This is a genomic window from Bordetella tumulicola (genome assembly GCF_054779135.1).
In genome coordinates this window covers 517005-574675 of record NZ_BAAGYU010000007.1, presented here as the reverse complement: position 1 = coordinate 574675, position 57671 = coordinate 517005, and the positions used below count along the sequence as shown (strand labels likewise).

Genomic DNA, 57671 nt, shown 5'->3' with positions numbered 1-57671 from the left:
GGCCAGGGTTTCTCGGCCATCCAGCGCATCGACCACCTCTCGAAATGCGGTCTGGATGGTTCGCTCATAGGCGACAACGGCACGATCGCGTCGCACCGATGCGAGGTCGAGGCTCGCACGGTTCTGGCCACCGCGAAATATAGGCAGATCAATGCGAGGGGCGAACGTCCACGCCCCGCTTCCCGCCTCAAAAAGGCCGGACAGATCTGAACTCGCACTGCCATAACTGCCTGTCAGGGACAGTCTGGGAAAGAATGCCGCACGGGCTGCGCCGATATCGGCATTGCGCGCCATCAGCCGGCGTTCTGCAGCAAGGATGTCGGGGCGACGCTGCAGTAGCTCGGCAGGCAAGCCGGCATGGACCTGGTCGGAGATGATGCTGCCAGATGCTGGCGCCGTCAAAATGGCGTCGCGATCAACCGTATTGCCGACCAGCATGGCCAAGGCATTGCGTGCACGCTGAAACTCCCTATCGGTACGTTCCAGTTCGGCTCGCGCCTCCTCGGTCAGTGCAATGGCATCCTGGTAGTCCAAAGCGCTTGCGACACCTTGGCTACGGCGTTGGCTGATGAGATTGAGCGAGATTTGCCTGGTTTGCAGGGTCTCTTGCGTTAGCAGCCTACGCTTGAGCGCACCGTCGGCAACGACATAGGATTCCAACACGGATACGATCAGGCTGATGCGCACCGCTCGAGCCACCTCCTCCGTCGCCAGGTACTCTTGCAAGGCCGCTTCGGAAAGGCTGCGTAATCGGCCGAACAGGTCCAATTCGAACGCTGTCAGACCCAGCCCGACTTCGTAGCGATCGGATATCCTGTCCTGACCAGGGCTGCCGATGTCGGCGGGCACACGCTGGCGCTGGCCGCTTGCCTGCCCATCTATGAAGGGGTAGCGGTCGGCTCGCTGTATGCGGTATTGGGCTCGAGCTGCCTCGATGTCCAGCAGCGCCGTTTTCAAATCGCGGTTGTTTTCCAAAGCCAGGTGGACGAGCTCGCGCGCTTCGTCGTTGCGTACAAAATCCTGCCACGCAATCGATGCCGCCGAGCCCCCCTGCTGTTCGCCGGCAAAGGCGGCAGGCCAGGCCGCAGGTATAGGTGCTACGGGACGCTGATAATCCGGCGTCAACGTACAGCCAGACAGAACGACAACCGCGACGACCCACAGAGATTTAGTCAGAAATACAGACATGCGTGACCTTGCTCAATTCGCTTCTTGCGTCAAAGGGCGTTCTGTCGTGGCATCAGGCACCGTCTGATACCTGGCACGTAACCCCATGACCCAGGAATAAAAAGTCGGAACAAACAGCACACCAAGAATGGTGGCGCTCAACATGCCTCCAATCACGCCTACCCCCAATGCCCGCTGACTCGCCGCCCCTGCCCCGGTTGCGATGGCCAACGGCACGACACCCAGAACGAAAGCCATGGATGTCATGACAATAGGACGAAAACGCATTCGTGCCGCCTCGACCGCTGCCTCGTATACGCCCATGCCGTCGCGATGCAGGTCCTTGGCAAACTCCACGATCAGGATGGCATTCTTGGCCGCCAGGCCAATGATGGTGATGAGGCCAACCTTGAAATAGACGTCGTTGGGCATGCCCAGCACAGTCACGGCTAACACCGAACCCAGTGCGCCTATCGGCACGATCAACATAACGGCTGCCGGGATCGACCAGCTTTCATACAGGGCCACCAGCACCAGGAACACAACAAGGAAGGCCAAAGCGAACAGACCAAGCGCCTGGGAACCCGCCAAGCGTTCCTGATAGGAAATTCCTGTCCATTCGTAGCCAATGCCTTCGGGTAGCGTTGACGCAATACGCTCCATCTCCGCCATCGCCTCGCCGGAACTGCCACCGGGGGCGGCATCGCCCGCGATGCGAAATGCGAGATAGCCGTTATAACGAGTCGATTGCGCGGCATTGAGCCGCCAATCGGTCAAAACAAAACTGGTCAACGGAACCAAATTGCCTTCGCGATTGGGAACATAAACCCGCTCGAGACCTTCCGGGGTCAATCGATCTCCTATGTCGGATTGGATGATGACCCGTTGCGTGCGGCCAGCATTGATGAAGTCGTTGACCGTCGCGGAACCGAACGCTGCAGACAACGCACCAGCGACGCGGTCGAAACTGACACCCAACGCTTCCATTTTGCTGCGATCCACTTCCAGATGCAGCTCGGGGGCATCCGCCAGACCCTCCAGGCGCACACCGGACAAGAGAGGCGATGCCAAGGCCTGCGCCAGCAGCTGGTCACGTGCTTCGATCAGTGTGTCACGGCCTACGCCCCCGCGATCCTGCAACCGCATGGCAAAGCCGCCCGACACGCCCAGTCCGGGGATAGCCGGTGGCGAAATTGCCATGAGCCGGCCGTCGGGAGCATCCCGAAATGCACGGTTGAATAAAGCAATTTCGTCCATTGCCGACTCTCCGCGCCCACGTTCAGACCAGTCTTCCAACACCGAGAAAACCACGCCGGCAGTTTGCCCACTTGCCGAGAAACTGAAACCCATGACGGCTGTGTTGGCCACAAAGTTTTCTCGGGTCGCAATGTAGGCCTCGTGTTGCTTTACCATCTCTTCCATCCGCGCCTGTGTGGCGCCCGGCGGCATCCTGATGTCGGTAAATATGACGCCCTGATCTTCCAACGGAACGAAGGATTCAGGCAGGCGCATGTAAAGCACCGCCAACACCGCCACCAGCACGGCGTAAATCGCCATGTAGCGCCCGGTACGTCGCACCGATCTCGACGTTCGCATGGCATATCGCTCGGTAATCCTGCCGAAGCGCTTGTTGAACCAACCGAAGAAGCCCTTTTTTTCGTGGTGATGACCTGGAGGGATAGGCTTCAGGAGCGTGGCGCAAAGCGCGGGCGTGAATGTCAAAGCAAGAAAACCGGAAAGCAGGATTGACACTGCCAGGGACAATGAAAACTGGCGATAAATGACACCCACCGAGCCGCTCATGAAAGCCAGCGGGACGAATACACCAGCCAGCACCAGCGTGATCCCGACAATGGCGCCCGACACCTGCCGCATAGCCTTGACAGTGGCGTCTCGCGGCGACAGTCCTTCCTCGGCCATGATGCGCTCGACGTTCTCGACGACCACGATGGCGTCATCCACCAGAATACCGATGGCAAGTACCATCCCGAACATTGTCATCATGTTGATGGAGAAGCCCAGGGCCAACATCATGGCGAACGTCCCCATCAGGCAGACCGGCACGACGATGGTGGGAATCAGCGTATAGCGCAAGTTCTGCAAAAACAGCAACATCACCAGAAACACCAGCACGATGGCCTCCAGCAAGGTCTGTATGACCTTGTTAATGGCCACCTCTACAAAGCGAGAGGTGTCATAAGGCACCCGGTACTCGACCCCATCCGGGAAAGACGCAGACAGCTCCTGAAGACGCTCGCGCACCGCTGCCGCCGTCTCCAGGGCGTTTGCGTTGGGCGCAAGCTGGATTCCGGTGGCAATGCCCATCTGCCCATTGGCGCGAACCTGAAAGTTGAAGTTCTCGGAGTTGATCTCGATGCGTGCCACATCCCTGAGATAGACCGCCGAACCGTCCGGATTGGCGCGCAACACAATACCGCCGAACGCCTCGGGATCGGCCAGCATGCCATCGACCGACAAGGAGGCGCTGAGCTCCTGCTTCGAATCAGTTGGCATGCTGCCGAAACTACCGGCCGGCACCTGGACATTCTGTGCCGCAATCGCATTGCGCACATCGGCAATGGATAGGCTATAACCCTGCAACTTACCAGCGTCCACCCAGACACGCATGGCCGCTTCGGCGCCGAAAAAACTCAGTCTGCCCACGCCCGGAATTCTTCTGAGCTCATTATTGATATTGCGAGCGATGAAGTCGCCCAGTTGCACACGACTCGGATTTTCGACGCCGTCCTGGTAGCCGATAACCACCATCATGAGAAAATTGGAACTGGCCTGATCCACCTCGACGCCTTGTTGCAGCACCGCCTGTGGCAACCTGGCTTCGGCATTGGTCAGCCGATTTTGCACATCCACCTGGGCCATGTTTGGATCCGTGCCAGGCTGAAAGGTCACGTTGATTTCCGCGGTACCGTTCGAACTGCCGGATGATTCGAAATACAGCAGATTCCGCACCCCGTTCAGTTCTTCTTCGATCACACTGATGACCGAATCGACCATGACAGATGCCGATGCGCCTGGGTAGGTCGCATTGATGGAAATACGCGGCGGTGCGACCTCCGGATAGCGGGCCATAGGGAGCGAGGGGATCGCGAGTATTCCCGCCAGAGTGATAAAAATGGCGAGCACCCAGGCAAATTTAGGGCGTTTAATGAAAAATTCGGGCATGGCGGAGTCCAGGGGACAGGAAGATTGCAGGGAAGCCGATCAGAATCAACCAGCGGATGCAGTCTGCGTGCGCACCTGCACGGTTTGACCAGCGCGCGCAGCCCCCCCTGTGACAACACGCTCACCGGCCATCAGGCCGTTGACGATGTGCCAACGCGCCTCTTGCATGCGCCCGGTCTCTACGTTACGTCGGTGCACGACGTTATCCGTGTCTACCACCAGAACCTGCGCCTGCCCTGTGCTGGTCCGGTGCACCGCACGTTGCGGTACCAGCACGGCTTGAGACGACGTGCCCTGATCGATCCTCACACGCACATACATGCCAGGAAGCAACGTCAACGCCGGGTTATCCACGACACTACGTAGCGATAGCTGACCCGTGCCTCGATCCACCGAGATATCCGAAAACAACAAGCTGCCCTTGAGCGCCTGGCTCGCGCCGTCGACCAGGACGGACACCGATGTCACAGCGCCGTTGTCCGGTTTTACCTGCCCGTTCGCCAGCGCTTCGCGCAACCGCTGGACCTCACCGGCAGGTTGGACGAAATCGGCATACACACGGTCGATCTGTTGAATGGTCGCTAGTGGCGTTGCCTCTCCTTGGCCAACCAGCGCGCCTTCGGTCACCATGGCCCGACCTACGCGGCCCGAAATCGGCGCCCTAACGGTGCAATAACCCAAATTGAGCTGTGCAGTCTTGACGTTTGCGCGTGCGGAGATGAGCGTTGCCTCGGCGGTACGCAGCGTCGCCAAGGCATTGTCAAACTCCTGCCGGCTGACAGCCTCGATCTGAACCAGGGGCTGGTAGCGCTTGACGATCGCACTCGCCTCTGTCCGTTGGGCCTGGGATCGGGCTAATTCTCCTTGTGCGCGTGCGAGCTCTGCCTCAAAGGGAGCCGGGTCGATGCGAAAAAGCACATCGCCCTCTTTGACATCTGCGCCCTCTTCGAACCGGCGCTCTAACACGATGCCCGCGACACGAGCACGTACTTGAGCGACCCGTATCGCTTCTATTCGGCCAGGCAGCTCTCGTTGCAAGACGTAGGGTTCTAGACGAACTTCGTGTATATCAACAATCGGCGTCAGCGCCGTCGGCGCCGATACCGACTCGCCACACGCTGAAAGCAACGTCGTTGCGCCGAAGGCCGCTGCCGCAATGCACAATCGAAAGCTGCTGAGCCGATAAACGTTGGGCATTCTATCTCAAGGAGTGATCGTTCTGTTGTGGGCAGTTCTCATCCATCCTCACGCTGATCGGTGCCTTGATCTCGGCTCTAGGTTTCGAGCCGTTGCTTATAGCATCCAAGCGAGCAGGGTTTTAATGAGTGATGGAGACTTTAAGCAACCCAGGCTGTCAATCCTATGACCAACTACTGACAGGAGGCAGACACTCGGCTGACAAGCGTGTCAGTTTCTCTGCGGCACTCATAAGGCGAACGGGCCGCTCGATGGCGGCCCGTCCCTTCCGTTTCGCGGATCAGCTCACTGAGCAAGCTCTGGCTAAGCTAGAGTAGCGTGCGAATGCGCCGGCCGTCGTCGGCACGCAAGAACGGGTTTGGCGCAAAGAATATGCGATTGTGCTGGGAGCTGAGCGGCCCAGCCATGACGCGTCATCCTAATTGGCTACCGCCGCCACATTGGCCCGCGCCTTATGCATTTTCTTGTAGCTGTCGATCAGGCGGTGGTGCCGATCAAGGCCCTCCAGTTTCATGCTCGTTGGCGTTAGCCCAAAGAAGCGCACGCTGCCGTCCAATGCCCCCATTACCGCGTCCATCCGGGCGTCACCAAACATCCGGCGGAAGTTAACCACGTAGTCGTCCAGTTCCAGCTCGTCATCGAGCAGTACTTCCAGCGCCACATTCAGGGCCTGGTAAAACAATCCGCGTTCGACGGTGTTGTCGTTGTATTGCAGGAAGGCACCCACCAGCTCTTGCGCCGCATCAAATTGCTTCAAGGTCAGATTGATCAGCAACCTCAACTCGAGAACGGTTAGCTGTCCCCAGTCCGTATTCTCATCGAACTCGACGCCGATCAACGTCGCAATGTCGAGGTAATCGTCCAGCTCGTTATTTTCCAATCGCTCCAGCAGTGCGGCCAGACCGGCATCGTCCAGGCGATGCAAATTCAGGATATCGGCGCGGAACAACAGCGCCTTGTTCGTGTTGTCCCAGATCAAATCATCGACCGGGTAGACCTCTGAATAACCGGGCACCAGGATTCGACAGGCGACGGCGCCCAACTGGTCATACACCGCCGTGTACACTTCTTTGCCCATGTCTTTCAAGATACCCAGCAGCGTTGCGGCTTCCTCGGCATTGGAGTCCTCGCCCTGGCCAGAAAAATCCCATTCAACAAATTCGACGTTCGCTTTAGCGCTGAAAAAGCGCCACGACACCAGTCCGCTGGAATCGATGAAATGCTCTACAAAGTTATTTGACTCCGTGACGGCATCACTGTTGAAGGTGGGCTGAGGCAAATCATTCAGGCCTTCGAAACTGCGCCCCTGCAGCAGTTCCGTCAGACTCCGTTCCAGCGCCACCTCGAAGCTCGGGTGCGCGCCAAACGACGCAAACACACCGCCAGTGCGCGGATTCATCAAGGTGACGCACATCACAGGATAAGTCCCGCCCAACGACGCGTCCTTGACCAATACCGGAAAGCCCTGCGCCTCCAGTCCCTCAATCCCGGCCACAATGCCGGGATACTTTGCCAGCACTTCGTGCGGCACATCAGGCAATGCGATTTCGCCTTCCAGAATTTCGCGCTTTACCGCCCGCTCGAAGATTTCGGACAGACTTTGCACCTGTGCTTCGACCAGCGTATTACCGGCACTCATGCCGTTACTGACGAATAGATTCTCGATCAGGTTGGACGGGAAATACACCACCTCGCCGTCCGACTGCCGCACGTACGGCAGCGAACAGATACCGCGCTGCATATTGCCGGAGTTGGTGTCGTACAGATGCGAGCCATGCAGCTCGCCATCGGGGTTGTAAATTTCCAGACAGTGCGCATCCAGGATTTCAGTTGGCAATGCATCCCCAGGGCCAGGCTTGAACCAGCGCTCGTTCGGGTAATGCACAAACGCCGCATTCGCGATGTCTTCGCCCCAAAACGCGCCACCATAGAAATGGTTGCAGTTCAGACGCTCGATAAACTCCCCTAGCGCCGACGCCAACGCGCTTTCTTTAGTCGCCCCCTTGCCATTGGTAAAGCACATCGGCGAATGCGCATCGCGGATATGCAACGACCAGACATTCGGAATGATATTGCGCCACGAAGCGATTTCAATCTTCATGCCCAAGCCAGCCAGAACGCCCGACATATTGGCAATGGTCTGCTCCAACGGCAGATCCTTGCCCGAAATATAGGTGCGAGCGTCCGCTGCCGGTTTCAATGTCAGCAACGACTGCGCATCGGCATCTAAGTTCTCTACCTCTTCGATAACGAACTCTGGCCCGGCTTGTACCACTTTCTTTACAGTACAACGCTCGATAGAACGCAAAATACCTCGACGATCTGCTTCCAGAATATCCGGCGGCAATTCAACCTGGATTTTGAATATCTGCTGATACCGGTTTTCCGGATCCACAATATTGTTCTGTGACAGGCGGATATTTTCGGTGGAGATATTACGCGTCACACAGTACAGCTTCACAAAATAAGCTGCACACAAGGCCGACGAGGCCAAAAAATAATCGAAGGGACCAGGCGCCGAGCCATCGCCCTTATAGCGGATAGGCTGATCGGCCACGACCGTGAAGTCATCGAACTTGGCTTCAAGACGCAGCTTATCGAGAAAGTTGACTTTGATTTCCATGGGGGAATTCTAAAAGTGATGCTAAAAAAGCCTGCCCGCATTTTTTTATACAGGACGGTTAAAGGTCGTTAAACCGCAAGCGCCGGTAAATTGCTCGACTGTCGTTGCTACCATTTACCTTCTGTCTGACCTATTCGGCACTGAAATGAATCATTCAGATTCGCCAATATTCTGTACGTCAGATGACACGTAACCAGGCTTCGCCTGATGCTTACCCCGCACGGCGCCGCCGCTCTTCTTCCTCGAGACGGCTATCCTCTATGTCTTGCATCAGACCATCCATGTCGACAGCGCGGGTGTCAATCTCGACCTTGCCGCTCAACTCGACATCGACATGCAACCCACCGGCTTCGTACAAGGCCCAGATTTCCTTGCCATAACTCGTGTCCAGCAGTTGGGGAGCAAACTGGCCGAAATAGCTTGCCAGATTGTCCACGTCACGCTCGAGCATCGCTGCGGCCTCAGTGTTGGCGGCGGCATCGACGGCTTGAGGCAGATCGATGATCACCGGACCATCGGCCGCCAACAAGATGTTGTATTCGGAAAGATCGCCATGCACGACGCCAGCGCACAACATGCGTACCACCTGCTTGAGTAACAGCGCATGCAAAACCACGGCGTGCTCGACCGTCAGCTCAACGTCGTTCAGGCGTGGCGCGGCGTTGCCCGTGCCATCGGACACCAACTCCATCAGCAATACGCCATCGGTGCAAATATAGGGTTGCGGCACACGCACCCCCGCATTAGCCAGCCGAAACAAAGCATCGACCTCAGCGTTTTGCCACAACTGTTCCTGTATTTCGCGGCCATATCGCGTGCCTTTGCCCATCGCCCGCGCCTGCCGGCTATTCTGAACTTTGCGGCCCTCGAGGTATGACACGGCCTGCCGGAAACTGCGCTGCTTGACGTCTTTGTAGACCTTCGCGCAACGCACGGAGTCGCCGCTGCGCACGACATACACCGTCGCTTCCTTGCCGCTCATCAACTGGCCAAGCACTTCGTCAATAAGCCCTTCCTCGATCAGCGGAACCAGCCGCTTGGGCGTTTTCATACCCCCCTCTGCAACGGGCTGTAATGCAAAAGCTCAGGGTCAAGGAAAAGCGCGACGACGGCCTCCGGAAACTGCGTGGACGGTACCGCGTGCAAGAATGTTTTAAACGAAAGGAATGATGCCATGCACCATTATAAACGTGCGGGCATTTGTAACGGCCGAGACCCACCCGGATCAAGCGGCGCGTTGCTGGACATTCTCCCAGTATATGTACGTACGCAGTACATGCAGCTCCAGCAACGCGGGGCCGCGAATGCCATGCAGCGCCGCTGGGATCACCGCATCGCCATTGGTCCAGCGCATGGTAGTGCCGCGCACGTCCTGCGGTGTATGCATGCCTTCCAGGTGTGCACTTTGCAGGTCGATATCGCGGCGACCGTCCTGGTCTTCAATAGTGATACGTACCAGGCCCACACCCACTTGCCGCAAATCTCGACGCGCGCTTACCGCTGTGTCACGCACCACCGCCGAGCGAGAGCGGATGCGCACATCGCCTACCCGAACGCCTGTCGGCAAAACGAAACGAACGACGTCTGCTTGCTGGCTCGCGTCCAGGGCGCGAACCTCCTGGCCGTCGACTTCGAGGCGCAAATCGGCATCAGACGTGCGTGCGCACTGGGTCATGGTTTCGGCGCGCTGAAGCAGGCGCTTGCGCACCGCATCGACGATGGGACCCGATCGTACTACCTTGATACCTTCGATCACCGGACGCCCTTGAGCAGGCGCAAAATCCGGATGCAATGCAGCGGTCTTGGCATTCTGGAACATCTTGCGGTTACCCGTATCGACATACGACTCTGCCGGCACACCTTCGGCCAACATAATATCGAACCGTTCCAGCTCAATATGAAAATACTCAAAAACCTTCATATCGAATTGCTGGATAATCGTCCGACCATTCGCCAACAACATGGCCGGAATCAGCGCGCCATCGAAATAAAGATGGTGCCAGGGCGACACTATCAAATCCCGATGGGGCCGGTTTGAGGCGATCGAGTCTTTCGTGAACAGAATGGGAAAGGCGACAAGCGCATTTTTTACCGGAATATGCTGCTTGCGCAGTTTGCGATAGCCCAGCCATTTAACGGTGGCAATGCCGCCACTGGCGGTCAAGACCTGATCGCCCGCCTTGATATCCTCGATTTTGACTTCGCCATCGGGCGTCGCAATGTGCGTGCCCTTCAGGTAACACGCGTAGGTCATCGACCCACCGTCGAAAGTCATCCACTCAGGGTTCAGGTCAGAGGCGTTAAACACAACACGGCTACCGTCCGCCGAATTTTCAAAATACAGTGTCTCATCCTGATAATAAGCACGGTCAGTATTCGGGACGATAAGCTGGTCGCCCTCAGCCATGCCCGTAAGCTTTGGATAATATTCGGGATTATCCATGCCACCCAAACCGCTGGCATCATAAATCAAGGTCGACTCGCCGGCACCACCAAAATCAACGTTGATCGCACCACTCCACCAGGTGCCACCGTTAACGACTGCGCCGATGAACTGAGGCGTCATCTCCAGCGTAGCCCCATCTCCAATACTATAGTTGAATATAAATGTTTCAGCTGTTGCATATTCATCGAGAAACCAGTTATCCAGAGAGACAAGCTTGACGTTCGCGTTGTCTTCCAAGGTTAGCCCAATGGGATCGGCCACAGACAAGTAGTAATACGCGTCTACTTCAACCTCAAGCACGCTATCAGAGTTCGATTCATTAGAGATAGATAAATCTACTCCCGATAACGCATATGTCGCATGCAGTAATGTATCGTCAGGGTAATCGCCCTGATCAATCGAGACCGGCGAGTTTTCATAGTTTATATATACTGGTATGTCAGCCATGAGTTACCTTTAATAAATAATAATTAAACGGAACACTGCGAACTACTTTCTATACACACCAAATTTCTCGAATTCGGTTCGATGAACCAGGGATATAACCTCTTGGGTATTTACACTTAGAGTGGGCGTTATTGCGTGTCGTCACTGTGCGAGTGCGTACGCAGTACATGCAGTTCCAGAACCGGCCATTGACGTCCTGCTGCTTGATCGGATCACCGCGCTACCTTCATATTGCTAGCAATGGTAACGAAATGACGAGAACTATCAATATCTCGATTTTTATAAACCAACTTAAAATCGTTTAAGTTCGTCTAATTTCGTTTAATTTAGATAGATATACATAATTTTTCAAAATCGAATATTTTTAAATAAATATTAATAATATCGGGCAAACGAAGGGGTATCCATGCCCCTTTTGCAGACCTTTACCCGCGAGCAGATCGACTCTGACGTCACGCATTGGCGCAAGAGCCGCGCGTCTTGGACTCCCCCGTCGGCTAAGTATCGACAATGTGTGCCATCAAGCCCGTCTGATCCGGTGCAATGTGATCACCCAAAACGTGACGATCCGGATAGTCGCCGCCGTTTTGCCGACGAAATGCGATTGGCTCGTCCTCGAACAACCCTTCCACCCGACCACGCCAGGCCGCAGCGGCCGCGGCCATGCCTTCGACGTCGATGGCCGCAGCGCCATAGACGGCAAAGGTAGGCAGCACTTGCATGCCAGGAAAGAACAACGTGCCATGCGTGATAGGAAAGAGCAGTTGGTCCAATGGTCCGTTGATACCGCGAGGCGAGTAGTCGATCTCCGGCCCACCCACAGACACCGCCAGCAGCGCGCGCTTGCCGGCAAAAGCGCCGTCGCCGTAACGATAGGTGTTACCTGCCCCTTGATAGCCATAAGCCAATCCGTAGGCCCAGATCCTGTCCACCCACCCCTTCATGATCGCCGGCATGCTGAACCACCAAAGCGGGAAATGCAGAATCACCGCGTCGGCCACGGCGAGCTTGCGTTGTTCTTCTTCAACGTCGGGCGTCTGGTAGCCATTAGCAAACGCATGCCCGGACTCCTCGATGAAGGACAAGCGATTCTCACGAGCCCGCCTGGGAAAATCCCGGGCATCGAACACCGCTTTCCAATCCATGGCGTACAGATCAGACTGCATGACCTCGTGATGCTGGCCTTTCAGTACCTCGGCCGAAATCTCGGCGAGTTGATGGGTGACGGACGTGCGCTCGGGGTGGGCGTGGACAAGAAGAACGTTCATGGTTGGTGCTCCCTCATTAAAGAGAGACACGTTAGAACGGCATCAGATATAGTAGAAATGAATTTCCAGTATTTCAGGTATATGCATGAACTATTCCTTGAGGCGTCTCGACCTGAATCTGCTGGTCACGCTCGACGCTTTGCTGATCGAGCACAACGTGACGCGCGCGGCCGAACGCCTGCATCTGTCCCAGCCCACTGTGAGCGTACAACTCGCCCGGCTACGCGAGTTCTTCGGCGATCCGCTGCTGCTGCCCGGCCCCCGCGGCATGCGGCCAACCTCGCGCGCCGACGAACTGCGCGAGCCGTTGCGGCGAGCATTGGCCGCGTTGGCGCAGGCGGTGGCCCCCTCAAATCCTTTCGATCCCGCCCAGGCCAGCCAGACTTGGCGCATTGCGGCCTTTGACTACAGCGAGTTCACGATCGTGCTGCCCGCACTGGCGGCGCTGCGCGCGGCCGCGCCGGCAACACGCTTGGCCATCGTACAAAGTGCTCCCTCGCAAGTGGCGAAGAAAACGGAGCAAGGAGACATTGACCTGGCCTTCCTCATCGGTAGTGAGGCCCCCCTGGATCTACGTCGCACGTCAATGTTCACGGAACGCTATGTGTTGGCCGGCCGCGCCGGGCACCCTCGTTTGAAACGCCGTCCAAACCTGGCGCAGTTCTGCAGGCTCGACCATGTGATCGTGTCGCCGGACGGTGGCGGATTCCATGGCGTGACGGACACGGCGCTGGCCGAGCGGGGCATGACGCGTCGGGTCGTGCTGTCCGTGCCGCATTTCTTGGTCCTGAACACGGTGTTGGCAAGCACCGACATGGTGGCGATGGTGCCGTCGCGGTTAGTGAGCGGCAATGCCGCGCTGCAAGTCGTCGAGCCGCCTCTCGACGTACCCGGCTTCGAGATGCTCATGCTCTGGCCAGAGCGGGTCCATCGCGAACCCGCGCATCAATGGCTGCGAGAGCGCATCGCGAGCTCGGTACGAACGTCGTAAGGAGAATGGGTTGTGTAACTCGACTTGACGAGGCATCTCCGTCGGAGAAAACCACGATTGTCAGTTAGGTCCCTTATCGACCCTATCCACCCGACGCGTCAGTTCGCGTGTTCAATGGCTTTTGCCAATTCATGCTTGGACTGATCCCAGCCCGACGCCGGGACGAATTGGCCGACCTGGGCCTGTACGCGGTCGAGTTGTTCGCACAGGACATCGACCGGGGTGTCCGCGTCACCTACGTAGATGCCTTGCGTCATCGTGATGTGCGCGCATTCAAAGCTGCCCCCGCCCGCCAACAGAATCATGCGCGTCGGGGCGTCTTCGCCGACCAGAGCCACCATGCCCGGACTAACCTTCTCCGGCGTCAACACCTCAACCGCCTGCGCATCCAGCAAGCCCTCGGTCATCGCGGTGATGGCGGTGGGCGCCAGACAATTCACCCGCACGTTGTGTTTGGTTCCTTCGAGCGCGAGAGTCTGCATCAGGCCGACCAGCGCCATCTTGGCTGCGCTGTAGTTCGATTGTCCGAAATTGCCATACAGACCCGACGACGAGGTCGTCATCACGATCCGTCCGTATGACTGCGCGCACATTTGAGACCACACCGCCTTGGTGGCATTGACGGTGCCCATGACATGGACATCCAACACCAGGCGAAAATCGTCCAAGTCCATTTTGGCAAAGCTGCGATCCCGCAAAATGCCTGCGTTGTTCACCAAGATGTCGATCTGTCCAAAAGCCTCCACCGAACGGGCGGCCATGGCCTCCATGTCCGCATATCGCGTCACGTCGCTCACGACTGCGATGGCCTGTCCGCCGGCCGCGCGGATCTCCTCAGCCACATTCTGAGCCGTACTGCCAAGATCATTGACCACCACCCGCGCGCCATGTCGCGCCAGTTCAATAGCGTGGGCGCGTCCCAGCCCGCCACCTGCGCCAGTCACGATCGCCACCCTGCCCTCTAGTCGTTTCAACATACGCTGCTCCTGATAAACCATCACCATTGCGCCGACGACTTAGTCGACGCGCCGTACCGCAGGGTAATCGAACACGCCGTCCAAGTGAACAGGCTGGGGCTGGTACAGCCTCAGCGTCAGATAAAATTCCGCGCCTGCGGGCGCGGGTAGCCAGTTTTTTTCAGGCCCCGGATCGTTGGCCTGGATCGAGATGACCAAGCCACCATCCTTGTCATATTGCAGGCCCGGCGTACGATCGCCGATGGAATGTCGACCGATGGGATTGGCCGCCAACAGACAGTCGCTGCGACGGTATAGCGTAATCGACCAAAACGCGCCCACCCGCGGCCCGCCTTGCGGTGGAAAGCGTAGCTCATAACGCTGTGTGCCCGTCAACGGCACGCCATCGGCATCCACCTCGGCCATGATGTACATCGCCTCGTCGACACCCAGCGTGCCGATCCAGTTGCGTGCCACACGGGCGCGTGTCAGAACGTCGCTGCCAAAGCTCGTGCGCACAGCGACCGCTGTGGTCCAGCCGCCCCCCAACTCGGAAGGCTGCGCCACGTCGCGCAGCTCGGTGTAAACCTCGGCCAACGCCGTCTGCAGATCCGCTACGGTGGGCGGCCAGCCCGGCAAGGGCTCGGACGGAGGATTGCGTTCAAGCATGTTATCCAGCACGCGCAGGTATTCGTGAGCCTCGGGTATGCCGGTATCGCGGTTATCGAGCAGCACATCCAAGCGCGACAATGCAGGGGTGCCGTCGATTCGGCCAATGGCGAAGCGGTCTTGCAACGCATGCACTTGCGCCAAGTCCGCCGCATGGGGATCCACCAGAATGCGGCCGATGACCCACACGTCGTCGCTGGGAGCACTGATCCGATGCATACCCACCGGCACGGGTCCTTGCCAGCCGGGACCATGCACAAACAGGCGCTGCGCGTCTCCGCCCGTAGTGCGTCGCCCGGCATACGCCCAGGGGTTTGTCCAGGCATCCAGAAATCCCAGCACCCAGTAACGCGATCCCATCTCCGGAACGTCGATGACCAGCGGCCCCGCAGACAGGTCCAGCCACGCATTGGTAAACAGTGTGTCGTTGTTTGGCGTCACGACTTCTTTGTCGTCGGGACCCCGCAGCCTGCGAGTATGTGTGAACTGATTCACCCAACGCATTGTCGACGCGGGGCTGTCGCCGGCAAACCCCGCCACCGCATGCTTGCGCGCGGTATTCGAGGCCCGCATGCGTGCCATCTCGAACAGAGGCAACGTGACAATCACTGCCTGCCGGGTGGCGGATGATGCCCGGCAGGTGGCTCCCGTCAACAACACCGCATCCAACGCGCACACACCTTGGCCCCGCGGCAACACCATCAGCGGGTTCAGCTCCACCGAGTCGAGCGCGTCGCCCGCCGCCACGGCAAACTGCGAGAGTCGCACAATGCTCTCGGCCAACGCCTCCACATCGGCCGCGGGCGCGCCGCGAAAGCCCTCGAACAACGGGGCGATCTTCAGTTCGCTGATCATCTCGCGTGCCTGCTCGATATCGACAGGCGCCAGCCGCAATGCCACGTCTCCCAGCAATTCGACGTTCACGCCTCCCGCCCCGAGCATCACGACAGGCCCCAAAGCAGGATCCCGGCGCACGCCCAGGATGCACTCCACACCACCGCGCAACATCGGCGCAACCAGCACGCCCTGGACTCGCGCGTGCGGCGCTGCGCCGGCGACGGCCGACAAGATGCGATCATAGGCGCCAGCGGCCGCGGCCGCGTCACGGATATCCATCACCACGCCGCCGATATCACTCTTGTGCGTAATATCGGCGGACACGACCTTCATAACCACAGGAAAACCCAACGCGCATGCGTGATTCACTGCCTCTTCGCGAGACTGCGCATGGCGCGCCGACACAACCGGTATGCCGCTTTCGCTCAACACTCGCATGGCGTCGACCTCGCTGTATGCGCCGGGTCGCAGCGCAACCAACGGGCTCGCAACGGCAGGCTCAGGCATGGGCCGCCATTGTTGCGCATGAAAGAACCCCATCGCAGCCAGTACACGGATAGCTCTGGCCGGGTCGCCATAGCACAGGCATCCCTGCGCCTCGAGCGCGCGTTGCTGCGCGGTGTCGGCCAGCGCACTGAACATCACCAAGCGGCCGGGGAATTCCCGTCGTAAATCTCCGGCCAGTTGTTGTTGCCTGGCCTGCATGGCGGGCGTACTACCGAACGCCGCCAGAAAAATCAGCAGGCTGCCATAGTCACCCTGCTCTAACATCGCGCGGGCCGCGGTATCGAGCAGCGACGGATCGGCCGTCACCTGCCCAGTCAAATCGACCGGATTCTGCGTCGCGGCAAGGGGCACGCGGGCCCGGATAATTTCTTGCGCAGCCGCTGGCAGCTCGGCAACATCCAGCCCCGCCTCAGCGGCGTCGTCGGCCATCATCACGCCGACCCCGCCCGACACCGTCAACAGCCCCACGCGAGCATTGGTCGGCCGACCCGACACCACAAGACAATGCGCGATATCGAAAAATTCCTCGATGGAGCGTGCGCGCCAGGCACCATGTTGACGAAACAATGCTTGGTAAACCGCATCGTCGCCCGCCAACGCCGCGGTATGCGACGCGGCCGCTTGTGCACCTAGTGCCGTTCGGCCGACCTTCACTACCACCACCGGCTTGCTCGCGACGCGCGCCAAGTCCAATGCGCGCCGCAGTTTTCCACCGTCGCGGCAACCTTCCAGATAGGCCATGATTACCCGCGTCGCCGGGTCGTGCGCCATCCATGCAATGCAGTCGGCCACGTCAATGTCCGATTCATTGCCCGTCGTCACCCACGTGGAAAGGCCGACGCCGCGCTCACGCGCCATGGCGTAGGCGTACGCACCGAACGCACCGCTCTGGCTGACCAAGCCGATGTGGCCGGCCTTGACCAGACCGGTCGACACCACCGGCGAGAATGTGGCGTACACAGACTGCGCCACGTTCATGAAACCCAGGCAGTTAGGCCCCAACACCCGGATTCCCGCCGCGTTAGCCTTTTCTGCAAACCCACGCTGCGCGACGACGCCTTGCTCTCCGAGCTCGGCAAAACCGGCCGAGAACATGACGATGTTTCGCACTCCCGCGGCGATGGCATCATCGAGCGCCGCCTGCGCTCCAGCTGCGGGAATGGCGAAAATCGCCAGATCGATCGGCTTGCCCACGGCGCGCAATGATGGGAAGGACAGATGCCCCTCGATCCGCGACGCCCCGGCATTGATCGGATACACCTCGCCACGATAACCCTGCTCGAGCAGATATCGCACCGGCACGGCGCCGACTTTGGCGGGATTAGTCGATGCGCCAACAATAGCGATGGAACGCGGCGACAGAAAAGAATCTAGGTCGGACAAATTCATAAGCGGCCGGATGACAATGGGAAAACCTCTGCAAACTGCAAACGGCATCCGCACGTTGCGAATCCCCGAGGTTGGCCGCCTAAGATACGCGCCCGTCTTTTATCGGACAAGACGAGATTTCCGAAGTTTTTATCGGAAAATCTTATTTATTCACGCCCACGCCGACCTCGTGGGATCGCGGGGCGCGCGGTCGGCGCACGGCCGGCGTCGTCGACCTGCGCGGCCTCCAGGGCATAGTCCAGAAAACTTTCCACCGCGGGCGACAACGATGGTCGGCTACGGGAAAATAGCGCAATACGCCAATTTACGGCGGGCTGGCACAAGGGCACGAAGACCAGGCCAAAGCCTTCGACCAACGATCGCGCCATGGCAGGGCAGATGACATAGCCGGGCCTCACGCGCAGCAACGACAGTGCCGTGTTGACGCGATGCACCGGCACGATCTGCTCGGGATGATGCCGCGACGGCACATGACTCAGCACGTTCACCGCCAGATTGGGCATGTAGCTGATCAGTGGCCGTTCGCGCAGGTCTTTCCAACTGACCGATTTGCCCATCGCCAACGGATCATCGGGACGCAGCGCGGCCCACAAGGCGTCGATGCGGATCAGGTGCGCCTGCAGCGCATCATCGGCCAGCACGCCCGCCGGACCGAAGCCGATATCCGCGCTGCCGTTATGCAGGTTGGCCAACACCTGTTCGATCGGCACATCGTCAAACCGGATATCCACCCCAGGATGACGCTCGCCATAGCCGGCAATGAGTTCCGGCAGCAACGTGCACGACAACGTCTCGGGCGCGGCTACACGCACCAGCCCACGACGCAGTTCTTTCAGGTTGGTCACGCTCTCCAGGGCCTCGTCCAGGTCAGCCAACACGCGACGCACCATGGGTTCGAATGCCGTGCCGACCACCGAAGCGCTGACGCTACGCGTGTTGCGATCCAGCAATCGTACGCCCAGCCGGCTTTCCAATTCTTTGACCAGACCGCTCAAGGCCGCCTGCGACAAATGCATCGTATCGGCCGCCACAGAAAAGCTGCCGCATTCCAATACCGTGATAAAGGCCCGCAATTGCCGCAGCGTGACTTCGAATGCCATGAAATATCCTTTGCAGCCGCCGGAAAGTGAAAAATCGATTTATAACCTAAACCTTTAAGTTGTCAATAATTTGAAAATTGTCCTAATAGAAACAGCCATCTATCATCGCCTCTCGAGGGTCGCGAGGGCCCCGGCTTCTTGCGGATACCCAGGCGAACGCTCCCTATTCCTATTCGAACATCCAGGAGACAGATATGACAATGAGCCGAAGGACGCTATTGAGCGCGGCCGCCGCAGCCGCTTGCACCGGTATCGTGCCGAGCGCGCTGGCGCGCCAGGCATGGCCCGACCGCAACGTGAAAATCGTGGCACCGTACGGAGCCGGCGGCCCCAGTGACCTATCGGCGCGCCTGATCGGCAATTACCTGGCGCAGCACCTGAATCAATCCGTTATCGTGGAGAATAAAGCCGGCGCCGGCACCCGGGTCGCCAACGAATTTGTCGCTCAGGCCCCCGCCGACGGCTATACCATCCTGTATGCCGCCGCGCCCTATTCCACGCTACAGGCCCTGTACGGCGAACTCGGCTACGACCCCAAAAAAGACCTGCAACCGGTGGCCATGTCCGCCACGGTTCCCTTATTCTTGATCGTCAACGCGCAATCCCCTGCAAAGACCGCGCAGGAACTGATCGACTATGGGAAATCACAGACCAATGGCCTGACCTTCGGCTCGCCCGGCAACGGCTCGCTGCCACATCTGGCGGCCGAGCTCTTCCTGCGCGATGCCGACGTAAAAGGCTTGACGGTGCAATACCGGGGCGACGTTGCAGCATATACCGACCTGCTCGCCGGCCGCCTCGACGCCACCCTCACGGCCATCACTGCGGCACTGCCACACATCCAGAGTGGCAAGCTGCGTGTGCTGGGCGTGGCCTCGGCCGAGCCCAGCGAGATCTACCCGCAGGCACCCACCCTGCGCGGCCAAGGGTTGCCTAATGTAGTCGCGTCGGGCTGGTATGGGTTCATGGTGCCGGCGGGTGTACCCGCGGAAATCGTCAATCGCCTGGACACGGAAATCAACAACGCACTGGCCGACGCCGATATCAGAAAGCGTTTTCTGGCGCAGGGGATGGAGCCGCACCCGGGCAATGCCGCCGCATTCGGCAAATTCATCGACGCCGAGATGGCCAAGTGGAGCGATGTCATCCAGAAGGCGGGCATCCGGGGGTCGTGATTCGACTCGGCGTTGAACTGCACGTTCGACGCCCCGGTCGCCACCTACCTTCGGTACCAATCGCGCTGCAAACGGGGGAACAAAGAACGATCTCAGGCTTGGCCATGGGATCCTTCGGACGGTTTCGCAGCGTGGTCAAAGATCAAGCACGTCGTGGTGGCGTGCGCATACAGCTTGCCGTCGGGGCCGACGATGCGGCCCTCGGCCGTGGCGACCTGACGCCCCGCGTGGATCACCTTTCCTTCGGCGCGCACGAGCGGCACTCGGTCACTCAGGGGACGTACCATGTTCACTTTCAATTCTAGCGTGGTGAACCCTTTCCCCGCGGGCAACGTCGTGTGCACTGCGCAGCCAACGGCCGAATCGAGCAGCGTGGCAAACCAACCACCATGCACAGTGCCCAGCGGATTGTAGTGTCGTCTCTGCGGTCGGCCTTGGAATACCGCAGCGCCGGGTTCCATGTGGATCGGCACGAAATCAAGCGTCTCGCCAATCGGTGGCGGTGGCAGTTCCCCAGCAAAGATCGCCTCGAACATCTCCATGCCCGAAAGACCAAAGATCTGCCGCTTGGGCTTGGCGTCGGCGGCACTCAAAAGTGCGCGGACTCGCGCCTCGTCCGCCTCCCAGCGCGCTAACACCTGTTCGATCACCATCGAGAGTTCTTCCTGGAAGCAATTTGTATAAACAGAGACGAGCGACGGAACGCGGAATTCGTCCTCTATGCATCAAGACGCGAGGATAGCCTTGATAGGGCTGCCGCCCGACAAACATCCAGAATCTCATCAGCGAGCGGCGAGTCGTCAGGACACGCGCGCGACAACACCATGGCGCCGACAACCTGCGCAATCACCTCGATACGTCTGGCGCGCAAGTCGGCTTCGCACATGCCGTCCTCTGGCGCACCGAGCTGGTTTGCCAGGATCTCCAGCATGCTTTCAACGCCAGTCGCAAAAACCGTCCTGATTGACTCCGGTTGACGCGCCGCGTCTCCGCATAGCGCGGCCATCGTACAACCTTCACTAAGTGCATCCCGATGCGCGCGGGATAGATAATGATTGACGAACGCCGGCGCATCGAGGCCTTCGGCCCTGGCGGCCCCTTGTGCAAAACCACAGGTCGCCGCTTGCGCCATCAGGTCAGCCTTGGACGAGAAGTGCTTGTAAAACCCGCCGTGGGTGAAGCCTGCGGTGGCCATCAAGTCCGCGATCCCCACCCCGTCGTAACCCCGCTCTCGAAACAGATGGGAGGCGGTTTCAACGATGCGCGTCCGGTTCGCCTGCGCCTGCGCTTTGGTGACCTTCATGTCCAGGATCTCTCTAGATGTGCCAGCAGTGAAATCAGTAATATACATTGATGTTGATCATCATCAAAATACTTGACAATAAAGATGATGATCGACATCATTGATGAACCTTACCATGGAAAGGACTCTGGATATGAACGACACGCACGTGACTGCACCCAGTTCCAGTATCCCGAATGCTTCCTGAAACACGCAATCCCGTTTCTGAAGAAGTGACGCCGTTGCACATCTCCATTTTCAGCCTGACCCACGACACAGTAGATAAACCATGACTGACAAATCGCTTTTCGAACCCTACACCCTGGGTTCACTCAATCTCTCCAACCGCGTCGTGATGGCGCCGTTGACGCGCAATCGCGCAGGCGCGGGGCTGGTTCCCAGCGAGCACGCCGCCATCTACTACAGTCAGCGCGCCTCAGCGGGCTTGGTGATCACCGAAGCCACGCAGATCTCAGCACAGGCCCAGGGCTACCAAGACACCCCTGGTCTATATACGCAGCCGCAGATCGACGGCTGGCGCAAGGTCACCGACGCCGTTCACGCGAAGGGCGGGCGGATTTTCGTCCAGTTGTGGCATGTCGGACGCATCTCCCACGTCGATCTGCAGCCAGATGGTGCTGCGCCGGTTGCACCGTCGGCCATCCGCGCCGAGACCAAGACCTTCGTTAACAATGGCTTTATGGATGTCTCTCAGCCGCGCGCGCTCGCGTTGGACGAACTGCCGTGCATCGTCGAGGACTTCCGCCAAGCCGCGGCCAATGCGATCGCGGCGGGGTTCGATGGGGTGGAGATTCACGGCGCCAACGGCTATCTGCTTGAACAATTCATCAAGGACGGCGCCAACGCCCGCACGGACGCCTATGGCGGCTCCATCGAGAACCGTGCCCGTCTCTTGCTGGAAGTCACCGCCGCGGTCGCCCGGGAAATCGGTGCAGACCGTACTGGCGTGCGCATCTCCCCCGTCTCGCCGGCCAACGGCATTTCCTGCAGCGCTCCCCAACCGCAGTACGACTACATCACCGAGCAGCTCAGTGCACTGGGCATCGTTTATCTGCACGTCGTGGAAGGCGCCACTGGTGGCCCACGCGATGTTGCACCGTTCGACTTCGATGCGTTGCGCAGCCGCTTCAAAAACACCTACCTGGCCAATAACGGATATGACCTCAAACTGGCCGGCGCCCGCCTGGCTGAGGACAAAGCGGACCTATTCGCCTTTGGCCGCCCCTTCATCAGCAACCCTGATCTGGTCGAAAGACTAGAGACCGGCGCCACCCTTGCCGCGCTGAACCCCGCCACCCTCTACGGCGGTGGCGCCGCGGGCTACATCGACTACCCGGCGCTCGCCGATTCCAACGCCCAGTAGTCATTGGCCCATACCGCACATCGCGGTATGGGCTCGCCTTTCGATCAAGAGAAAAACACATGACTACTCGTACCACTGTTCTCATCACGGGCGCCTCCACCGGCATTGGCGCCGTCTATGCCGAGCGCTTCGCGCGCCGCGGCCACGACCTTGTGCTGGTCGCCCGTGACAAGTCGCGGCTGCAAGTGCTCGCCGCGCGTCTGCGCGAGGAAACCGGCGCTGCCGTCGACATCCTTGCGGCTGATCTAACTCAGCCCAGCGATCTGGCCGCGATCGAGGCGCGCCTGCGCGAGGACGCCAGGATCGAAACCCTCATCAACAACGCCGGGGCCACGCTGCTCGGTCACTTCATCGACCAATCGACGGATGATGTCGCCCGTCTCGTCAACCTCAATACCACCGCACTGGTAAGGCTGGCGAGCGCCATCGCCCCGCGCCTGGCGCAGGCAGGCAAAGGTGCGATCGTCAACATAGGCTCCGTGGTCGGGCTGGCACCCGAATTCGGCATGTCGGTCTACGGTGCGACCAAGGCCTTCGTGCTGTTCCTGTCCCAGGGGCTGAGCCTGGAGCTCACGCCCAAGGGCGTCTACGTACAAGCAGTGTTGCCTGCGGGAACTCGCACCGAGATCTGGGAGCGTGCAGGCATCGACGTCAACACGCTTTCCGACTTGATGAACGTAGATGAATTAGTCGATGCGGCACTGGTCGGCTTCGACCGCCGTGAACTCGTCACGATCCCGCCACTGCATGATGCCGCGCACTGGGAGGCACTGGACACCGCACGGCTAGGCCTGCTTGCCGACCTCCGCCAGGCGCAAGTCGCGCAGCGCTATCGGGTCGCGCCTTGCCAGTGAAAGCCCTGTGAAAAATTGAATGCCCTCTACCGACAATAAGGAGGCGCGCGCTCTTCGACATGATAGAGATAATGAGATGGCTCAACCAAGGCTGAAGAGACTGCAGCCTGCGGGTTGCCCCAAATACATTCATTGAAAAACGCTAGAGAGCAGTTTCCTCATGAAAGCATTCATCATTAATCGGTATGGAAAAAAACAGGCGGGCCTTATCGACGAAATGCCCGCCCCGGAGGTGGGCGACGAGGATGTTCTGGTCCAGATCCACGCGGCGAGCGTCAACGCTCTGGATATCAAAATCAAGAGCGGCGAATTCAAACTGATTCTCCCCTATCGCCTTCCCCTGGTGCTGGGCAACGATATGGCTGGCAAGGTCGTGCGCGTCGGCTCTCGTGTTCACGGCTTCAAGCCCGGCGACGAGGTCTACGCGCGCCCGGACGATGATCGTATCGGCACCTTCGCCGAGCTCATTGCCGTGAAAGCGTCATCGCTAGCGCCAAAGCCTCAGAATCTCACCATGGTCGAGGCAGCCTCCCTGCCGTTGGTGGCATTAACAGCCTGGCAAGTGCTGGTCGAAACCGCCAAGCTGAAGAAAGGACAAAGCGTCTTCATCCAGGCCGGCTCGGGTGGCGTAGGGACCGTCGCCATCCAGTTGGCCAAGCATCTGGGAGCTTTCGTGGCCACAACCACGAGTACGGCCAATATTGGCTGGGTGAAGGCATTGGGCGCGGACGTCGTCATCGATTACAAGCAGCAGGACTTCGCCACCGAGCTACGTGACTACGACGTGGTGCTGAACAGCCTCGGCAACGACGAACTGAAGAAGTCTCTCCAGATCCTCAAGCCAGGCGGGCACCTTATCTCCATCTCCGGGCCTCCCACCCCGGCGTTCGCCGCCGCGAAACGTCTGGCCTGGCCGCTCAAACAGGTGCTGCGTCTGCTGAGCTTTGGCGTCCGGCGCCAAGCGAAAAAAGACGGCGTTGAATATACGTTCGTCTTCATGCGGGCTGACGGGACGCAGTTGCGCGAGATCACTTCCCTCGTCGAATCAGGCGCAATCCGCCCGGTCGTCGACAAAGTTTTCCCATTTGAGGACGCTCATAAAGCCTTGGCTTACGCAGAAAGTGGACGCGCCAAGGGCAAAGTCGTAGTGCAAGTGATGTAGCTAACACGCATACCTGCGCTTTGTATCAGAATACGCGCGAGCTAGGCGCTGCGAAATAATAGAAACCATCGCCCGGCTTGGCGGATGCATTCGGGAACACCACCATGCCATCACTGGGCGCCAGCAACGGCTCGCCATCGGCGCGTTGGGCGATGGCTTCTCCGGCCTTGACGGCGTCGCCCGTTTTCCAGGCCTGAGCCAAATGATCTCCCTCGTTCATGCACAGCACCACCTGAACGATCTCTACGCCGCGCGTCATGCTGATCTCAGGCTCGGGGGCATCCACTAGCCCCAAATGTGCCAGTGCATTCAAAATGGCACGATAGGCGACGTTGACGGCTTCGGGGTCGTTGTGTGAGCCGCATTCCAGCGTCACGGCATAGCCACCCGAGAAACGCATGTATTCCGTCGTGCCCACGCCTTCGGCAACGTGCCCCACGCGAAAGCCGTTCTCGGCGCGCAGCGCCAGTAGGCGGGCGTAGTTATCCAGCCAGCCATGCATGACGATATCCACGCCCAGCCGCGCAGCGAAAGCCGCCTCTTCTTTGGCCCACCGGAAAGGTTCGACCGGTCCGGTGTTATCTAAGGGGCCGCAGAAAATGAAGGGCTCGCCTTGCGATGAGAAAGAGTGCAGATCCAGCAGCACCTCGTGCTCGCGCAACAAGGGCGCCAGCACATTGGCGACCTTGTCTTCATAGTTCTGGGGAATCGGCTTGTCGCTGAAATCGCGGTTCAGGTTGCGGTCGCCTTCGCGCGTGTTCTGCCGATACGCCTTCAGATTGGCGATCGGCACGAAAGTGACTTTTCCCCGGCGGACTTTGATGCGGCCCGCGCGACAGTCTTCGATAACACGCAAGATAGCTTTGGTCCCGCAGACCTCGTTACCGTGCACCGCGCCCACAATGATCAGCTTACGGCCCGGCGCCATGCCGGTGAAGCAAACCGTCTCAAATGGATCATCCGGCGTTATGGTGGTCGTTTGCGGCACGCGACCGTCTGGGGTCGGGATATGGCTCATCGTCATGCTCTCTCGGGAAGGTGTCCGGTCGCCACTGGCAGAGGCTCGCGTCATGGCATCAAGGGGCTACTGTAGCGTATCAGGCCAACTCAGCGACACGACGGCAACGTACGAAATGCTCGGGATGCAACGCGTCGAGCGTGGGCACCGGCGGGGCTCGGCAAATCTCGCGCGCCTCGGGGCAGCGCGGGTGAAAGCCGCAGCCGGTAGGCGGATCATAAGGGTTGGGAATGTCGCCGGTGATCTTGGTGCCCCGAGTGCGGCCTGAGGGATCAGGAATGGCGGCGATCAGCGCACGGGTATAAGGATGGCGCGGCGTGCTGAAAATTTGCTGCCACGTACCGGTTTCTACGATGCGGCCTAAATACATGACGGCTACGCGATCGCTCATGTGTTCAACCACGCCAAGATCATGGCTGATCATCACGTAAGAAAGCCCTAGCGTTTCTTTCAAGTCGAGCAGCAGGTTAATGATTTGCGCGCGAATGGAAACGTCCAGCGCTGAAACCGGTTCGTCCAGAATCAGCAACTTGGGCTCAAGAATGAGCGCACGCGCAATGCCGATGCGCTGGCGCTGGCCTCCGGAGAATTCGTGTGGCAGACGACTGGCATGCTCCGGGCGCAACCCCACGCGGGCTAGCGTCTGGCTGATGCGCCCTTCTATTTCGGATGATGAGGTAATGCCGTGCAGGCGTAGAGGGGCTTCCAACGTCTTGCGCACGCTTTGGCGCGGGTTGAGCGAGGAATACGGATCCTGGAACACCATTTGCGTGATACGCGCCCATCCTTTGCGATCGATGCCCGCCGCACCCACCGTATGGCCATCGACCGTGACACGCCCGCCTGTGGGCGGTTGCAAACCCAGCAAGGAAAGCGCGAGAGTGGTCTTGCCGCAACCGGATTCGCCGACCAAACCCAGGCACTCGCCGCGTTTGAGCTCAAGATCTACGCCATTGACTGCGTGCACGGTACGCTTGGCGCCACCCAGCAGACCACCACCCATCGGAAAATGCACGACAAGGTCTTCGACCTTGAGGATGGGCTCATTGGTCATCTGGCTGACGTCGGGGCTGGAAATACTGGCCATGTTAGATGCTTGATTCAAGATGATGACACCGTACTAATCCCCCTCGCACCAGCACGGTTTCTGCGGGTGCGGTTGTCTGGCACATATCGGTGGCCGCATAACAGCGCGGATGAAAACGACAGCCGCCGGGAAAAGAAGACACTGGGGGAACGACACCGGAGATCTCTCGCAAACGTTGACGACCATGCTTGGCGCGCGAGCCAAGCAACGGCAAAGACGCCACCAGTCCCTTGGTATAGGGATGGCTGGGGGACTCGAATATCTCGTCCGCATTGCGTTGCTCGACCAATCGGCCCGCATACATGACGCCGACGCGGCGACACATATTGGCGATCAACCCCAGATCATGACTGATCATCAGGACAGACGTGCCCTGCTCTTTGGATAGATCACGAATCAGGTCAAGAATTTCCGCCTGAACGGTGACGTCCAGCGCGGTCGTCGGTTCGTCTGCCAACAGCAGGCCAGGGCCACAGGCTAGCGCAATGGCAATCATGACGCGCTGGCGCATGCCGCCCGAAAGTTGATGCGGATAATCTTTCATGCGGCGCTCCGGCGCCGGCACCCGCACGTTGTCCAGCGCCTGCACCGCGTGGCGCTCGGCCTCTTTCCAGCCCATGGCCTTGTGCAGCACGAACATCTCGGCAATCTGGCGGCCAACGGGCGATAAGGGGTTGAGCGCCGTCATTGGTTCCTGAAAAATCATGGAGATCCGGTTGCCACGCAGCTTGCGCATCTCGGGGCCGGAAAGGCTTTGAATCTCTTTACCTTCTAACCGGATGCGGCCCCCCCCGATGACGAGCGGCGCGCGTAGCAGGCCAATCAAAGCCAGCGCCGTAATGCTCTTGCCGCAGCCCGATTCACCGACCAGCCCAAAGGTCTCGCCACGCATGATCGTAAAAGACACCTCTTCGACTGCGCTGAGTCGCTGGCCGTCTGTCAGCAGATCGATTCTGAGGTTTTCCACCTCAAGCAAAGGTTGATCAGTCATGTCCGACGCGTCCGGGATTGAGGATCAAGAATGTCGCGTAGCCCGTCGCCCAACAAATTCAGGCCCAGCACGGTCATGAAAATCGCCATGCCCGGAAAGATAAGAATCCACGGTGCCGTGGAGATCTGGTCGCGGGCATCGGAGAGCATGCTGCCCCAGCTGGGGAACGGCGGCCGAATCCCCAGCCCCAGAAAAGACAATGATGCCTCGGCTAGCACCGCACCGCCCATGCCGAGCGTGCCGATGACAATCAGGGGGCCCAACATGTTCGGCAGCAATTGCGTGAACATGATGCGAATGTCGCTATAACCCAGAATGCGGGCGGCTTGCACATAGCCTTGGCTTTTCAGAGACAAGGCAGAGGCCCGCGCCAATCGACAGGTGAAGGACCAGTTGGTCAGCCCCAGCGCAATCACCAGGCTGACCAGGCCTGGGTCCATGATGGCCATAATGGCCAGCGCAAAGATCAGCGAAGGAATGGCCAGCATGAGGTTCGTCAACGCGCTGACGAAATCATCCCACCAACCTCCCCAATATCCGGCGGACAGTCCCAAGGCAATGCCGATGGCCGTATTGATGATCTGCGACAGAATCCCCACCGTAAGAGAAATGCGCGCGCCATACAGCACGCGGCTATAGATGTCTCGCCCTTGTGCATCGGTGCCGAACCAGAACGCCATGCCTGGCGGCTCTTCGGCGGTCATCAAGTCGGCGTCCATGACGGGATCGGTGTGGGCCAGCCACGGCGCGAAAATTCCCGCGATTACAACCAGCGCAAAGAGCGCGCCGCCAATTAGCAAGTTTGCTCTGATCTTCATGCGTCCTCAGGTGTATTTGATACGCGGGTCGATGATGGCACACAGGACGTCAACGAGCGTATTGACCAGCAAAAAGAACAGGACAATCGCCAGGATGGCACCCTGCACGACCGGGATGTCTCGCAGCGTGACGCTGTCGACCAGCAACGAACCTACGCCCGGCCACGAGAACAGTTTTTCCACGATGACGGCCTGACCAATCACTGAACCCAATTGCAGGCCGATCGTCGTCAAGATGATCACCAAGGCATTGCGGGCCAGATGCCACTGCACGACTCGGCGCTCGCTCATCCCTTTGGCGCGCGCCGTACGCACAAAATCGGCATTCATGATCTCCAGCACAGCGGCGCGTGTGGTACGCGCCAACAAGGCCAGCGGACCGACGCCCAGCGCTACCGCAGGAAGAATCAAATATTTCAGATCGCCGTCGCCATAACCGAAACTGGGCAGCCATCCCAACACCAGGGCAAAGAAATACATGAGCATCAACCCCAACCAGAACTTGGGGATAGACAGGCCCGAAACGGCAATCACCATGGACGCGGAGTCAAGCAGGCCGCCGGGGCGCATAGCGGCCATGAAACCGATAGGAACGCCAAACACAATGGCAAACCCCATTGCAGCCAGACAAAGCTGCAAGGTCGGCCCCGCGCGTTGGGCAAGCACGGTGGTAACGGGTTGACGTGACCGAAACGACGTACCCAGATCCAGTTGCGTCAACTGGACCACGTATTTGCCAAAGCGTGTCGGCAAAGGCTCATCCAAGCCGAACTCTTTGTTCATCCGTTCCATGACGGCAGCATCAAGCACGTTGCGCCCGTCGTCACTCATGCTGGAGGCGAAGGTGCCAGGAATGACGCTGAAGATCACAAAAATCAGCAATACAGCGGCCAGCACAATCGGCACGGTTTGTAAAAAGCGCCGTACAAGAAACGACAGCATTCAACTTCTCCAACGCCGACACCCGGGGCACACGTCCCAGGTGCCGGATTCAACGCCTCGCAGGCTGCACAGGCGCGGCATGACGAATTACTTGGCCGCAGGCGAGGTGCTGTCGATCCAGACATCCTCGTAGTTCTGGACAGCCAATTCGGTCGCGTTGGGTTGCAGGCCATGTACCCAGGGCTGATAGGCCATGGCCGCCTTGTTGTAGTTGAAGAACCACATTGGGGCTTCATCAAACACAATGGCGTTGACCTTCTTCAAATTGGCGATTCGGACCGACTCGTCAGTGCTGGCATTCGCCTCATCCAGCAGGCGGTCCACCTCGGGGTTATTGAACAAGGTGTAGTTGCAAGCCGACTGAGGCGTCTTGGAGTGAAAACACATCAACACGCTCATAGGATCAGGGCCCGTGTTCAAGGACCAGATATAGGCCTGGAAATCGCCCTTGCGCACGGTCTCGGCCAGCACGGTGCCTTCCACCGGGCGAATTTTCGCCCTGATACCGACTTTTTCCAGCATCGGGACGACGGCTTCGGCAATGGGAATACCCCAGCTTTCATTAGGCGTGGCTGTCCACTCGAATTCAAAGCCATCGGGATAGCCTGCTTCGGCCAACAATTGTTTTGCCTTGGCCGGGTCATACGGATAGGGCTTCATATCCTTGTCAAAAGCAGGCGATGCCGGGGGCAGCCAACTGCTGGCGCGGTATGCCTTGTCCTTGACCAATTTCTTGATGATGAGGTCCGTGTTGATGGCGTAGTTAATCGCCTGGCGCACACGCTTGTCCGAAAACGGTTTGAAGGACGGATTCATACCCATGGCACGCGTGTAGACCTCCGCCACCTCAAGAATATTCTTGGAAAGCTCGGGATCCTTTTGGTAAGCCATGTACTGCACTGGGCCGAGTATGGACGCGTCAATTTCCTTGTTGCGGAAAGCCACGTCGCGCGCGGCGGCCTCGCCCATCAACTGTACGGTCACTCGATCGGTGTAGGGCTTGCCAGGCTTGTAGAACTTATCAAAGCGCTCGGCCACGAAACGCGAGCCCGGCACGTACTCAACGAACTTATAGGGCCCTAAGCCGATCGGGTGGGTGAAGAACCCCTCTTTCATCGCCTCTTCTGCGGGATAGATCGAGGTCATCGCTGAATAGAAGGAATTGGCCGGGTCACCGCGCTCGACCAGTGTCATTTCAAAGGTGGAGTCGTCGATCTTCGTCAAACCGGAAATGGTCTTGGCCTGGCCCTTTTCAACCTCTATCGCACCTTTGATCAAGCGCACATAGCGCGCGCCGGGATAGGCTTTGGCGCCATCCATCATGCGCGTGAACGACCAGATCACATCATCGGCCTTCAGTTTTCTGCCATTGTGAAAATACGCGTCATCGCGCAGCTTGTAGGTATAGGTCAGGCCATCGGGCGAGACACTGACGGAGCTGGCCAACTCGGGCACCGACTTGTTGCTATTTGCATCCCACAGATAGAGGGATCGGTGAATGGCCTTGGCATAAATTTCATCTTGCGCACGGTTCGACGTATGGATGTCCATGTTCGCAAAAGTCGCCCCATAGGGCGCCACATAACGCAGCGTGCCACCGTGGCGCGGCGTCTCATCGGCGGCAAATGCACAGGTGCCGGCTGCGAAGACTGCGACAAGCGAGGCAGCTAAAGCAAATTTCTTGACCACGTTTATCCCCTCAAGTGAATGGGACAGGGTATCGAGACATTCTCCGAAAAAATTGACTCAATACGACACTTTCAAGGACAAGTCGGGATATTCCACCCCCATCACGAGGACACGTAACGGGCCCATTTTCTCGGCACCCTCGGCCGCAAACCCACTGTTCACGCGGCCTGGGCCGGTACGCCGCCCACCCTCACCACCGAAGTGCGCCATTCACCCTAGGGAAAACACTGCCCCGCAGTTTGTGATGGGAAGCCTACTTGCTAATTATGATGAACAGATCATTCGTTATTTTGAACGCTTGCCCATGGCCTTTTGCCTGGGTGCCGAATAACCAGGTGGTCACTTGACACACCGATCTGCTGGATACACGTATGTTGCAAGCAGAAGCGATGACTCATGCCCCGAATACCGAGGACGCATTCATTGACGTACTAGAAACCTGGCTCATCCAGACACTGCCCAGGTCTGATCAGGTCACGTTGAGCCAGGCCGCGAAATATTTCGGCATTACGGAACGCACGCTGCAGCGCCGGCTGGCATTGCAAGGCACAACCTTCGTGGAAGTGCGGGCACGCATCCGCATGCGACTGGCGCATCGTTTGTTGCATGATTGGACACTGTCGATGACTACCATTTCCGGCAAACTGGGCTTTAGCGAAAGCAGCGCATTTACTCGCGCCTTTCGCAGCCATACCGGTCATTCTCCGCGCTCGTTTCGCGCCATGCTGTCAGAGGTTCGGACGCAAATTCGGACGGCTGGTTGATAAATTCGTGCGTAGCGCTGACAAGAATAAGACTCGATTCGCCGCTACATCGCTGCCCGTTACTGCCCCACGGAGGTCTTCGCTAGCCACTCACGCGGAGACATGCCTACCTTGGCTGAGAATGCGCGCGATAGTGCCGACGGGTTCGCATATCCGAGCTCGTCCGCCAGCATCTTGATCGGTTGCCCTTCGCGCAGCCTGTTCTGCGCTAGCGCAATGCGCCAGTCGTTCAAGTAGTCGGCCGGCGTCTGGCCCACCACCTCGCGAAAGGTGTTTGCAAACGCCGTGCGCGACATGCCGGCGCGTTCAGCCATGTGCCCCACCGACCAAGGCTCACCAGGAGCGTCGTGCATGGCCACCAGCGCACGCGCCAAACGCGGGTCCGACAGTCCGGTGATGAAGCCGGGGCGCACGCCCGCTTCCAGCGGATGGTCAAGCAGCCAGCGCATTAGCTGGATCACAACCACCTCGAAGAGCCGATCAACCAGCAACCGCTGGCCGCAGCGCATTTGATCGGTTTCAGCGAACAGCAATTCAAGCGCCAAGTCCAGGCCCGACACTCGGGCCAACGGCAGCGCAATCAAAGGCGGCAGCGCCCGTGCGAGAGGATTGTACGAACCACCGTCGAAGTTCAGCCGCGCGCAAGTGAAATCAGAACCCTCCACCGGAGGGTTGTGGAAGCGATGAGTAAAGGGGCGCGGATACAGCAGCAAGGTCGGCTCGTCGAAACGCATCGACTTGGGCACATCGCGCGCGCCTGGATGGCTCACCGTTAACTGGCCGCGACGCAACACGTGCAGATAACCATGCCCCTCGCGGGCGTCGAAGTGGTTAAGCCCGCACAGTGCGCCGGAGTGATGCAGTTGGGCCTGCACTCGGAATCGTTCGAGAACGCCCGAGAGGCGGTCAATGGGACGAAAGGCCTGCATATGAACTAATTGGTATGTTTTATGAACTTATTGGACCAAATCATACATCAACCTTGGCCATACTGTGCACACAGACCTGCCCCACCGGCAGTTTTCCTGTACTTCAACCTGACATCCTCCAGGAGATCGACATGTCCCGCATCAACATTCAAACTCAAGCCGCCCCCGCAGCAAGCCAGCCCCTGCTGGCCCAGATCCAGCAAGCCTTCGGCGCCACACCCAATATGTTCAAAGCCGTAGCGAACTCCCCGGCCGCGTTGCAGAGCATGTGGGCCGCCTTCGGCGCATTGAGCAAAGGGTCTCTGGGCGCTAAACTCGGCGAACAGATTGCCGTGGCGATCGCTAATCGCAATCGCTGCGAATACTGCTTGGCAGCCCATACCGTACTCGGCCAAAAAGCGGGTGCGTCTTCCGCCGAGATGGCTGCGGCCCAGGCTGGACAATCGGATGACGCTAACACCGCCGTCGTCTTGGCCTTCGCCCTGAAGGTGGTCGAACAGCGTGCGCAGATCACGGACTCCGATGTCGCGAGCCTGCGGGAGGCAGGCTTCGGCGACGAGCAAATCGTTGAGATCATGGCGCATGTCGCCCTGAATCTCTTTACCAACTACATCAACGTTGCCTTGGATATTCCGGTCGATTTTCCCAAGGTGGCTCTGAAGTGAATGTCGGGTGAGCCTCATCCCACAATAGGTGAGGCTCGCTCGCATACGAGCGTTGAGATCATGTCGACCCAGTGAGACTTACATAGTGAATGCTGACGCCCCCTTGGAAACACCCACTTTGCACGATCAACATGGCCGATGGCCGCAGGCTGAATCGGTAGCGGACTTTCGCCGGAATCTCGCCGACGTCCACGCACGCATCGCTACCGCCTGCCTGCGGGTCGGACGCGATCCAACGCATGTACGTCTGCTGCCCGTGAGCAAAACCAAGGACGAAGCGAGCGTCCGCCTGTCCTATGCTGCCGGCTGTCGGCTACTTGGCGAAAACAAGCCACAGGAGGCTTACCAAAAATGGGAGGCGATGGCGGATCTGACTGATCTGCAGTGGTCGGTGATCGGTCACTTGCAGACCAACAAAGCCAAGCTCGTGGCGCGCTTCGCCACCGAGTTCCAAGCCCTGGACAGCCTGCGCGTGGCCGAGGCACTGGACCGGCGTTTGCAGGCCGAAGGCCGCGCCTTGGACGTGTTTGTGCAAGTCAACACATCCGGCGAAGCCAGCAAGTACGGTCTGCCACCAGACGAAGTGGCCACATTTCTCAAAGCGCTGCCGGCGTTCACCGCGCTGCGAGTGCGTGGCTTCATGACGCTTGCGCTGTTTTCAGCTGAGGCCGAGCGCGTCCGCCAATGCTTCGTACTACTGCGTGAGCTGCGGGACAGGCTTAGCCAAGATATACCGGGCGAGATCTCACTCGACGAGCTGTCGATGGGCATGTCCGGCGATTATGAAATTGCCATTGAGGAAGGCGCGACAATCGTGCGCGTGGGGCAAGCGATCTTTGGTGCAAGGTCCACACCAGACGCCCACTACTGGCCGTCAACTGTGGAACATGGACCTCGCTGTTAGCTGCCGCCGTGACCGCCAGGTCATGCAAGTACAAGCAATCCGGATCAGCGGCGCATTGCATTCTATTGCTTGCTGGATGAGTTTTTCTGATTCCCACGCTGGCTACATAGCACTGCCCATAATGTGCCTCGGCAGCCAGAGCACAACGTCGGGCACGGCAGCCAGCAAGAACACGAAAAGAATCATGATCAGTAGATAAGGCGTCGCGTACTGGGCAAGCCGTCCAATATTCACGCCACTTAACCCCTGAAGCATGAAAAGATTGAACCCAACAGGGGGGGTGATTTGAGCCATCTCGATGACAATGACAAGAAAGATACCAAACCAGATTGGATCAAATCCTGCCGCGGTGACGATCGGAAGAACAATCGGCAATGTCAGCACCATCATCGAAAACCCGTCGAGAAATGCGCCAAGCACGATATAAAGACCGATGAGTATTGCAATCAGCCCGAACGGAGACAGGTTCAATGCAGTCACCCACCCACTGATTGCCTGCGTAATGCCCAGGAACGCAGTGGCGTGCGACAAAATGGAAGCACCGAGCAGGATCAGCGCAATCATCGCGCATGTCTGAATCGAGCCCATAGCAATATCACGCATCGATTGCCGTGTAAGGCCCTTCTGGAAATAGGCAATCAACAATGCGCCGAGGACACCCACCGCTGCACTTTCAGAGGGCGTGGCAATGCCAGCATACATCGAGCCGAGAATAGCCAGAATCAACAGCATCACAGGCCCAAGGTCCTTTAGTGCCCTGAAGCGGATATCCCAAGTTATCTTCAGGGTCGGATCATCTTTGGGAACCAGTCCTGGATTGATGCATGAATGTATCATTACCCAACCCATGAAACAGCTTGCCAGAAGCACCCCGGGCACCACGCCGGCCATAAAGAGCTTCAGCACGGACACATTACCCAGCACACCGTAAATGATCATGATGTTGGAAGGTGGAATCAGGAATCCGAGCGTTCCCGCGCCAGCGAGACTACCAAGCGAAATCGATTTTCCATAGCCCCGTTTTTCCAACTCCGCAAGAGAAATTCTCCCGACTACCTGAGTTGTCGCCGCCGACGACCCCGAAATGGCGGCAAAAATGGTTGAACCAATGACATTGACGTGCAACAGACGGCCAGGAAGTAAAGACGCCCATGGAGAAAGCCCGTTGAATAATGATTGCGACAGCTTCGTTCGGAACAGAATTTCCCCCATGACGATGAACATGGGCAAGGCCAGCAGCTCCTGTGTCGTCAAGATGTTCCAGGTGTATTGCGCCAGGAGCTTGCCGATCGGAATATCCCGAAACAGCACGAGCATCGTACTGCCCGTCGCAGCAAGCCCGATGCCAATCCAGATACCGCTACCGAGCAGCAGTAGAAGAATGACCAACAAAGAAGAAACAATGATAGTCATGATATTGCCTACTCCTGCGGTACGGCTGGTTTCATGCGAGAGTCCTCTAAGGGCAATCCCAATATGGCCTGGATAAGTCGGGCAAGCAGTTGCAAAGCGAGCAGCAATATCCCCAGCGTGACCGTCAGCTTTGGAATCCAAAGCGGTGTCCCGCTTGCGGCGGACACTTGGCCGGAAGCAAACGACGACCAGGTAAAGATACTCATCGCAACGGTCAAGAATGACACTGACACCAATCCCACGAGCGACAGTGCGATCTCCAATCCTTGCCTGGCTCTAGCCGATACATTGGTGAGTAATAAGTTCACGCGGATATGCCCGCCGGTACGCAATGTCATCGCGGCGCCGAAAGTAAAGCAGGTCGCCATCAGGTACGAGCAGTACTCCCACGTATAAGGCAGCCCGCCGGGCAAACTCGGAAACATGTTCGACAGTATCCTGATTGTCAGTTCTGCGAGCATCAGGGCAATCAGGAGCATCAAACATCCCGCACCGACCCATCCATCCAACAGCGACAAGCGCTCGATCCCATCCAACAGGCGTTTAACCGCCCGCTCGCGTTTTATCTCCGACCGTTCGAGGGAAAGATCGCCAGTCATCGCTTTACTTCCGTCAAGTATGCATCGAGCACTGTCTTGGACGACGGTACGCGCTTCGTGAACGCTGCCAATTGACCGGATGTGCGATCTCGCATCTCTTGCCTCATGGCCGGCGAAATGGGCATGACTTCCATACTCATGCTTTTAAGCGTCGCTAACCCCTCGGCGTCAGCCTGGGACGCGCGATCCCAAAACACGGGCTGCAGCCGCTGCGCCGCGTCGGTCATCGCTTTTTGCTGGCTGGCGGACAGCTTGTTCCACGTGTCCAGATTGATATTGACCATCTGCGAGATCCAAGTATGGTTCGTTGGATATATGTACTTGACGAACTCCCACAGTCGACCGTCGACCGCAGAGGGCGTCGATGTCGTCACCCCCGAGATCGTTCCAGATGCCAGTGCGGGAATCGTTTCGACCCACGGTATCAACACCGGCGTTATGCCGATAGCGGTACACATGTCCTGCACATTGCGATCTGACACTCGGACCTTGCTGTTCTTCAACCCATCCAGCGAATCGGCCTTGATCTTGGAGAAGATGTACTGTGCCGGCCATGGCACGATATACAGAATTTTCTGATTGTTCCTCGCAGCAGCCTCGTCCAGCAGCGGACGCAGACGACGATGCAGAATCTCGAGTTCCTTAATATCATTCACCAGAAACGGTATTGTTTCAGCCGCCAGAATGGGCTCGTCACCTGCCTGTTGTGAGATATGGATGTCCGCCATTCCGACCAGACCGTCGCCTACTGCATGCAGATGGTCAGGTCCCTTGAACCCAAGTGAGCCGCCTGAGTGAATGCGAATCTGGACTTCGCCCCCAGTGGCTTTCGCAACCTCCTCAGAATACATGTTGGCATTCTGAGTGTGAAAATTCCCCTCCGGCAACACGGTCGACAGATCTATCTGCGTAGGCGAGGCCGCCCGCGCGAACGGCCCCAAAGCCATGAGTGCAACGATAGACAGCGTGATCGCGGAGAATTGACGCGTTGTGATCATGATATATACCTTTCTATTGGAGACGGTGAAAGTAGCTTGGTGCCGCGTCGGCGTGGCATCGGAGCTTCTAGGAAACAACGGACAACGCTAGGCACTCAGCAAGCTCTGCATTTAAGCGAGAGCGACTGGTTCACTTCCGTACAGGTTGCGGGCCTGTTCCTCAGTTAGTAGGCCATCTGCAAGATCAATTGCGACATGCGCGGGTAAACGACGCTTGGGGTCGCCGATACCGCCGCCACCGGGCGTGTGGATCATCAGGCGCTCACCCGCAGGAATTTCCTGACCACCTTTGCCTGCCAACAGACGACCCGAGGAAAGACCAATGAACCCGGCCGCTCCATTACCTCCCCCGTCGCGGCCACGCGGCGGATGCTTAATGCGATCAAACGACGCCAGAATCTCAAACGTCTTGTCGCATGTAGACTGAACTTCGATCACCTGCCCGAGCCCCCCGCGCGTGCGCCCAGCGCCGCCTGAGCCTTCACGCAGCTCCTTGCGCCAGAATATCAATGGCGCCTGAGTTTCGGCGATCTCGACAGGCGTACCGTTCAGATTCGTGGGGAAGGCAGTCGCGGACAAACCATCGATGCCGCTACGCGCACCAGTGCCGCCATTACTCGTGAACCCCAACGTGAAACCGTAGCGACCTCGAGATGCATCTTGTGTTTCTCCGCGCAAATTGAGCAGCCAGACACACGAGGCGCCTTCGGCCGGAACACGCTCAGGAATGATCTGGCGCAGACATCCAAACACGACATCTGGAAGCATTTGCCCAATGACGTGTCGGGTGGAGACGGGTGCCGGCGGCAGCGCATTGAGCACGCAACCCTTTGGTGCCGACACAGTGAAGACAGATAGCGATCCTGAGTTGTTCGGTATCTCGCTGGCAACCGCACATGCCAGGCCAAATACAGAGTATGCGGTGGCATAGCATATGGGTACGTTAATCCCATGCGAAGAGATCGGCGATGTGCCGGCGTAGTCGAGCATAATGCCATCGCGTGACACGGTCAGCGTAGCGACCAGATCGATGGGTTGGTCATACCCATCAATAGTCATGCAATAGGTCGACGAACCCTCAGGAAGCTGGCGCACAGCGTCGAGCATGGCCGCGCGCGAGCTTTCCAGAATATATGAAGAGAGGTCTTCCAGGGAGTACAGTTCGAACTCACTCATCATCTCCTGCAATCTCTCGCAGGCAACATCATTGCATGCGGCAAGAGCGTAGGTGTCGCCTACCGTCTCAAGGGGCTGACGCGTGTTGGCACGCAGCATGTCCATGAATGTTTCGTTCACTGTTCCTGACGAAAACAGCTTAAGCAAAGGAATGAACAGTCCTTCCATATGAATGTCCGTGCCGTCTGGTCCGAACCCCAGTCCTCCAATATCCATGACATGGCTGGTTGCGCAAAACAATGCAACTGGCCTGCCATGCAGAAAGCAAGGCGTCACCACGACAAAATCATTCAGATGGCCAGTGCCCTTCCAGGGGTCGTTCGTAATGAACACATCGCCTGGCTGCATCTCGTCCAATGGATACTTGCTGAGAAAGTGTTGAACAGATTCCGCCATGGTATTCACATGACCCGGCGCGCCGGTGACCGCTTGTGCAAGCATCTGGCCATGTGTATCGAAGACCCCTGCCGATAGGTCGCTGCACTCGCGCACAATGGCACTGAATGCCGTCCTTAGGAGAACCTGCGCCTGCTCTTCGACAATAGCGGCAAGACGTTGCCACATTAATTGATACTTGATCTGCTTCGCGTTGGAGTTCACGCTGTCACCTCTGCCTTTGTTTTTCGGTCCATGACAAGATTGCCGCAATGGTCAACGCTCACATCGAAAGATGAAGACACAAAGGTGGTGGTCTGATCTTCCGCGATCAACGCAGGGCCCATAAGCTGTTGCTCGCACTGCAGTTCCTCCCGCGCATACACGGGTATGCTCACTCGTTTCCCCGTAACGCCATCAAAATGCTCCCGATACCCCTTGGGCAACGGCGATCGGCCAGTCGCAGGAGGCAACACGGTGGCCTGCGCATGATTAGGCTCTGTCGCAACCAGCACCGACCACGTCAGAATCTCAACCTCGGCGCCTGGTATCGTCCGGCCAAAGAGCTGCGTGTAGGAAGCCTCGAAGGCTTGCGAGAATTGAAGAACATCGAGTTCACGCAAATCACCATCGGGCAACAGGATCGCGACCTCATGCCCTTGGCCGACATAGCGCATGTATGCATGACGCCGGACAATCAGCTCTTCGTGGGGAGCGCCCTGTCGCACGAGCGCCGAAGCCTCATCCTCCATCTGCGTCAACATCTCGCTGACTTCCAGCGCAGCCAAGGTCCGCAGCAGCGAATGTCGGCTTCGAACAACCTCATAAGAAATAGGAGCACGCAGAAATCCTATTGCCGACCCCACGCCTGCATTGGGTGGAACCAATATACGTTTGATGCCCACCTTCTCAGCGATCCGGGCAACGTGAAGCGGCGCCGCTCCGCCAAACGCGATGAGCGTGTGATCCCCAATCGATTTTCCTTTTTCGATCGCATGCACGCGTGCCGCGTTGGACATGTTTTCGCACACCATCTCATACACGCCAAAAGCCGCCATTTCGACAGAGAAGCCCAATGGGGCGGCAATTTTTTCGAGCGCACGTTCAGCCGCCTTTACTTCCAACTGAACGGTGCCACCAGCAAAGACATCAGGGTCGATCAAGCCAAGCACTGCGTCAGCATCGGTTACCGTAGCATCCTCACCTCCCCTGCCGTAGCAAGCAGGACCGGGCTCCGAACCCGCGCTTGTAGGCCCGACCTGAATATTCTTGAGCACATTGATGTGTGCGATAGATCCGCCTCCCGCGCCAATTTCAAACAAATCGATTACGGGTATTCGTAAAGGCAGGCCACTGCCCTTCTGAAATCGCGCGGCGCGGTCCACCTCATAAGTACGATCCGTATCCGGCTCGTACTGGTCAATCAGACAAATTTTGGCTGTGGTCCCTCCCATGTCGAATGCCGCTACCTTGCTTTCCCCCGCGCGCCTTGCGACATCGGCGGCATAGATGGCTCCGCCAGCCGGGCCAGACTCGACCAACCGGACGGGAAACCGGCGGGCCGTTTCCAGGGACGTCAGTCCGCCGTTGGACGTCACGAGATAAAGAACGCCGTTAAACGACTCGCTCTCGAGACGTTTTTGCATCCGATACAGATAGTCCGCCATCTGAGGCTGCACGTAAGCGTTGGCAACGGTTGTCGAGACCCGTTCATACTCCCTGATTTCGGGGCAAACCTCACTCGAAATAGAGACATGCAAATTCGGCAACGCATCGAGTAATAGCCGGCGTGTTTCCAGCTCATGCGCTGGATTACGATAGGCGTGTATGAAGCAAATCGCTACGCTAACGACGCCCTCGCTCTGGATTACCGAGATCTGTTCAGCCAGGCTGTTGCGATCCAGCGCCAGAACTTCCTGCCCATTTGCATAAATACGTTCCCTGACAGTCAACCTCAAGCTGCGCGGAATCAGAGGTGCTCGACGCTCTAGTTGCAGGTCATATTGGTCGAACCGACCCTCGGTGCCAATCTCGAGCACATCTCGGAAGCCTTCAGTGGTTATCAACGCCGTTCTGGCTCCACGGCGCTCCAGGATGGCATTGGTTGCAAGCGTAGTGCCATGGACGAAGACGTCTACGTCCTTTAAGGTCAATGCATTGCGTTCTAATAGTCGGGACGCTCCTTCGAGTACCGCCTGCTCGGGAGCAGTCGGCGTGGTCAAGACTTTCGACGTGACGCGAATCCCGCTCGGCAATTCGGCAACAATGTCTGTGAATGTGCCGCCGATATCGGCGGAAAGTCTCACTCGAGGGTCGAGTAAATCAGCCATGAAAGAGTCCCCTTATCGCGCCCTGACAAAGCCTTATCGAGGAATATGTGTGTAAAAATACATTTTTCTTCATTGGTTTTATACTTATAACGTTGGGAATTTCCCAATGATACGTTATTGATACACCAATATAATTAGGGATTTTACTTATGAGCAAGACAGACAAACCGTTAGTTCTCTCTCCGCATCTCGTCTCCCCCAAGGGCGCAGAACTGAGTGAATTTGAGTTTGCAATGATCGTTTGCTGGAATGCTTTCACGCGTTGGCTCGAAAAAGGCGCCTCGGCAACAGATTCAGGCGACATGACCTTTATCGATGTCGTTGTGCTGCATCAGCTCAAACATCGCGCCAAGAATAAAAAGGTCGCAGACATTTGCTTTGTCTTGAACTTCGACGACGTGCATGTCGTCACGTACTCGCTGAAAAAGCTTGTAGCGGCGGGACTTGCTATCGGTGAAAAAGTGGGAAAGGAGGTGTTGTATCGGACAACTGACGCAGGCGAGGCCGCGATTGAGAGCTACCGCCAAATTCGCGAACAATGCCTGATGAGCAACGTCGACGAATCCATGAACGCTCACTTTCGTGAGCTGGCAAATTCGCTGGGTAATCTAAGCAGCCTGTACGAACGAGCGGCCCGCTCAGCGTCTTCGTTGCGTTGATGTCAAACGCATTCGAAGTTTGAGCCGCTTCGCACAGGGTTGCGCAAAGTGAATCTAAATTAGCGATTGCCAGAAGTAGGAGCGCCATGCGGCTATGGCCAGCCGCTGCTTTGGAGTGAATCCGTCCAAGATGCGATTTCGGTTGCCGATGTAGCCAGTTAGATTGAGCAGTTCAACAGATGCTCGAAGCACACCGGCATTTGGAATACGCCGCAGCAACTTGGCAACGTTGTGGTGACCGTAGCTAATTCGCTAACACAGATATGAGGTGAGTAACCAGCGCACGAACCTTAGTTGACGGTCTGGGGCCCGACGGAAATACAGCGAACGCCTTCAACGGCTCAAGTTCGTAGTCGGGCAGCAACCGGACAAGCTTGCCTTCACGCCGCTCTTGCTCTGACATGATCGTGGTTACGTTGGCTATCCCTAGGCCTGCCAGTGCAGCAGCCAAGACCCCGGGCGCCGCATCAATCTTGACTTTCCCACGCAGAGTCACCACCCGCACAGCCTCGCCCTTCAGCATCTTTAACGTACTTTTTTCTGGAAAGCTTCGCTCATGCAAGATCGTATCGTGGCCTGTTAATTCGTCGGGCGTTCGAGGCGTGCCCCGCTTAGCCAGGTAGGACGGCGAAGCGACTAATAATCTTTCCACGGACGCAATTTGTCTGGCACCGAAAGTTGAGTCTTCAAGGGTGCCCATCCGAATAGCCATATCGACGCCAGCGGCCACGAGGTTTTGACGCTCATCCCGCATCGTAATTTCCACTCGCAGATCGGGGTAGCGCTCCAGGAAGCTGGCTAACGCGGGGATGATCGCCCGAGTACCGTACACGATAGGCACTGCGAGTCGGATGGTTCCACGGAGAGAATCTATTCCCCGAACCGCATCCTCGGCGTCCTCCAGATCGGCTGCGGCCTGGCGGGCTCTGTCCAGAAACGCAGCGCCTGCCTCAGTCAAGGCCACATTTCTAGTCGTGCGAAGCAAGAGCTTTACCCCCAACCGAGCTTCCAAACCCGTGATGATTCTGGAGGCGGAGGGCTGCGAAAGCTCAAGCTCCTGAGCCGCGCGGGAAAAGCTCCCCGACTCGGCCACGCGTGTGAAAACCTGGATTTCAAGCCAGCGATCATTCATTTGTTATCCAAATAAGTGTTCTGTAATTTTGGAGCATAATTTTCTCAGAAGAATCAGTCTACTATGGCCTCCTCGCTCAACAGCCTGACGGGAGATCCTCGATGATCCTGCAAGATGGACCCGATACCGAGGGGTATAGACCCGATTGCAACGCTGATCAAAACTCAGCATTTACCTGTAAGAATTACTATGACTATTAAAATCTATGGCGACCCGGGTTCGGGTAGTCTTCGTCGCGTCACTGCTGCTGCAAAGATCATGGGCGTCGACATCCAACGTGTGAATATCGATTTGTTCAAGGGTGAAAGTCATACCCCTGGATTTTTGCAACTCAATCCGCACGGACTCACTCCCGTGCTTCAGGATGGCGACACCGTTATCTGGGAGGCCTCCGCCATAAACCTTTACCTTGCCGAGAAAGTAGACTCCGATCTGCTTGGTCGCACCCAGGCAGAGCGGTTTGAAGTCCTGCAGTGGATGTTCTGGTCCGGCGAGCAATGGCGGGTCTTCTCAACCCTGCTCTTCAACGAATGGGCGGGCGCCACGCTCATGGGCAAGCCCCGGACTGAGGCGATCGTGGATCTGGTTACGACAAACATTCGCAACGCCGCCGCTGTCCTGGATACGCACCTTGAGAAACGGAACTTCATGGTCGGCGATGCGTTGACCCTTGCCGATATCGACATAGCTGCACCATTCTCGCAACACAAGCGAACAGGAGCGCCGTTCGACGAGTTCCCAAACCTCATTGCTTGGCAGGAGCGACTACTCCAAACCGTGCCGGCGTGGGCTGCTACGAGAGACGACGTTGAGCAACGAATGACGGGTGTACTTAGGGCCGCAGATCCGGTCGATTTTCCCAAGGCGGTCTTGAAGTAAATTTGGGGTAAGGCTCACTCGCACGCGAGCGTTGAAACCATGTCGACCAATTGAAGCTTACATAGTGAATGCTGACATCCCCTTAGAAACACCCACTTTGGGCGGTCAGCATGACGGCGGCGGGAAACACCTTGCATCTTACACAGCGCAGTCAGCAGATTGCGCGGCTAAAGGACTCTTTGGAGAGGGCGTACCGGTCAGTGGCAGTCTTTCCTCCAACAGCGTCGAAACGATCTTGGCCAGCGTACTGGCCGGCGTTGGCATCGGCATGTTCCACAGGGCTTCGCTTGTGGGGGAATTTCAGCAGTCGGATGTAATCACAGTTCTCGACGAATTCATCGACGAGCCTAGAGACGTCAGCCTTGTCTGGCCGAAGCGCCGGTTCGTACCCACACGTGTACGACGTGCTACGGATTTCTTTGCTATGACGCTGCCGCTACGCATCTAGTTAAGACACTCCGCAGGCCCGACACCAGTCGGTATTGGCTTCACCGTCTCGCGCACGATGGCAAGGAATGCACTCAACACCGGCGAAGGCTGTTCGCACCGATAGATGATGGATGTATCGATAGACAGGTTTCGGCCTCGAATGGGGCGATAGACCACGCCAGATCGCCGCAGGTTCGCAAGACAGGCTGGCAGCAGTGAGACACCAAGCCCTACGGACACAAGCCCGATGATGGTCTGCTTGGGCGTTGCTTCCCGCACGATCCTTGGACTGAAGCCGGAGGATCTACACAGCTCGACGATCTCGTCATAGAGGGATGGGTTGATGCTGCGCGGAAATTGAATCAGTGCCTCCGGCGCCAAGTCGGCCAGGGCGATCTCGGTTTCTGCGGCCAGTCGGTGCGCTTCCGGCAATGCCACGATCAGCGGCTCGACCACTATGCTTTCGACCCGCAGAGCCTTGTGAACGATAGGAGGATGAACAAAACCAATGTCCAACTGGCGTTCGGCCACAAGTTTGACCTGATTGGGAATGCGCAGATCGGTCAGGCTCAACTCGACCTCGGGATAACGTTCGGTGAATTGCCGAACGATAGCTGGCACCACGCTGTAGATGGCCGCATCGATAAATCCGACTGATAGATGTCCGGTTTCACCGCGACCGGCTTTGCGAGCAAGCTCCACCGCTTGTCCTGTCTGATGAAGCACTGCCCGCGCTTTATCGAGGAACACACGGCCCGCAGCAGTCAGTTCGACCTTGCGCTTGGTGCGCTCCAGCAAGCGCACGCCCATGGCCTGTTCCAGTTGCTGAATCTGCTTTGTCAGTGGCGGTTGCGATATATGCAGGCGAACTGCGGCACGCCCGAAATGCAGTTCTTCCGCGACAGCCACGAAGGACTGCATCAATTTGTGGTCCATCCTTTAATTTCCCAAATCGAATTACTTCCGACCCAATCGATATTGGACGGAATATATCGGAGTCTGCAAAATCTGGAAAGTTGCAGAAAACAAGGAGGCAGGATTTTGAAGAATTCCGAAATTTCACGCCGCCAGATGCTGAAGTTGCCGTTTGCCGGAGCGGCAATCGCGACAGCAGCTCATTCTGGTCTTGTCGGCGAGGCACTTGCACAACCTGTGCCTGCTTCCTCACCAGCGCCTCCCGGCGCCTTCGCCCATAACGTCGAAGCGGTTGGCTATACCGATCTCGATCATCGCCCGGCGTTCAAGATGGCGATCAGGCAGGTGGGCGAGCGCTGGTATCTTTACACCGGACACTTCTGGCACTCCGGCTGGAGCATCGTCGACGTGACCGATCCGGCAAAGCCGGAGGTCGTCAAATTCGTGCCCTATCCCGGTACGAACACCTGGACGCTACAGATCGATCTGTCCGGTGACACGATGGTGACCGCGCTCGAAAGGCCATTCGCGAATTTCGGCGGCGATCCCGATGCTCCATTTGGTGAAGGCGTTCTGATCTGGGATATCGCCGACCCCATCAATCCGAAACAACTCGGTCACTATCGCACCGGCGGCAACGGAACACACCGCAATCTCTATCCCGGCGGGCGCTACGTTCATCTTGCCGCCGGCATGCCAGGGTACAAGGGTAACATCTACGTCGTTCTCGATATCTCGGATCGCTCCAATCCGCGCGAGGCCGGACGTTGGTGGGTGCCTGGCCAGCAGGAGGCCGGCGGCGAGAGTTTTGCGGCTGCCGAACCCGCCGCCGCCACTCAGGAGACCTCCGATGGCTACCGACTGCGGCCCCAATGCATGTGCGGCGCCTTCTGTGCCAGCACAGGCGAGGATGTTTCTCTGCATGGCCCGCCCTATGTCGTCGGCGACCTTGTCTATCTGCCGTATGGCGCGGCGGGGATCGTCGTGCTCGATATCAGCGATGTCTCGCAGCCGAAGCAGATTAGCGGCCTGAGCTTCAGTCCGCCCTTCCATTCACGCTTCGGCGTGCATGGTGTACTGCCGATCCCAGAGCGCGGCATCGCCTTCGCCAATTCGGAGAACGTCACCTATGGTCGTGGCGCAATGCATCACGCGTCGATCGTCGATATTTCCGACCCCAGCGAACCCTTCCTGCTGTCGCTGTTGCCCGAGCCCGTGCCGCCCGCAGATGCTCCCTATTCGGACTTCACAACCCGTGGTGGCTGGCGCGGGCCTCACAATATCAACCACCACCAGCATCATCCCGATGTCGAGAGGCAAGGCGATCTGTTCTACATCGCGCACTTCAACGCAGGGCTCAGAATCTACGACGTTTCGAACACCCGCCTTCCACGTGAGGTCGGCTATTTCATTCCGCCGGAACCCACCCGGCGCTATGGGCCGATGCCAGAAGACAAGCTGGTTCTGCAGACCGAAGACGTCGTCGTGGACCGGCGCGGCTTCATCTACATCAGCGACAAAAACCAGGGACTCTGGATACTCCGCTACACCGGCCCGAAACCCGACGGTGCCAGAACATGAGGGTGCCTTTCCGGCTCAACGATGCCGAGGTTTCGGCTGACGCGGAAGCAGGCACACCCCTCCTCTATGTTCTACGTAATGACTTCGAACTCAACAGCCCGAAATTCGGATGCGGACTGGCGCAATGCGGCTCCTGCCGCGTGATCGTCGATGGCGAGATCGCGGCATCCTGCGTGGTTCTGCTCGAAGATGTCGCCGGCAAGTCAGTCGAGACGCTCGAGGGAATCGGTATATTGGATCATCTCCATCCCCTGCAACAGGCTTTCCTCACTGAGCAGGCGGCACAATGCGGCTTCTGTACGGCTGGCATGATTATGGCCGCCAAAGCGCTGCTCGATCTCAATCCGAACCCGACCGATAACGAGATCAAACAGGCGCTGGAGCGCAATCTATGCCGCTGCGGCACCTATCCCCGAATCATGAAGGCAGTGCGCCGCGCGGCGAAAGAGATGACGGAATGAATAAGGCAATTGTTTCCCGTCGCGGTTTTCTGTCCAGTTCCGGTGCGCTCGTCGTTTCGATCCTGCTACCCGGATGCGCCCGTGCGCAGACGGAGGCTGCATCGCATTCGCACCGTTTCAACGATCGGATCGAAATCCGCGCTGACGGCACTGTGCATATCCATATCGGGCGCATCGAAATGGGTCAGGGACTGAATTCGGCGATTGCCCAGCTCGCAGCCGAGGAACTGGATGTCGCGATTGAGCGCATTGTCGTTGCCCCTGTCGACACAGCCTCCGCGCCTAATGAGGGCTTTACCGATTCCAGCGCCTCCATGCGCTCAACCGGGATGGCCGTACGTCAAGCTGGGGCGCGGGCACGAGCGATGCTACTGGCGATGGCTTCTCGGCACTTTGAAGGTCTGACAGCTGAATTTAGCGTACGAGACGGGACCGTGCAGTCCGGCGGGCGAAACGTGACCTATTGGCAGCTCGTCGCGAATCGCACGGCAGCGGGCGCTGCCATCCGTTCGGCCACGCTGAAATCGCCGTCCGACTACCATTTGATCGGGCAGGATGCCCCCCGCATCGACCTCCCCGCCAAGGTCACCGGTGGGGTGGCCTTTGTCCAGGACTTGCGTCTTCCGGGCATGCTGCATGCCCGCGTCTTGCGCCCGCCGAGCTACGGGGCGGTTCTGGCCGGTGTTGAGGTGGATGCGGTGTTGGCCATGCCCGGTATCGTACAGGTCATCCGCAATGGCAGCTTCCTCGCCGTTGCTGCCGAGCGGGAAGAACAGACGATCCGCGCGCTCGATCGGCTGCGCAACACGGCGCGCTGGCACGAAACAGAAACGATGCCCGGCCAGGATGCCATCTTCGATTATCTTCGCCGGGAGGCCAGAATGGAGGAGCAGGTTGCCAACGTCTCCCGCCATCGGCTCGTGGCCACTTACGAAGTCCCATATCGCATGCATGGCGCGATCGGCCCGAGTTGCGCGGTGGCCGAATATAAGGACGGAAGCCTGACCGTCTGGAGCCATGCTCAGGGCATGTATCCATTGCGTTCGTCGCTGGCCGGCCTTGTCGATCTTCCTGCCAGCCGTATTCGTTGCATCCATATGGAGGGCGCCGGCTGCTACGGCCACAACGGCGCCGATGACGCTGCCGCCGACGCAGCCCTGATCGCACGCGCCCTTCCCGGTCGACCGGTCAGGCTACAATGGATGCGCGAGGACGAGCATCTCTGGGAGCCGTATGGCCCGGCGATGGTCATGCAGGTCTGCGGCGAAATCGACGAACGCAGCCGGATCTCGGCATGGGATTATTCCGTCGCCAGCCCGTCCCATTCCTCGCGGCCAGGCGGCGCGGCTCGCCTTCTCGCCGCTCGCTACGTCGATCCGCCAATCGCAGCATCGTTCCTTGATGGCCTTACCCAATGGACCGGCGGCGGCAGCTACAATGCCGAGCCCTATTACGATATCCCCGCCAGCGTCGATACCCGCTTTGTCCGGCGCGCACCGCTTCGCTCCTCAGCCCTGCGCGGCCTTGGCGCATTCGCCAATATTTTCGCCATAGAGAGCTTCATGGACGAGTTGGCGGTTCTGGCCGACACTGACCCTGTCGCCTTCCGCATTGCCCATCTTTCCGATCCCCGCGCACGAGCTGTGATTGAACTGACGGCTGAACGGTTCGGCTGGTCAGACTTCACAATCGGGCAACAGCGTGGACGGGGATTTGGTTTTGCCCGGCTCAACAACTACGGCGCCTATGTCGCCGTCGCGGCGGAAATCCAGTGGGATAAGGCCGGCGAGAATATACGGCTTGCCCGCGCCGTCGCTGCCGTCGATTGCGGCGAGCTCATCAACCCGAACGGCGTACGCAACCAGATAGAAGGCGCCATCGTGCAGGCTGCGAGCTGGACCTTCATAGAGGCCGTCGAGTTCGACCGCACTCGGATCGCAAGCAGCGACTGGGTGAGCTATCCGATCCTGCGCATAACCGAGGCTCCTGACGTCGAGGTGCATCTGATCGATCGCCCAGGCGAAGGCTATCTCGGCGTTGGCGAAGCCGCACAAGGGCCGGCAGGTGCTGCAGTGGCCAATGCATTTGCCAATCTGGCCGGACGACGCATCCGACGTCTGCCGATCAAAGCAGTCGCTGTCCTCCCCCGACCTGGCGAGTAACGGAGATAGAGCTTCGTCACCTCCGATATTTTCTTGCTGTTGCCGAACATCGGGGTTTCAGACGAGCAGCTCAGGCGCTCAAGGTTCAGCAACCTGCCGACGAAACGATAACGTACATATCGTCACAGTCGGAAGACTAGAGCGCAGCAGCGAATAGCGGCTTCCACGATTCGATATGTCGGGTGATCAAAGCCACGATCGCCTCGGATTGTTGGTTGGACGCCAGTTCGATCATTTCGTAGTGTTCGTCCACCGAGGCACGCTGGCGCTCTCGGCCCTCTTCGGAATTGATTCCGTAAAGCCGCATGTCCGCACGCAAGTGCATGATCATCCGAGTGAGTAATGGATTGCCAGCGCGCGAAACCAAGGCTTCGTGGAAACAGCGATCGGATTCGATGTACCGCCCCACGTCTTCCGCTTTCACTGCCTGCGCGACCTCGTCAGCCAGCGCCACAAGCGGTGCTGTATCGGTCAGACCCTTGTGCGCCAGGGTCGCCAGCGCGCCGGACTCCAGCATGACACGCACGTCAAAATGATTCTCGAGATCCTGCAGCGTGATAGTCTGCACACGGAAACCGCGATTGCGCAAGGGCTCGACCAAACCCGATCGGCTCAACTCCAGCAACGCCTCGCGCACTGGCGTGGTAGATATGCCCAACTCATTCGCCAGACTGGGAACCGAAAAAATCATGCCAGGTGCCGCGGTGCCCGACACAATCTGGGAACGCAAGTGTGCAATAACGGATTCTCGCAGGTTTGCGGGCGGTGCCATCCTCGACATGCAGTCGACCTCTTCGGTTGTTTGTACGTAGTTGTAGCCCTCACTTTAACAAAACCAATAACGTAGCGCGTCACGCGTCGAGGTAAATTCACGGTTCGCCCTCCGTGACGCGGCGTCGCGTTTTTCAGCCCGCATCGCCCATAGACGGATAGGCGTAATGGCGAGCCGGCACCCAAGTTTCCTTGACGGTGCGCGGCGAAACCCAACGCTGCAGATTCAACATTGAGCCCGCCTTGTCGTTCGTGCCGCTCCTACGGGCACCGCCGAATGGCTGCTGACCGACCACGGCACCAGTTGGTTTGTCGTTGACGTAGAAGTTGCCGGCTGCGAACCGTAGAGAGGCCGCAGCCTCATTAATGGCCTGGCGATCGTTCGCGAACACGGCGCCGGTCAGAGAATAAGGGCTGGTCCGATCCACGAGCGACAGGACTTCCTTCCAGTTCGCATCGGGATAGATGTAGACCGACAGCACCGGTCCAAAGATCTCTTCCCGCATGGTGTCCGCTTTGGGGTCCGAGGCCTCAATCACCGTGGGCTCGACAAAATATCCAATGCGGTCATCTCCTCTGCCACCGGCCAACACCGTCGAACCTTGTACCGACGCGCGATCGATATACCGCATGACGCGATCATAGGCTTTACGATCGATCAAAGCCCCCATGAACATACCGAAGTCCGACACATCACCCATACGCACGGTGGCCAACGCATCCAGCAAGCATTGTTTGACGCGAGGCCACAGCGACGCCGGAATATAGGCGCGAGACGCAGCACTGCACTTCTGTCCTTGGTATTCAAAGGCGCCGCGCAGCAACGCCACGCTAAGCGTCTCTGGCTCGGCGGAGGCATGTGCCAGCACGAAGTCCTTGCCACCCGTCTCGCCAATTAGCCTGGGATACGCCCGGTACGTCGGCAGGTTCTGTGCCACCTGCTGCCACAGTCCGTCAAAGACCGCGGTGGAGCCCGTGAAATGCAGACCGGCAAAATCGGGAGATCGCAGTACGGCGGCAGAGACCGCAGCGGAATCACCAGGGACAAAATTGATGACGCCAGGCGGCAAGCCAGCCGCCTCGAGCAACTCAAGAATCAGGTAATTGCTCAGGGACGCCGCGAACGCGGGTTTCCACACCACCGTGTTGCCCATAAGTGCTGGCGCGCACGGCAAGTTGCCGCCGATAGCTGTAAAGTTGAACGGTGTGACGGCATAAACGAACCCTTCAAGTGGTCGATAATCCAGGCGATTGAGAGCGCCGTTGGTCGACAGAGGCTGCAACTGCTGCAATCGCTCTGCAAAGGCAACGTTGAAACGCAGAAAATCGATCAACTCGCAGGCCGAATCAATTTCCGCCTGATGCACGGTTTTGCTCTGACCCGCCATCGTCGCCGCATTGAGCGTTTGCCGCCACGGCCCCGAAAGCAATTCAGCGGCGCGCAAAAAAATGGCCGCACGCTCGTCGAAAGGCGTAGCGGCCCATTCTGCCTGTGCCGCTACCGCCGCCTGTACCGCCGCAGCGGTCATCTGTTCATCGGCCTGTGCGACCATGCCTAGCCTATTGGCGTGGTCATGCGGACAATGCAGCGCGCGCGTGCCGGCACCGCTTTTCCGCTGACCGCCGATGACCAGCGGAATTTGCGACTCGCGAACACGTAACGCATCCAGCGCTTTTTCCAAGCACCGGCGTTCGCCGCTGCCGGGGCGATAGTCCAAGATGGGTTCGTTTGCGATATGTGAGATGTTCATGATGCGATTCACAGAGTGGTTTCAATGGGCGGGAATGACAGGCGGAACGTAGCTGAATGTGTGCATAAGAATCGCGCCGACGATGACGACGATGGGGAAATGCACCAGAAATTGCATGGCGGTATAACCGACGAGGTCCTTGGATTTGAGACGCAATATTCCCAGTAACGGGAGCATCCAGAACGGATTGATGAAGTTGGGCAGCGTCTCGGCAATGTTGTAGACCATGACCGTCCAACCAAGGTGGGCCTGTATCTGGTTGGCCGCATCCATGATGTACGGTGCCTCGATCACCCACTTTCCGCCAGCTGATGGGATGAAAAAACCAAGAAATGCGGAGTAGATACTGACCAGCACCGAGAAAACGCTGCTATCGTGCGCGAGGCTCACGAACCAGTGTGCAATCGCATCCGACAGCGTATTCCCCTGCGCATTCACGACCTTGGTCAGCACATAGCCGATGCCACCGTAGAACGGAAACTGCAGCATTACACCGCCGATGCTCGGCATGGCGCGGCTAAAACTCTCCAAGAAGCTGCGCGGTCGCCAATGCAACAACAAACCGAGCAACAGGAACACAAAGTTATACGTGTTCAGTTGCGACATGGTGATCAATGGATTGCCGCTGCTGAAGGTCAAGTACAACCATCCCGAAGCCAGTCCGATGACGGCCACCGTCAGCCAAGGACTGAACTCCAGGTAATCGCCGGGGCGTTGACGTTGTGCTGCCTCCGCCTTGTTTTCCGTCAGATCCACGCCCAAATCCTGCGCAGTCATAGATCGTTCCGGACTGGGCGTTGTGAAATAGCACACCAGCGCGGAGACGGTAGTCACCAGAATCACCACCACCAGGTTTTGCCACGTCAGTATGGTTTGGGAGAACTCGATCACGCCCGTGATTGGCATGAGCGACGCCGGAATACTGGCGGGCGTCGCTTGCAGTTGTGCTGCCGACGAACTCATTCCCAATGTAAAACCGCAGCCTAATCCAAGGTATCCCGCGGCGCCAGCAGCCCGGTAGTCGAGCCGCAGGTCTGTGCGGCGCGCCATTTCACGCACCAGCAATCCCGAAAAAATCAGGCTCAAGCCCCAGTTCACCAGCGACAGCAGAATACTCAGCGTGCCGATGAACACAACGGCTCCGCGCGGGGTCGAGGGCACGCGCGCAAGCGCGCGCAGCATCCGTGCCACCGGTGGAGACAACGCCAGTACGTAACCCGTAATAGCCACCATGGCCATCTGCATCGTAAAGGGGATGATGCTCCAAAAACCTTTGCCGAAAGCCTCACTGACCGCAAGCGGATCACCGCCATGCACAATGGCGCCGATCGCGACTGCCACGCACGCCACGATCACGAAAACGTACGCATCGGGAAACCATTTTTCCGCCCATGCGACCATGGCATGGGAGAACCGTTCTATAGGACTGGCGATTGCCTGTCTACGCTCGGCGGGGGCAGCGGCGACAAGGTGGTCATTTGGCATGACAAACTCCTGGGAAAGGCAGAGGCAGGGTTAGCTGCGCAGAGTCAAGGGGGTGATTGGAACTGCCTGACAGGTCAGGCACGTATCCGGTGGACCATCGAAATCAATGAGGTGGGCGACCTGGCCGGAAACGATATGCATGGTGCAGCTCTCGCATTGACCGACCCGGCATCCGCTCGGCAAAGACAGGCCGGCGCGGTCGGCGGCGTCGAGCAACGTACCGGCCGAGGGTTCCCAGGTATAACTGGCACCCTCTCCTTGAATATCGATCCGCTGCGGTACCAGAGTCGCCGGCACACGTGTTTCGCTGTTGAACGTTTCCGCGAAAATGTCGAAACGCGGAATGCCCCGTGCAACCAGTTCGTCCGTACAGTGCGTCAAAAAGCCCGGAGAACCGCACAGGTAAACCAGGGGCTGCTCCGCCGCCACCGCAGGAGAAAGCCATTCGAAATCCAGCCGACCGCTCTGGTGGTAATCCCGGCCCAACTTGTCATTGCCCGTCGGCGCCGCATACACCGTCAGCATACGGACTGAGCCAATGCGGCTCGCGAGACGTGTGAGCTGAGACCCATACGGGTGCGACAGTCCGTCACGGCATACATGTATCAACAACACGGATGGGGCAGCGTCAACGCTTTGTGCCAGGGCTTCCAGGTATCCATGAAAAGGCGTAATGCCGATGCCACTGGCCATCAATATCACAGGCCGTCTCGTGTGCAACGCAGGCGTGAATACCCCTGCAGGTGGAGACAGCATCACGCGCGCACCCTCGCGCAGTCCATGCAGGGCATGGGACATCACGCCATCGGGGACGTCTTCACCTCTTACCCGTCGGACGGCAATGGACAGATATGTGGGAGCGCGATTAGGGCCCGTAAGCGAATAAGCACGCCGAACCTGGCGGTCAGGTATGGACACGGTGACGTGCTGCCCCGGCAGAAAATCAGGAAGTGCTTCGCCATCGCAAGGCGCCAGCCGCAACTCCGCCACATCATGTGCGATGATGCGCTTGCGCGTGAGTCGAAACTCACGCACACCGCTCCAGCTACCCGTATTGCGCGCATCATCGCGAATGATGTCGCACACCGTGGCGCGCAATGGCACCGAGCCACTAACGGGATCGCGGTGACGATCCGTCATGATGGCGTTGATATTGCTGGACGAGGACCCAACGATCGCGTTCTCGGCGCGCCCCAGGCCCTCGCAGCCCTGCCACCAACCGAACTCGGCAACCGCGACATTTTCGTGCAAATCGCCATTGATTTTCGCGCGCAAGGAGACCTCGCCATATGGCGTTCGCACATGCACCCAATCGCCGTTGTTGATGCGCCTGCCTCGCGCGGCCGTTGTACTCATATACACCTGAGGCTCGGGCGATTTGCGCCGCAACGAGGCGACATACCGATGCGACGAATGCACGAACCAGCCGCTCTTGGCGGTCGTCAGAACTATCGGATATTCATGGCCGTACCGTGCCGGCGTATCCGCAGGCTCCACATAGGTAGGCAGCGCGGGTTGCCCGATGGTGTACAAGGCTTCGGAATAGATCTGTACCCTGCCCTCTGGAGTGGGAAATCCTGCGGGCTGGCCATCGTGCAGCGCCTTATATTTTTCGTAGGAAAAAGCCTGCGGAAAACGGATTCCCTCGGGCTGCTCGCGCAAAGCCTGCGCATCGACGCCCAAGGGCGCCAGTTGATGATTCCAGCACGCATCCATATCCGCGCCGAAAAACGCGTCGCGCAGTCCCAGGCGCCGCGCCAAGTCCAGCACGATCTCATAGTCCGCGCGCGACTCACCCGCAGGCGTCACCATTTTGGGACGCAACTGCACGTGTTCCACGGCCGCCTGACTGATCTCGAATCCCAGCTTCAGCGCTTCGCGCTCCCATGGCATGTTGGCCGGCAGCACAATGTCCGCATTCATGGCGGTCGGATTCATGTGCATGTCGACATGCACATGGAAATCCAACGCCTGCAATGCCTCCCTGTTGCGCGCGGTCTCGGCTTGCGAGACCAGCAGGTTCGTGCCAAAACTCATCAACGTGCGTACCGGATACGGATCTTGCCGCAATACTGCCCTGCAGAAGTCTCGCGTGGTGATCCATCCCATGCTGGGAGGTCCGAGAGGCAGCTCATCCAGGCCGAGTGCTTTCGCGCGTTGGGATGCCGGCAACAACTCGCGATACCCATTGACGGCGCGATAGGGAGGCGCCATGGTCCACAAGTTCCCCCCTTTTCTATCGCACGCGCCCGTCAAGGCATACAGTGTGGCAATGGCCCGATCAGTTTGCGTGGCATTGGTATGCTGGCCGACACCGGTCCAGGCGTGATAGGACAGCCGGGGAGCGTTTTCGAAGATGGCGTTGAATCTTGCCAACTCGGTCTCGTCGAGCCAGGCTAACCTAGCGACTTCGCTCGGTGTATAGCGATCCACGGTTTCCCGCAGGGCTTGCATGACCGTGATGCACTCACACATACGACCGTCATATAGGCGTAATGACCAGGAGCCGAATAGCTCGGCCCGCGCCGTATCCGAGCCGCGCCCGCTAGCGATAGGACCATCGCCCTGCACCACCACACGCGCCGCGGGATCGGCATCCGGCCAGAGGTCGACGGCCCGCAGCAACTCTCCACTCGTGCTGTCAACCAGATATGGCCCGTCGGTCCAACGCACTACGAAGTCGTGGTCAAAGCGCCTCGTTTCCAACAGGTGGCGAATGGCGCCCAACGCCAGTGCACCGTCGGCACCGGGACGTACTCGTATCCATAAATCCGCCTGCTGACTCGATCCCTCTCGGTTGGGATCCACAACCACGATTTTTGCGCCCCGCTGCCGGGCCGCGGCGATCCGCGCGGCCTGCGCCAACCATGTCCGCGCGGGGTTGTGCCCCCAGAGCAGCATCGTGTCGGTGTGCTCCAGATCCGGAATGCCGATGCCGCGCCCGAACGTCAGCGCATGGGCGTAGTCCTTGTGCCAACCACAGACCTCCACCGCATAGATCAAGTTGGGGCTACCGAACAGCCGGATGAAGCGCTCCACCCACTCAAAGCTGTCCACCATGGGCGTCCCGCTGGGTGTGGTGACGGCGAAGGCAACGCTTTCGGCCCCGTCACGTTCTCGTGCGGCGGCCAGCCCTGCGGCGACTTCATCCATAGCTTGCGACCAACCGATTTCCCGCCAACCGGGGTCCGCCGCGCCACGTGGATTTGTCCGTTTGAGCGGCCGCAGCAAACGCTGGCTTTTTGCCATCATTTCCGGCGCCGCCCTGCCCTTGGCACACAACGCGCCGCCGGTGGGATGGCTCGCAAGAGGCGTCACGGCGACCAGTCGGCCGTTCTCCACGTGATTAACGGATCCACAGCGTGACCGGCACAACGTGCAGTATCCGGTGAATTGCTTCATTTTTCCTTATCCATGTAATGCGTGACGCGCTACTTGTAAAACAGATAATAGTGCGTGACGCGCTACTTAAAAATAAGGGAAAGTACGGATGTGGGCGAACAGCCGAGTGATGCGCTTCTTTCTTCAAAAGCCGTACAAACAAGTGGCACGACGGAAGACAAAGTAGGCACAACTAGCAATAGGCATAGAACTTGCTGATTCTGGATGCCACCCTACTCAAGGAATTTCATCATGCCAGCAAAATCCAAATCCCAGCAGCAGGCGGCCGGCATCGCGTTGGCGGCCAAAGAAGGCGAAAAAAAGGTCAGTGACTTAAAGGGGCCATCCAAGTCCATGTACAAGTCCATGAGCAAAAAGGAATTACACGACATGGCGGCCACGAAGACCAAACATAAACCTGAACATAAATCCGATAAAGGCTAGGAAGCATGTCAGGTCCTTCGTGACATGCAGTACCTTATCTACTTGGTGGGCGCGACTCGCCATATGGTGTTTCCCGTATCGTCAGCGACGAGAAGCGCACCGGTCTTGTCCACCGCTACGCCAACTGGTCGTCCCAGCGCATCGCCTTCTTCATTGAGAAACCCGGTGAGAAAATCTTCCGGCTGCCCAGCCGGCCGGCCATTCTTGAACGGCACGAAAATCACTTTGTAGCCGCTATGCGGATCCCGATTCCAGGAGCCGTGCTGACCGATGAATGCGCCACCGG

47 protein-coding genes (2 of these 47 cut by a window edge) are annotated in these 57671 nt (G+C 58.3%); 16 read left to right on the top strand and 31 right to left on the bottom strand.

From position 1 onward, the window contains the following. The 7 genes from ACYVDM_RS11030 to ACYVDM_RS11000 all read right to left on the bottom strand — a co-directional run. Positions 1–1188: the 5' portion of an efflux transporter outer membrane subunit gene (locus tag ACYVDM_RS11030; protein WP_415785893.1), read on the bottom strand. 231 nt of this gene lie to the left of the window's left edge; 1188 of the gene's 1419 nt are visible here — the first part of the coding sequence; it begins with the start codon at positions 1186–1188; the stop codon falls past the left edge of the window. 12 nt (positions 1189–1200) lie between these two features. Next, positions 1201–4350, bottom strand: coding sequence for a multidrug efflux RND transporter permease subunit (locus ACYVDM_RS11025; RefSeq protein WP_415785895.1), 3150 nt, complete (start codon positions 4348–4350; stop codon positions 1201–1203). Positions 4351–4395: 45 nt separating this feature from the next. After that, entirely contained in the window at positions 4396–5547 is a 1152-nt protein-coding gene (locus tag ACYVDM_RS11020; protein ID WP_415785897.1) for an efflux RND transporter periplasmic adaptor subunit, read from the bottom strand. Positions 5548–5965: 418 nt separating this feature from the next. Then, the gene (locus ACYVDM_RS11015) at positions 5966–8170 is read right to left on the bottom strand and encodes an OsmC domain/YcaO domain-containing protein (protein WP_415785899.1); all 2205 of its coding nucleotides are present in this window, start codon (positions 8168–8170) and stop codon (positions 5966–5968) included. Positions 8171–8381: 211 nt separating this feature from the next. Continuing rightward, the gene (locus ACYVDM_RS11010; protein ID WP_415785901.1) at positions 8382–9221 is read right to left on the bottom strand and encodes a PA4780 family RIO1-like protein kinase; all 840 of its coding nucleotides are present in this window, start codon (positions 9219–9221) and stop codon (positions 8382–8384) included. 174 nt (positions 9222–9395) lie between these two features. After that, positions 9396–11063 (bottom strand): Hint domain-containing protein, encoded by a 1668-nt coding sequence (locus tag ACYVDM_RS11005; protein ID WP_415785903.1) that lies wholly within the window; start codon positions 11061–11063, stop codon positions 9396–9398. A gap of 497 nt (positions 11064–11560) precedes the next feature. Continuing rightward, positions 11561–12331, bottom strand: a complete 771-nt coding sequence (locus tag ACYVDM_RS11000) for an NAD(P)H-dependent oxidoreductase (RefSeq protein ID WP_415785905.1) — start codon at positions 12329–12331, stop codon at positions 11561–11563. A gap of 85 nt (positions 12332–12416) precedes the next feature. On the opposite strand from ACYVDM_RS11000, the gene ACYVDM_RS10995 reads away from it, so the two are divergent. Next, positions 12417–13322: a LysR family transcriptional regulator gene (locus ACYVDM_RS10995; protein ID WP_415785907.1), complete on the top strand. Its 906-nt coding sequence runs from the start codon at positions 12417–12419 to the stop codon at positions 13320–13322. Between the two features lie 98 nt (positions 13323–13420). Here the strand turns inward: ACYVDM_RS10995 and ACYVDM_RS10990 are convergent, their stop codons facing one another. The 3 genes from ACYVDM_RS10990 to ACYVDM_RS10980 form a co-directional block, all read right to left on the bottom strand. Continuing rightward, complete coding sequence (locus ACYVDM_RS10990) at positions 13421–14299, bottom strand: SDR family NAD(P)-dependent oxidoreductase (RefSeq protein ID WP_415785909.1); 879 nt, start codon at positions 14297–14299, stop codon at positions 13421–13423. A 39-nt stretch (positions 14300–14338) separates the two neighbouring features. Further along, complete coding sequence (locus ACYVDM_RS10985; RefSeq protein ID WP_415785911.1) at positions 14339–17680, bottom strand: acetate--CoA ligase family protein; 3342 nt, start codon at positions 17678–17680, stop codon at positions 14339–14341. Between the two features lie 146 nt (positions 17681–17826). Continuing rightward, a complete protein-coding gene (locus ACYVDM_RS10980) occupies positions 17827–18780 on the bottom strand; it encodes a LysR family transcriptional regulator (RefSeq protein ID WP_415785913.1) in 954 nt (317 codons plus the stop codon). Between the two features lie 194 nt (positions 18781–18974). Between ACYVDM_RS10980 and ACYVDM_RS10975 the strand changes: the two genes are divergently transcribed. Then, entirely contained in the window at positions 18975–19955 is a 981-nt protein-coding gene (locus tag ACYVDM_RS10975) for a Bug family tripartite tricarboxylate transporter substrate binding protein (RefSeq protein WP_415785915.1), read from the top strand. Between the two features lie 92 nt (positions 19956–20047). On the opposite strand, the gene ACYVDM_RS10970 is transcribed toward ACYVDM_RS10975, so the two are convergent. Both ACYVDM_RS10970 and ACYVDM_RS10965 read right to left on the bottom strand, forming a co-directional pair. Continuing rightward, complete coding sequence (locus ACYVDM_RS10970; protein ID WP_460475383.1) at positions 20048–20608, bottom strand: PaaI family thioesterase; 561 nt, start codon at positions 20606–20608, stop codon at positions 20048–20050. 65 nt (positions 20609–20673) lie between these two features. Next, positions 20674–21258, bottom strand: coding sequence for a TetR/AcrR family transcriptional regulator (locus tag ACYVDM_RS10965; RefSeq protein WP_415787038.1), 585 nt, complete (start codon positions 21256–21258; stop codon positions 20674–20676). 268 nt (positions 21259–21526) lie between these two features. Between ACYVDM_RS10965 and ACYVDM_RS10960 the strand changes: the two genes are divergently transcribed. The 3 genes from ACYVDM_RS10960 (at position 21527) to ACYVDM_RS10950 (ending at position 24637) form a co-directional block, all read left to right on the top strand. Beyond that, positions 21527–22621, top strand: a complete 1095-nt coding sequence (locus ACYVDM_RS10960; protein ID WP_415785917.1) for an alkene reductase — start codon at positions 21527–21529, stop codon at positions 22619–22621. Between the two features lie 59 nt (positions 22622–22680). Further along, the gene (locus ACYVDM_RS10955; protein WP_415785919.1) at positions 22681–23475 is read left to right on the top strand and encodes an SDR family NAD(P)-dependent oxidoreductase; all 795 of its coding nucleotides are present in this window, start codon (positions 22681–22683) and stop codon (positions 23473–23475) included. Positions 23476–23635: 160 nt separating this feature from the next. After that, positions 23636–24637 carry an NADP-dependent oxidoreductase gene (locus tag ACYVDM_RS10950; protein WP_415785921.1) on the top strand — a complete coding sequence of 334 codons (1002 nt, stop codon included), beginning with the start codon at positions 23636–23638 and terminating at the stop codon, positions 24635–24637. 25 nt (positions 24638–24662) lie between these two features. On the opposite strand, the gene ACYVDM_RS10945 is transcribed toward ACYVDM_RS10950, so the two are convergent. From ACYVDM_RS10945 to ACYVDM_RS10920, 6 genes are all read right to left on the bottom strand, one after another. Beyond that, positions 24663–25661: a succinylglutamate desuccinylase/aspartoacylase family protein gene (locus ACYVDM_RS10945; RefSeq protein WP_415785923.1), complete on the bottom strand. Its 999-nt coding sequence runs from the start codon at positions 25659–25661 to the stop codon at positions 24663–24665. 73 nt (positions 25662–25734) lie between these two features. Then, entirely contained in the window at positions 25735–26760 is a 1026-nt protein-coding gene (locus ACYVDM_RS10940) for an ABC transporter ATP-binding protein (protein ID WP_415785925.1), read from the bottom strand. After that, on the bottom strand, positions 26744–27733 hold the full coding sequence (locus tag ACYVDM_RS10935; RefSeq protein ID WP_415785927.1) for an ABC transporter ATP-binding protein: 990 nt from the start codon (positions 27731–27733) through the stop codon (positions 26744–26746). Before ACYVDM_RS10935 ends, ACYVDM_RS10940 begins: the two co-directional genes overlap by 17 nt. Next, on the bottom strand, positions 27730–28551 hold the full coding sequence (locus ACYVDM_RS10930; protein WP_415785929.1) for an ABC transporter permease: 822 nt from the start codon (positions 28549–28551) through the stop codon (positions 27730–27732). The genes ACYVDM_RS10935 and ACYVDM_RS10930 overlap by 4 nt, the downstream gene beginning before the upstream one ends. A gap of 6 nt (positions 28552–28557) precedes the next feature. Next, positions 28558–29493 (bottom strand): ABC transporter permease, encoded by a 936-nt coding sequence (locus ACYVDM_RS10925; protein WP_415785931.1) that lies wholly within the window; start codon positions 29491–29493, stop codon positions 28558–28560. An 87-nt stretch (positions 29494–29580) separates the two neighbouring features. Next, positions 29581–31182, bottom strand: coding sequence for an ABC transporter substrate-binding protein (locus ACYVDM_RS10920; protein ID WP_415785933.1), 1602 nt, complete (start codon positions 31180–31182; stop codon positions 29581–29583). A 371-nt stretch (positions 31183–31553) separates the two neighbouring features. Here ACYVDM_RS10920 and ACYVDM_RS10915 point away from each other — a divergent pair, with 371 nt between their 5' ends. Next, entirely contained in the window at positions 31554–31946 is a 393-nt protein-coding gene (locus ACYVDM_RS10915) for a helix-turn-helix transcriptional regulator (RefSeq protein ID WP_415785935.1), read from the top strand. A 59-nt stretch (positions 31947–32005) separates the two neighbouring features. Here the strand turns inward: ACYVDM_RS10915 and ACYVDM_RS10910 are convergent, their stop codons facing one another. Further along, positions 32006–32875, bottom strand: a complete 870-nt coding sequence (locus tag ACYVDM_RS10910; protein WP_415785937.1) for an AraC family transcriptional regulator — start codon at positions 32873–32875, stop codon at positions 32006–32008. A gap of 131 nt (positions 32876–33006) precedes the next feature. On the opposite strand from ACYVDM_RS10910, the gene ACYVDM_RS10905 reads away from it, so the two are divergent. Both ACYVDM_RS10905 and ACYVDM_RS10900 read left to right on the top strand, forming a co-directional pair. Beyond that, positions 33007–33540 carry a carboxymuconolactone decarboxylase family protein gene (locus ACYVDM_RS10905; RefSeq protein WP_415785939.1) on the top strand — a complete coding sequence of 178 codons (534 nt, stop codon included), beginning with the start codon at positions 33007–33009 and terminating at the stop codon, positions 33538–33540. Between the two features lie 103 nt (positions 33541–33643). After that, positions 33644–34444 (top strand): YggS family pyridoxal phosphate-dependent enzyme, encoded by an 801-nt coding sequence (locus ACYVDM_RS10900; RefSeq protein ID WP_415785941.1) that lies wholly within the window; start codon positions 33644–33646, stop codon positions 34442–34444. A 102-nt stretch (positions 34445–34546) separates the two neighbouring features. On the opposite strand, the gene ACYVDM_RS10895 is transcribed toward ACYVDM_RS10900, so the two are convergent. From ACYVDM_RS10895 to ACYVDM_RS10875, 5 genes are all read right to left on the bottom strand, one after another. Then, on the bottom strand, positions 34547–35857 hold the full coding sequence (locus ACYVDM_RS10895; RefSeq protein ID WP_415785943.1) for a TRAP transporter large permease: 1311 nt from the start codon (positions 35855–35857) through the stop codon (positions 34547–34549). Positions 35858–35865: 8 nt separating this feature from the next. Next, complete coding sequence (locus tag ACYVDM_RS10890) at positions 35866–36456, bottom strand: TRAP transporter small permease subunit (protein ID WP_415785945.1); 591 nt, start codon at positions 36454–36456, stop codon at positions 35866–35868. Next, the gene (locus tag ACYVDM_RS10885; RefSeq protein ID WP_415785947.1) at positions 36453–37454 is read right to left on the bottom strand and encodes a TRAP transporter substrate-binding protein; all 1002 of its coding nucleotides are present in this window, start codon (positions 37452–37454) and stop codon (positions 36453–36455) included. The genes ACYVDM_RS10890 and ACYVDM_RS10885 overlap by 4 nt, the downstream gene beginning before the upstream one ends. Positions 37455–37565: 111 nt before the next feature. After that, positions 37566–39230, bottom strand: a complete 1665-nt coding sequence (locus tag ACYVDM_RS10880; protein WP_415785949.1) for a hydantoinase B/oxoprolinase family protein — start codon at positions 39228–39230, stop codon at positions 37566–37568. Continuing rightward, entirely contained in the window at positions 39227–41335 is a 2109-nt protein-coding gene (locus ACYVDM_RS10875; protein ID WP_415785951.1) for a hydantoinase/oxoprolinase family protein, read from the bottom strand. The genes ACYVDM_RS10880 and ACYVDM_RS10875 overlap by 4 nt, the downstream gene beginning before the upstream one ends. 149 nt (positions 41336–41484) lie before the next feature. Here ACYVDM_RS10875 and ACYVDM_RS10870 point away from each other — a divergent pair, with 149 nt between their 5' ends. Continuing rightward, positions 41485–41994: a winged helix DNA-binding protein gene (locus ACYVDM_RS10870; RefSeq protein WP_415785953.1), complete on the top strand. Its 510-nt coding sequence runs from the start codon at positions 41485–41487 to the stop codon at positions 41992–41994. 244 nt (positions 41995–42238) lie between these two features. On the opposite strand, the gene ACYVDM_RS10865 is transcribed toward ACYVDM_RS10870, so the two are convergent. Further along, positions 42239–43126 (bottom strand): LysR family transcriptional regulator, encoded by an 888-nt coding sequence (locus ACYVDM_RS10865; protein WP_415785955.1) that lies wholly within the window; start codon positions 43124–43126, stop codon positions 42239–42241. Between the two features lie 189 nt (positions 43127–43315). Between ACYVDM_RS10865 and ACYVDM_RS10860 the strand changes: the two genes are divergently transcribed. Both ACYVDM_RS10860 and ACYVDM_RS10855 read left to right on the top strand, forming a co-directional pair. Further along, the gene (locus tag ACYVDM_RS10860) at positions 43316–44005 is read left to right on the top strand and encodes a glutathione S-transferase family protein (RefSeq protein WP_415785957.1); all 690 of its coding nucleotides are present in this window, start codon (positions 43316–43318) and stop codon (positions 44003–44005) included. 64 nt (positions 44006–44069) lie between these two features. Continuing rightward, positions 44070–44453, top strand: a complete 384-nt coding sequence (locus ACYVDM_RS10855; protein ID WP_415785959.1) for a LysR substrate-binding domain-containing protein — start codon at positions 44070–44072, stop codon at positions 44451–44453. On the opposite strand, the gene ACYVDM_RS10850 is transcribed toward ACYVDM_RS10855, so the two are convergent. Then, complete coding sequence (locus ACYVDM_RS10850; RefSeq protein ID WP_415785961.1) at positions 44450–45370, bottom strand: LysR family transcriptional regulator; 921 nt, start codon at positions 45368–45370, stop codon at positions 44450–44452. The genes ACYVDM_RS10855 and ACYVDM_RS10850 overlap by 4 nt on opposite strands. Before the next feature lie 105 nt (positions 45371–45475). Here ACYVDM_RS10850 and ACYVDM_RS10845 point away from each other — a divergent pair, with 105 nt between their 5' ends. The 4 genes from ACYVDM_RS10845 to ACYVDM_RS10830 are packed head-to-tail and all read left to right on the top strand — an operon-like array spanning position 45476 to position 49693. Continuing rightward, positions 45476–46930, top strand: a complete 1455-nt coding sequence (locus tag ACYVDM_RS10845; protein WP_415785963.1) for an LVIVD repeat-containing protein — start codon at positions 45476–45478, stop codon at positions 46928–46930. Beyond that, the gene (locus tag ACYVDM_RS10840) at positions 46927–47391 is read left to right on the top strand and encodes a (2Fe-2S)-binding protein (protein WP_415785965.1); all 465 of its coding nucleotides are present in this window, start codon (positions 46927–46929) and stop codon (positions 47389–47391) included. The genes ACYVDM_RS10845 and ACYVDM_RS10840 overlap by 4 nt, the downstream gene beginning before the upstream one ends. Continuing rightward, positions 47388–49553: a xanthine dehydrogenase family protein molybdopterin-binding subunit gene (locus ACYVDM_RS10835; protein ID WP_415785967.1), complete on the top strand. Its 2166-nt coding sequence runs from the start codon at positions 47388–47390 to the stop codon at positions 49551–49553. Before ACYVDM_RS10840 ends, ACYVDM_RS10835 begins: the two co-directional genes overlap by 4 nt. Further along, the gene (locus ACYVDM_RS10830; RefSeq protein ID WP_460475415.1) at positions 49475–49693 is read left to right on the top strand and encodes a LysR family transcriptional regulator; all 219 of its coding nucleotides are present in this window, start codon (positions 49475–49477) and stop codon (positions 49691–49693) included. Before ACYVDM_RS10835 ends, ACYVDM_RS10830 begins: the two co-directional genes overlap by 79 nt. Here ACYVDM_RS10830 and ACYVDM_RS10825 read toward each other — a convergent pair. From ACYVDM_RS10825 to ACYVDM_RS10810, 4 genes are all read right to left on the bottom strand, one after another. After that, positions 49690–50325: a GntR family transcriptional regulator gene (locus ACYVDM_RS10825; protein ID WP_415785969.1), complete on the bottom strand. Its 636-nt coding sequence runs from the start codon at positions 50323–50325 to the stop codon at positions 49690–49692. The genes ACYVDM_RS10830 and ACYVDM_RS10825 overlap by 4 nt on opposite strands. A gap of 133 nt (positions 50326–50458) precedes the next feature. Further along, positions 50459–52075, bottom strand: a complete 1617-nt coding sequence (gene pruA / locus ACYVDM_RS10820) for an L-glutamate gamma-semialdehyde dehydrogenase (protein WP_415785971.1) — start codon at positions 52073–52075, stop codon at positions 50459–50461. Between the two features lie 21 nt (positions 52076–52096). Further along, a complete protein-coding gene (locus tag ACYVDM_RS10815) occupies positions 52097–53560 on the bottom strand; it encodes a short-chain fatty acid transporter (RefSeq protein ID WP_415785973.1) in 1464 nt (487 codons plus the stop codon). A gap of 30 nt (positions 53561–53590) precedes the next feature. Then, positions 53591–56962 (bottom strand): molybdopterin-dependent oxidoreductase, encoded by a 3372-nt coding sequence (locus ACYVDM_RS10810; protein ID WP_415785975.1) that lies wholly within the window; start codon positions 56960–56962, stop codon positions 53591–53593. Between the two features lie 231 nt (positions 56963–57193). Here ACYVDM_RS10810 and ACYVDM_RS10805 point away from each other — a divergent pair, with 231 nt between their 5' ends. After that, positions 57194–57385: a DUF3008 family protein gene (locus ACYVDM_RS10805; RefSeq protein ID WP_415785977.1), complete on the top strand. Its 192-nt coding sequence runs from the start codon at positions 57194–57196 to the stop codon at positions 57383–57385. 38 nt (positions 57386–57423) lie between these two features. Here the strand turns inward: ACYVDM_RS10805 and ACYVDM_RS10800 are convergent, their stop codons facing one another. Further along, positions 57424–57671, bottom strand: partial view of a PQQ-dependent sugar dehydrogenase gene (locus tag ACYVDM_RS10800; protein ID WP_415785979.1) — the end only. The gene runs 1072 nt beyond the window's last position; only the last 248 of its 1320 coding nucleotides appear in the window; its start codon lies off the right edge, out of view — the gene reads right to left on this strand; the stop codon is at positions 57424–57426.

Excerpts from the sequence above, each read along its gene's own strand:
- ACYVDM_RS10975 (WP_415785915.1), top strand. The coding sequence starts at position 18,975 with ATGACAATGAGCCGAAGGACGCTATTGAGCGCGGCCGCCGCAGCCGCT.
- ACYVDM_RS10930 (WP_415785929.1), bottom strand. The coding sequence starts at position 28,551 with ATGAAGATCAGAGCAAACTTGCTAATTGGCGGCGCGCTCTTTGCGCTG.
- ACYVDM_RS10925 (WP_415785931.1), bottom strand. The coding sequence starts at position 29,493 with ATGCTGTCGTTTCTTGTACGGCGCTTTTTACAAACCGTGCCGATTGTG.
- ACYVDM_RS10810 (WP_415785975.1), bottom strand. The coding sequence starts at position 56,962 with ATGAAGCAATTCACCGGATACTGCACGTTGTGCCGGTCACGCTGTGGA.
- ACYVDM_RS10805 (WP_415785977.1), top strand. The coding sequence starts at position 57,194 with ATGCCAGCAAAATCCAAATCCCAGCAGCAGGCGGCCGGCATCGCGTTG.
- ACYVDM_RS11025 (WP_415785895.1), bottom strand. The coding sequence starts at position 4,350 with ATGCCCGAATTTTTCATTAAACGCCCTAAATTTGCCTGGGTGCTCGCC.
- ACYVDM_RS11000 (WP_415785905.1), bottom strand. The coding sequence starts at position 12,331 with ATGAACGTTCTTCTTGTCCACGCCCACCCCGAGCGCACGTCCGTCACC.
- ACYVDM_RS11005 (WP_415785903.1), bottom strand. The coding sequence starts at position 11,063 with ATGGCTGACATACCAGTATATATAAACTATGAAAACTCGCCGGTCTCG.
- ACYVDM_RS10895 (WP_415785943.1), bottom strand. The coding sequence starts at position 35,857 with ATGACTATCATTGTTTCTTCTTTGTTGGTCATTCTTCTACTGCTGCTC.
- ACYVDM_RS10945 (WP_415785923.1), bottom strand. The coding sequence starts at position 25,661 with ATGACGATGAGCCATATCCCGACCCCAGACGGTCGCGTGCCGCAAACG.
- ACYVDM_RS10890 (WP_415785945.1), bottom strand. The coding sequence starts at position 36,456 with ATGACTGGCGATCTTTCCCTCGAACGGTCGGAGATAAAACGCGAGCGG.
- ACYVDM_RS11010 (WP_415785901.1), bottom strand. The coding sequence starts at position 9,221 with ATGAAAACGCCCAAGCGGCTGGTTCCGCTGATCGAGGAAGGGCTTATT.
- ACYVDM_RS11015 (WP_415785899.1), bottom strand. The coding sequence starts at position 8,170 with ATGGAAATCAAAGTCAACTTTCTCGATAAGCTGCGTCTTGAAGCCAAG.
- ACYVDM_RS10980 (WP_415785913.1), bottom strand. The coding sequence starts at position 18,780 with ATGGCATTCGAAGTCACGCTGCGGCAATTGCGGGCCTTTATCACGGTA.
- ACYVDM_RS10970 (WP_460475383.1), bottom strand. The coding sequence starts at position 20,608 with ATGGTGATCGAACAGGTGTTAGCGCGCTGGGAGGCGGACGAGGCGCGA.
- ACYVDM_RS10835 (WP_415785967.1), top strand. The coding sequence starts at position 47,388 with ATGAATAAGGCAATTGTTTCCCGTCGCGGTTTTCTGTCCAGTTCCGGT.
- ACYVDM_RS10995 (WP_415785907.1), top strand. The coding sequence starts at position 12,417 with ATGAACTATTCCTTGAGGCGTCTCGACCTGAATCTGCTGGTCACGCTC.
- ACYVDM_RS10950 (WP_415785921.1), top strand. The coding sequence starts at position 23,636 with ATGAAAGCATTCATCATTAATCGGTATGGAAAAAAACAGGCGGGCCTT.
- ACYVDM_RS10915 (WP_415785935.1), top strand. The coding sequence starts at position 31,554 with ATGTTGCAAGCAGAAGCGATGACTCATGCCCCGAATACCGAGGACGCA.
- ACYVDM_RS10815 (WP_415785973.1), bottom strand. The coding sequence starts at position 53,560 with ATGCCAAATGACCACCTTGTCGCCGCTGCCCCCGCCGAGCGTAGACAG.
- ACYVDM_RS10840 (WP_415785965.1), top strand. The coding sequence starts at position 46,927 with ATGAGGGTGCCTTTCCGGCTCAACGATGCCGAGGTTTCGGCTGACGCG.
- ACYVDM_RS10985 (WP_415785911.1), bottom strand. The coding sequence starts at position 17,680 with ATGAATTTGTCCGACCTAGATTCTTTTCTGTCGCCGCGTTCCATCGCT.
- ACYVDM_RS10955 (WP_415785919.1), top strand. The coding sequence starts at position 22,681 with ATGACTACTCGTACCACTGTTCTCATCACGGGCGCCTCCACCGGCATT.
- ACYVDM_RS10875 (WP_415785951.1), bottom strand. The coding sequence starts at position 41,335 with ATGGCTGATTTACTCGACCCTCGAGTGAGACTTTCCGCCGATATCGGC.
- ACYVDM_RS10870 (WP_415785953.1), top strand. The coding sequence starts at position 41,485 with ATGAGCAAGACAGACAAACCGTTAGTTCTCTCTCCGCATCTCGTCTCC.
- ACYVDM_RS10905 (WP_415785939.1), top strand. The coding sequence starts at position 33,007 with ATGTCCCGCATCAACATTCAAACTCAAGCCGCCCCCGCAGCAAGCCAG.
- ACYVDM_RS10885 (WP_415785947.1), bottom strand. The coding sequence starts at position 37,454 with ATGATCACAACGCGTCAATTCTCCGCGATCACGCTGTCTATCGTTGCA.
- ACYVDM_RS10850 (WP_415785961.1), bottom strand. The coding sequence starts at position 45,370 with ATGGACCACAAATTGATGCAGTCCTTCGTGGCTGTCGCGGAAGAACTG.
- ACYVDM_RS10990 (WP_415785909.1), bottom strand. The coding sequence starts at position 14,299 with ATGTTGAAACGACTAGAGGGCAGGGTGGCGATCGTGACTGGCGCAGGT.
- ACYVDM_RS10965 (WP_415787038.1), bottom strand. The coding sequence starts at position 21,258 with ATGAAGGTCACCAAAGCGCAGGCGCAGGCGAACCGGACGCGCATCGTT.
- ACYVDM_RS10935 (WP_415785927.1), bottom strand. The coding sequence starts at position 27,733 with ATGACTGATCAACCTTTGCTTGAGGTGGAAAACCTCAGAATCGATCTG.
- ACYVDM_RS10860 (WP_415785957.1), top strand. The coding sequence starts at position 43,316 with ATGACTATTAAAATCTATGGCGACCCGGGTTCGGGTAGTCTTCGTCGC.
- ACYVDM_RS10825 (WP_415785969.1), bottom strand. The coding sequence starts at position 50,325 with ATGGCACCGCCCGCAAACCTGCGAGAATCCGTTATTGCACACTTGCGT.
- ACYVDM_RS10960 (WP_415785917.1), top strand. The coding sequence starts at position 21,527 with ATGACTGACAAATCGCTTTTCGAACCCTACACCCTGGGTTCACTCAAT.
- ACYVDM_RS10865 (WP_415785955.1), bottom strand. The coding sequence starts at position 43,126 with ATGAATGATCGCTGGCTTGAAATCCAGGTTTTCACACGCGTGGCCGAG.
- ACYVDM_RS11020 (WP_415785897.1), bottom strand. The coding sequence starts at position 5,547 with ATGCCCAACGTTTATCGGCTCAGCAGCTTTCGATTGTGCATTGCGGCA.
- ACYVDM_RS10910 (WP_415785937.1), bottom strand. The coding sequence starts at position 32,875 with ATGCAGGCCTTTCGTCCCATTGACCGCCTCTCGGGCGTTCTCGAACGA.
- pruA (WP_415785971.1), bottom strand. The coding sequence starts at position 52,075 with ATGAACATCTCACATATCGCAAACGAACCCATCTTGGACTATCGCCCC.